Below are 57,671 nucleotides of genomic sequence, written 5' to 3'. Positions count from 1 at the left end.
AACGAGACGATCGCGCTGGCCGGCGACGCGATGGCGTCCGGCGGACACGGCGACCCGAACGAGCTGCGCCATGCCCAGGCGCGCCCCGACACCGAGGTCGACGAACAGGTCGCGGACCGCGTGCTGCTCAAGTCCTACCCGAACTTCTCACTCAACCACGCGACGACCACGAACCGCAGGAGCGGCCGCCACGTACTCGACAACACGTCGATGGCGTTCTACGCGGGTTCGCTGTACGCGGTGCGCGTGCAGCCCGACGATCAGGACCCCGAGGAGCGCGTCACGATGATGGCGGTGCTCGGCGGCTTCCAGGCGCCCACCTCCGGTTCCGCGATGACGAAGAGCTCGAACCTGATCGAGCTCGAGATCAACGAGCTGCGCGGCCACCGTCTGGGCATCGTGCCGCAGCGGTTCGCCGTGCGCGGCGATCTCGACGCCGAATCGAACGTGCTGTACGCGATGAACGCGTCCGGTCGCACGTACCTCAAGCCCAAGCCGATCGCGGCTCGCGAGTTCCTCGCGAAGGTCGGATTCGGCGAGGCGACGAGCGGCAGGAAGGTGAAGGATCTGCCGCTGGTCGAGCAGCGTCGCGTGGCGATCGCCCGTGCGATCAGCTGCGAATCGGACACGCTGATCCTCGACGAGCCGACCAAGGGCCTCGAGGCGTCCGACGCCAGGTCGATCCTCGATCTGATCGTCTCGATCGCGCACGCCCGCGACCCCAAGCGCGCGGTCATCATCGTGACCGCCTCCGACGAGGTCGCCAAGAGGGCCGACGAGGTCTACACGCTCAACGACTGAGTCGCAGGCCCTTCCCCGCTTCGGCTCACACCCGGAGTATACGGTGCCCGCTCCGCCCCATCCCCGGAACGGGCACCGTATACTCCGGGTTTTCCACGCCTTGCTCCGGGGTTTTCATGCCTCGTTCCGGGGTTCCCCGCCTTGCTCCGGGGTTCCCACGCTTCAGTCCGGGGCTTTCACGTTTTACTCCGGGATTAGTATCGCGATTGCGCAACAATCCCCGGAGTACAGCGTGAGATTCCCGGAGTGACCGTGGACATCCCGGACTGAAGCGTGGGAACCCCGGACTGAACCGTGAAAACCCCGGACTGAACCGTGAAAACCCCGGACTGAACCGTGAAAACCCCGGACTGAACCGTGAAAACCCCGGAGCAAGTGGTGCTACGCCAGGGGCTGTATGCCTTACTCCGGGATTAGTATCGCGATTGCGCAACAATTCCCGGAGTGAACCGTGGGCATCCCGGAGTGAACCGTGGGGAACCCGGAGTAACCGTGGGGCACCTGAAGTGAACCGTGGGGGACCCGGAGCAAAGGGTGGGAAACCCGGAGTGAGCGCCGTGATGCATTGCCATGCACCGTGTGCGGCCGAAGGCAGAGGCTGCCGCGAGCCGAAGGCAGCGGCTGCCACGGCAGGGGCCGGGCCGCACGAGGACGACGAATCAGATGACGATCATGTGGTATTCGGCGGCCATGGGGCGCACGTCGAAGACGCCGTACTGGTCCAGCAGCTCCAGCCAGCGGCGGCGGTTCTCCTCGCCGAACTTGGCGGCGCGGCGCGTGTAGGCTTCGGCGGAGACGAACTTGGGCGGCAGGGACTTGCTGTTGTACTTGTCCGCCACCATCACGACCTCCTGCTCGAGGTTGACCGGCACGTAGTCGGCCGGCGGCAACGGCAGGCCCTGACGCTCGACGTCCTCGCGGGTCAGTCCCACGCCGGTGTGGTTGCGCGCGAACTGGGCGATCGACTCGTCGACGCCGTTCTCGAGCAGGTACTCGTAACCGAGCAGACCGTGCTTGATGTACTTCTTGCCGCTGAACTTGAGCGGCTCGTCGTCGTTGCCGTCGTGCTTGAACACCCGGTAGGTGCCGATGTCGTGCAGCAGGCCGCCGATCGCGACGAGACGCTCGTCGATCAGGCGCGCGGGCACGCGGCCGCCGGTGATGCCGTCGGACGGCGGGACGGCGAACTCGAGACGGGATTCGCTCGGTACGAGCGCGTCGAGGGCGGCCTCGGGCGTCTCGGGCGGCAGGGTCAGCGCGGATGCGCCGGCGCGGCCGTCGTCGCCGCGGTCGAGCTCAAGCGCATCCTTCGGCAGCGTGCAGCGGCGCATGAAGAGGGCGTTCTGACGGTGGGCGATGGCGCGGGCAATGCGCGAGACGATCACGCAGTGCGTGTGCACGAGATTGTACGCGGCCTCGGAAGGCGCGATCTTGTGGTGCAGTTCGTCGATTTGCTCAAAAGTGGGAACCATACGGCCCATTGTATGACCGAGCCGTGAAGCGGACGGTCCGATGGGCTGTCCGTAGGCGAGGCCGAATGGCGACAGCCGTAAGGAAACAATGAGCCCGACCGTCAGGTCGGACCATAATTGCACAGCCCGAAGGGGAGCCGTAAAGCAGACAGTCCAGCCGAACCGTCACATGGATAGTCCTGTGACTATCCATAGGCGAGGGAAGCGGCCATGCCGCGACGGCAATCCGCAGGATTGCGGTCCGTCGGCAAGGCCGAACGGCGACAGCCGCGAGGAAACAATAAGCCCGACCGGGCAAGGTCGGCCATAATTGCAAGGGCCGTAGGCGAGCCGTGAAGCAGACAGTCCAGCCGATACCGCTCAGATCGAGCGGATGGACCACTCGCCGGTGCGGTTGGAGGCGACGATCATCTGGTCGTTGCCGAGTTCCTTCCAGCCGTCGGCCTCGGACTGCTCGAAGCCGGAGGAGGCGACGACGATGCCGGCCGGAGAGCCGTTCTCGTCGGTCAGCGCGCGGTAGCGCATCACACGGTAGTCCTGCGCCTTCTCCCCCTGACCGTACTCGTCGTAGATCTCGACGATGCGCGACGACGTGCGCTCGCGTCCGGCGGCGTTCAGGGCGATGAACTGGTCCTGCGACTGGATCATGCAGTTGTAGCTGGAGCGCGGGTAGGCCTGGCGCAGCTCGCGCACGGCCTGGGCGAGCGCCTCGTCGAGGTCGTAGCCGAAGCCGAGGTATTCGAGGATGACCGCGAAGAAGATGGCGGAGTCGGAGCGGCCGCCGGTCGACAGGAACACGCTGTTGCTCACCGGGTACTGGTCGTTGGTGGTGATGTTGCGGCCGTGCGAGTCGGAGATGTCGCCGTTGTGGATGAAGCTCAGGCCGTTGGTGAAGAACGGCTGCTGGTTCTCGAGGATCAGCGGCAGGTTCGAGGAGGCGAGACGCAGGTGCCACAGCCCGCCGCGCGCGGCCTCGGAGGCGAGTTCGGGGAAGACCGGGTCGAGGCGGGCCGCGACGGTGGTCTTGTAGAGCTTGGTGCCGGTCTCGGGGGCGGGCGCGCCGCCGTCGAGCGTGCCGGGGGTCTCGATCGGCTCGTACAGCATTGAGCAGCCCCAGCCATCGTTGTGGATCTCGCTCATCTCGCGATACGCCTCAACGTTCTCTGTGCCGAGGATAGCGTTAAGGCTGAGGTTGAACCCGGCGGTAGCGTATCCCAGTAATCTGCACATGGTTTGTCACCATACCGCGGATGAGCCGCGACGCGCGGCCGGCGTTATAAGCGCTGGTTATAGAGCGGCCTGTTCGATGCGGTTGAGGCGCGGGGGCCGGCGCGTGGAGACGAACAGCGGCTGCACCTCGACCAGCGGGTTGTACGGCGCCAGACCGAACCATTTGACCGGCGAGCCGGCCACGTGGCGGATCGCGTACTTGGCCGACAGCGACAGCGCGCCGCGCGCGGAGACCTTCGACTCCGGCATCAGCGCCTTGTGGATCAGCACGTAGCGGATCGTGCCGATGTTCGGGTCGGCGTCCACCTTCGGGTAGATCGACTTCTGCTGCGGCAGCTCCCCCGTCTTCGACAGGTCGTACATGATCTGGTGCAGGTACGCCGGGATCGACTGCGAGACCTTGAAGCCGAGGCGGATGCGCACGCGGAACAGGAAGTCGGTGCCGAAGTTCTCCACCTCGTACTCGCGGGTGAACGGCTCGTCGGTCGTCTCGACGCTCACCGCCCACCACGCGCGGGCGCGCTTGGGATGGTCGGCGAAGATCGAGAAGAAGATGTCGGTGTCGAGCCGCTTGGTGACGTTATCCGAGGTCAGATAGACGATGTTGTCCGCGAAGTACGGGATGCGGAAGTCGCCGTGCAGTTTCTCGAGCGTGGGCAGGAAGTCCTTCGGCTGCATGTGGCGGCGCTGGGCGCGCTCGAGTCGCGTGCCCTCGTTCCACGTGTACATGATGAACAGGATCGCGAGGGTCAGCAGCATCGTGAACCAGCCGCCGTGCAGGAACTTCGCCATCGACGCGATGAAGAACATCGTCTGGATCGCGAGGAAGACCAGCAGGAACACGATCGCGCCGATCCTCCTGCCGGAGTGCCAGATGTAGACGGCGAGCAGGATCGTCGTCGTGATCATCGTGATCGTCAGCGCCAGGCCGTACGCGGCGGAGATGTGCTCGGAGTCCTTGAACATCGCGAGCACGGCGAGGGTCGAGACACACAGCACGCCGTTGACGACCGGGATGTACAGCTGGCCGCGCGTGCGGGCCGGGTAGCGCACCTGCAGATGCGGCATCCAGTTGAGGCGCGTGGCCTCGGAGACCATCGTGAACGCGCCGGTGATCAGGGCCTGCGAGGCGATTACGCCGGCGGACACCGACAGGATCACGGCGATGTAGCGCACGTCGGGGGTCATCATCTGGAAGAACGGGTTGAGGGTCTTCATCGTGTTGATCCGCGGGTTGCGGTTGTTCGCGAGGATCCACGCGCCCTGACCGAAGTAGTTGAGCACGAGCGCGATCTTGATGAACGGCCAGGTGAAGTAGATGTTGCCGCGCCCGACGTGGCCCATGTCGGAGTAGAGGGCCTCGGCGCCGGTGGTCGACAGGAACACGGTGCCCATCAGGGCGATGCCCGCGGCGTTGTGCGGGCTGAAGAGGAACCGCGCGCCGTAGACGGGATTGAGGGCGGCGAAGACGGTCCAGTCGTTGGACAGGTTGGCGACGCCGACGACCGCGAGGAAGCTGAACCACACAAGCACCATCGAGCCGAACACCTTGCCGATGGATTCGGTGCCGCGCGACTGGACCATGAACAGCACCACGATGATGCACACGGTGATCATCAGGGTCAGGCTCGGGTTCTCGTCGAACAGGTTCTCGAGCGGCGGCAGGGTCTGCAGACCCTCGACCGCGGAGCTGATCGAGACGGCCGGCGTCAGGACCGAATCGGCGAGGAACGCGGCGCCGCCGACCATCGCGGGGATCGCGAGCCATGTGCCGTGGCGGCGGATCAGCGAGTAGAGCGCGAAGATGCCGCCCTCGCCGTTGTTGTCGATGCGCATCGCGATGAGCACGTACTTAACGGTCGTGATGAGCGTGATCGACCAGAAGACCAGCGAGAGCATGCCCAGCACGGCCTCGCGGTCGGCGTTGCCGATGCCGCCCTGGCCGGACAGGAACGTCTGCGCGGTGTACAGCGGCGAGGTGCCGATGTCGCCGTAGACCACGCCGAGCGCGACGATGGCCATCGACCACGTGATCCTGTCCGGGCCGGACTGCAGCCGCGCCCACCATCGCCCGAACCGTCCCTTGGCGGCGGTGTTGGCGAGCTTCTCGGCCTCCTTGTCCTCGGCCTCCTTGCGCCTGATGATCTCCTGCCGCTCCTCCTTGGTGAAGGTGCGTCGGGAGACCTTTGGGGCGTTGGTGAAGGTGTCGGCCCTCAGCAGGGCCTCCTTCTCGCGTCGGGCCCTGCGGGCGGCCTCCATCTCGGCCGACCGGATGGCCGGCGCCACCGGATGGCCGCCGGTGTGCGCGGTGCGGGCGACGCGTTCGTCACGCTCGGTATGCGCGTCACGGGCGTCGCTGCTGACCGTTCGGGCGCGTTCGGACCTCTGATTCGACTCAGCCATACGTTCAGTCCTCCATGCGGGGCCAACTGCAACCCGCGAGCTTGTGCTTCACTTCCCACTTGTGCGTATTTCGTGACGACATGGTAGTGCCTTGACGAAATCATCGCAACTTCTCTCGGGGCTCACTGTAATCCGACGCATGACCACGGATCGAACGATCCGACGGATGGGCGGAGGATGTCGCGTTATCGCTCACATGCCCGCGGACGGTCGGTCGCGCCGCCGCTCACACCCCGTAGACGACGCGGGTCGTCTCGCGGGTGCCGCGCGCCACCTCGGCGATCGGCAGGTCGAGCGCATCGGCCATCGCCCTCAGGGTGTACGGGATCATGTACGGCGCGTTCGTGCGGCCACGGTACGGCATCGGCGTCAGGTACGGCGCGTCCGTCTCGACCATCGCGTGGTCGAGGCCCACGATGCGCAGCGACTCGCGGATGCCGTCGTTGCCCTTGTAGCTCACCGTGCCGGAGAAGCTCAGGTACCAGCCGTGTTCGCGCGCGATCTCGGCCATCTCGGCGTCGCCGGAGTACGAGTGGAACACCGTACGCTCGGGGGCGCCGTCGGCCAGCAGCGTCTCGATGACCTCGCGATGCGAGTCGCGGTCGTGGATCTGCATCGGCAGACCGAGCTCCTTGGCGAGCGCGATGTGCGCGCGGAACGCCTCGCGCTGCAGGGAGATCGCGTTGCCGCCGGTGCGGAACAGGTCCATGCCGGTCTCGCCGATCGCGACGACCTCGTCCGGATACTCGCGCGCGAGCCGGGCGACCTCGGCCATCGCCTCGTCGAACGGGATGTCGTGGTACGGCTTGTACGTGACGGGCAGGCCGTCGGGGCCGGGTTCGGCGCGATGGCCGTGGCGCACGGCCTCGTTCGGGTGGATGGCGATCGCCGCGTGGACTCGGCCCGGGTGGTCGACGGCCATGTCGATGGCGCGCTTCAGGTTCGGGTACTCGCAGCCGCAGTCGATGATGCCGGTCACGCCGACCGCCGCCGCCTGGCCGAGCAGTTCGTCGACGTCGTAGACCGGGACCTCCGGTTGGCCCTTGGCGACGGCCTCGTGGCTCATCGCGCGGGCGAACGGCACGACGGAGGCGACGTGCGTGTGGTTGTCGATGACCTGGGCGTCCTCGGGAAGCGCCTCGGGCGCGGGCGCCCAGCTGCGGTCGCGGTGATGATGCTTGCTCATGGTGCTCCAGTGTAGTGAGCGGCTTCCTACTTCCAGCAGTCGGCGTACTTCAGGCCGGTGAGGCGCTCGACGACGGCGCGCGTCTCGGGCGCGACGTCGGCCTTCGCGCCGCCGTTGCGCAGTCGGGTGATCTCGGTCAGGACGATGCCGTCGGTGCGCTTGTCGATGGTGAGATGCGCGGAGACGATCCAGCAGACGACCATCGCGCAGGCGAACCAGCCGAGCAGGACCGCGCCGAGGCCGACCTTGGCCTCGAACGTCTGCGCGGCGCGGGTCGCGTCGAAGCCGACCGCGTCGAGGACCACGCCGACGGCGATCGTGGCGAGGCCCGAGCCGAGCTGTCGGAACGATGCCTGGATGCCGGAGAACGTGGCCGAACGGTAGCGTCGGGTGACGATCTGGTCGATGTCGGCGATGTACGGGAACACGGCCCACGGCAGGTAGCCGCACAGCGACTTGAACGCGAAGAACCACAGCGCGGCGGCGAGCGCGAGCGCGGTCCACGCGGCCTCGGGGACGCGTCCGACCAGCAGCCAGTCGGCGAACAGCCATGCGACGCCGAGCAGGCATCCGGTGAAGTTGATCGCGTACAGGCGCTTAGGGCCGATCCTGGTCATCAGCCAGCCGAAGAACGGCATGAGCGGCAGGGAGACGACCGCGCAACCGAGCAGCAGCGAGGCGAACGCGGCGGTGTGGTTCCAGTTGTAGACGACGAAGAACACGAAGGTCTGTCCGAACACGTCCATCGACACCTGCACGAGCAGGTAGATGGCGAGGTGCTTGCGGAACTCCTTGATGCGCAGCGTGGAGGCGTACTCGCCGAGCACCTTGACCGCGCGGCCCATCCATCGGGCGGCGCCTACGCGCCCCTCGCGCTTCTCGCCGCGCGCGTAGGCGCCGAACCCGGCGGCGTCGGGGGTCATCTCCCATGTCGAGCGCCAGCAGGCGAACACGGCGATCGCGAAGACGAGGGTCGAGCCGATGGTGAAGATCATGTAGCCGGTCGGGTTCGTCTCGCCGGTCGCGGCGAGGACCATGCCGCCGACCACCGGGATCGCGGTGCCGGCGCCGGTGGAGATGAACAGGCGCACGGTCGACAGCTTGGTGCGGCTGTTGAAATCGGGCGTCATCTCGCCGGGCAGCGGGTTGTACGCGGTCTGGAACGCCTGCGCGAGGACGACCCAGAACACGTAGGCCGCCGCGTATACGGCGAGCGGGAGGCCGGGGATCCACAGGAAGACGCCGAAGAGGATCATCGGGGAGATGATCATGAGCAGGAAGCGGCGGCGGCCGTAGCGCAGGCCGATGTCGTAGCGGTAGAGGTTGTCGTCGAGCACGCCGAAGACGAGCGCGGCGACGGCTGAGACGAGCGCGCTCAGACCGATCACGGTCTGCGCGGTGCCGATCGACATGCCGCAGAAGCGCGTCCAGAACAGGGAGAGGTAGGTGGCGATGAGCGTGAGCTGCCCGCCGCCGTAGCAGTCGCCGACGCCGAAGCCGACGGCCTGCCGCATCGTGATCTTGCGGGGGCCGGGGCCGCTCATCGCCGCGCGCAACGCCTTGCTGTCGATATCAGACATATTCCCAAGTCCGCCTTCCGACTCCGGGGATCCCGTGACCATCCATGATTGCCATGAACGTCATCGATCGATGATGCGCGATTCCGCACAATGTCGTCTCCAGCATATTGGTCGCAAGCGACGCGAAACAACACGGGCGGGCCGCGCCGAGGACTGCGCCGGCATCGCCCTGTTCCTCGCCTCCGACGACGCCGCGTACCTGACCGGCCTCGTCGTGCCGGTCGACGGCGGCACCACCGCGGCCACCGGCCAGGGCCGCAACTCCTACGAGAACGACACCCGCTCCGTGCTGTAAGACGGCCACCACGAAGTGTCGAATCGTAATTTACTAAATCACGATTCTATAAAAAACCTCCCGGGGCGATGGCGCGGGGGAGAAACCCGCGCATCGACCCGGGAGGGCACAGCCAATCACGGGTCGCGTGCGCTGAAATTCAGGAGAGGTAAAGACGCACGCGCCCTGTGATCATTCCCTCCGGACCGCGGGGCGGTGTACTGCTCCGCCCCGGGACCACTCCGACGGGAAGTCTGTCACTTCTGCCAGCCGATGTTCTCCCAATGACGGGTCTGGAAGCCGGCGGGGCGCTCAGCAGGGCCTCGGTGTACGGGTGCAGCGGGTGGTCGAAGATCTCCTCGGTCGGGCCGAGTTCGACGATGTGCCCCAGGTACATCACGGCGACGCGGCTGGAGATGTGGCGGATGACCGACAGGTTGTGCGCGACGAACAGGTAGGTCACGCCCAGCTTGTTCTGCAGGTCCTCGAGCAGGTTGATCACGCCCGCTTGGATGGAGACGTCGAGCGCGGAGACCAGCTCGTCGATGCGCGTGTTGATCTCGGCGCGGGACTTGTGCAGCACCTTGAGCGGCTCGGCCCGCCAACCAAATCCCCCTATTCGAGATGGGGTATTGACAGATGACACACCCGTATGTAGTGCAGGTCACGTTTTCGGGATGCGTTCGGGGTCCACCCCTTGATTTCCCGGCGAACCGGCATCGGCCTCCCAGCAGGCTTTCGCGGAGTTTTCACAACGTCGCCAATCCGTCAAGATGCGTCATGTAAATTCTGTGTTTCGTTCACCCGGACGTCAATGTCATATACTGCCGCTGGAAAATCGCGCCCGGCCACGGCCGGACACCTATCAGTCATGTGGGGAGCATCGATGGCGAACACGAATGACAACACCGGCAACAACGCGGTCAAGGCGCTCAGGCCCGAACTGCTGCGCGCGTACGCGAAGGACTTCAACGCGGACCGCGCGAACCTCGTCGCGGCGGACGCGGCGGTCTCGGCCGGCGTGCTCAAGGCGGCGACCGACTACCGCGGGGCACGCGAGCTGCCGCGCGACTTCTCGATCGAGCTCAAGCAAGGCTCGATCACCAACCAGGAGCACTCCGGCCGCTGCTGGATGTTCGCCTCGCTCAACACGCTGCGCTACGAACTCATGCACCGCTGGAACCTCGAGGACTTCGAGTTCTCCGAGACCTACCTGTTCTTCTGGGACGCGGTCGAGAAGTCGAACACCTACCTCGAGAACGTGCTCGCGACGCTCGACGAGGCGAGCGACTCGCGCCTCTTCGAGGCCGTCAACTGGGGCCCGTCGGACGACGGCGGCTGGTGGCAGATGTTCGCCGCGTTGGTGGACAAGTACGGCCTCGTGCCCAAGAGCGCCTACCCGGAGTCCGCGAACTCGCGCGACTCGGACGACTTCAAGCAGTACCTCAACTCGAAGCTGCGCGAGTTCGCGGCCGAGATGCGCCGCCGCCACGCGGCCGAGGGCGCGGGCGTCGACGAGATGCGCGCCTACAAGGACGAGTGCATGGCGGTCGTGTACCGCATCTGCGCGATCGCGCTCGGCGAGCCGCCGGAGAAGTTCGACTTCCTCGCGCGCACCAAGGGCGACGATGACGACGACAAGAAGGACGACAAGTCCGAGGACAAGGGCAAGAAGGACAAGTCCGGCATCGACGACCGCCCGCAAATCCGCGAGACCGGCATCACCCCGCTCGAGTTCTACAAAAAGTACGTGCCGGTCGACGTCGACGACTTCGTGACCCTCGCCAACGCGCCGCTCAAGGACCGCCCGTTCGGCAGGCGCTACCGCATCCGCTACAGCGCGAACGTGGCCGAGGCCGGCGACATGGAGTTCGTCAACGTGCCGCTCGACGCGTTCAGGAAGGCCGCGGTCGCCCAGCTCTCCGCGGGCCACCCGATCTGGTTCGCCTGCGACTGCACGCAGTTCTCGCTGCGCAAGGGCGGATTCTTCGACCAGTCCGTCGTGCGCGTGGACCGTCTGTTCGGCACCGAGTTCACCCTCGACAAGGAACTCGGCCTCGAGTACGGCGACAGCCCGAGCAACCACGCGATGACCTTCACCGGCGTGAACCTCGACGCGGACGGCCGCCCGAACCGCTGGAAGGTCGAGAACAGCTGGGGCAAGGACAACGGCGTCGACGGCTACTACGTGATGTCCGACAAGTGGTTCGACCGCTTCGTCACCGAGCTCATCATCCGCAGGGAGTTCCTGGACGACGCGACCCTCGCCGCCCTCGAGACCGAGCCGGTCGAGCTCGACCCCTGGCAGCCCCTCACGCGCCGCTGCCGCTGATCATTCGGCGCCGGTCGGCGCCCGTGCTCTCAAGCAAAAAGAAACCCGGCGGTGAGAAAGCCGCCGGGTGAGAGAGAAGAGAGAAGAAGGGTTCAGTTATGGGGTCCGGAAGACCTCGCCCGCGGATGCAACTTCAACCGCTGACAGGTAACAGTAAACCGCCGGTTGCTTGAAGGAATGATGCACGTTCCTGAGAAAACCCTCAACACTATGTGATGGCTTTGTGACCGCTTCCACCTCCCGTCGGGGAGGGAGGCCCACGGCCTGCGCGCATATGCAGAACCGCACCTTCCGACCATCGGATCCGAATCGTTTCGGACCGATGCATCACAAGGTGCGGTCACCGTTCGACCGGCACGCCCGCGACCCCGATCATGCGCCGGGGCGGCGGACGGAGGATACTACTGCTCGGACTCCTCGGCGGCGAGCTTGGCCTTGGCCTCGGCGAAACGCTTGGCCTCGGCCTCCTTGCGGGCGGCGAGCGCCTCGTCGAAGCGGGCGAGCTCCTCCTCGACGGCCTCCTTCGGGATCTTCGCGAAGATCGGCGTCGGCTTGGCGACGGGCGCGCCGACCTCGATCGGCTCGCTCTCCCACGGGTGGACGGTCTCGCCGAGCTTGTAGTCGCCGGTGATGATCGGGTAGCGGAAGCCCGGCTTGTCGAGATCCTCGACCTCCTCGAGGCGCGGCAGCGGCGAGAACACGCCCTTGCCGCCCAGGGCCTCCCACACCTTCTGCGAGGCGTGCGGCAGGAACGGCGCGAGCAGGTGGTTCGCGTCGGAGACGGCCTGCGCGGCCACGTGCAGCACGGTGGCCAGGCGCTTCTCGTCGTCCTTGATCTTCCACGGCTCCTCGGCGGAAATGTACTTGTTGATGTCGCCGACGACGCGCATCGCCTCGATGAGCGCGCCCTTCTGGTGGTGGTTCTCGATGAAGCCGCCGACCGTGGCGAACGCGCCGCGGGTCTCGTCCAGGAGCGCGCGGTCCCCGTCGGTCATCGAATCCTCGTCGAGAGAGGGGATCTCGCCGAAGTTCTTGGCGATGAGGTTCGCGACGCGGTTGACCAGGTTGCCCCAGGAGGAGGCGAGCTCCTCGTTGTTGTGGCGCACGAACTCGGCCCACGTGAAGTCGGAGTCGGAGCTCTCCGGGCCGGCGATGGAGATGTAGTAGCGCACGGCGTCCACCGGGTAGCGCGACAGGATGTCCTTGACGTAGATGACGATGCCGCGCGACGAGGAGAACTTCTTGCCCTCCATCGTCATGAACTCGGAGGCGACGACCTGCTCGGGCATGTTGAGCGGGCCCATCGGACCGGTCTGACCGCCCTTGGATCCCTGGCCGTTGTAGGCCAGCATCTCGGAGGGCCAGATCTGGGAGTGGAACGTGATGTTGTCCTTGCCCATGAAGTAGTAGCCCGGGGTGGACGGGTCGTTCCACCAGGCGCGCCATGCCTCCGGGTCGCCCTTGCGACGGGCCCATTCGATCGAGGCGGACAGGTAGCCGATCACGGCGTCGAACCACACGTACAGCTTCTTGTTCGGGTTGTCGATCCAGCCCTCGACCGGCACCGGGATGCCCCAGTCGATGTCGCGCGTGATGGCGCGCGGCTTGACCTCCTTGAACAGGCCCTTGGAGAAGTTGATGACGTTGGTGCGCCAGCCCTCGCGGGTGTTGAGCCACGCGAGGTTGGCCTCGGCGAGCGCCGGCAGGTCGAGGAAGAAGTGCTCGGTCTCCTCGAAGCGCGGGGTCTCGCCGTTGATCTTGGAGACCGGGTTGATGAGCTCGTCCGGGTCGAGCTCGTTGCCGCAGGCGTCGCACTGGTCGCCGCGCGCGCCCTCGGCGTGGCAGATCGGACACTCGCCCTCGATGTAGCGGTCCGGCAGGGTGCGGCCGGTCGACGGGGAGATCGCGACCTTCTGCGTGCCCTTGTAGATGTAGCCGTTCTCCAGGCACTGCTTGAACATCTCCTGGACGACGTGCTCGTGGTTGCCGGTGGTGGTGCGGGTGAACAGGTCGTAGCTCAGACCCAGATCGCACAGATCCTTGGCGATGACGCGGTTGTAGCGGTTCGCCAGCTCCTGCGCGGTGACGCCCTCCTTCTCCGCCTCGACGAGGATCGGGGTGCCATGCTCGTCCGTGCCGGAGACCATCAGCACGTCGTTGCCCTTCATGCGCTCGTAACGGGCGTACACGTCGGACGGAACGCCGAAACCGGCCACGTGACCGATATGACGGGGGCCGTTCGCGTACGGCCATGCAACATTGACCAAAATATGACTCATGAGGTCCCACTCTATCCTCGACGCTGGAAGTGTCCGGCGGCGGATCGACGGCCGCCCACGGTTCATCCACCGATGCGTCCACCGCGGTGGCGGCCGATCGGGCCACACCCCCGGGGAGTGCGGCGAAACGGTATCGTCGGGCCATGGACAGCACCGACAGCACCGACATCACCAACGGCACCATCGGCACCCCGAGCAACGGGCCGGGCGGCGACGGGACGCCCGCGGCCGGCGCACCGCCGGGCGTGAGCCCCGCCCACCCCGCGGCGGCAACCGACGACGCTCCCCCGCAGCCGCTCATCCCGCCGATCCTCGTGGACCGGGACCTGCCCGGCCCCCTGAGCCTCAAGCGCCTGTCGCTCATGGGCTCGATCAGCACGCTCGACGTGCGCAGCGGCTACTGGACCGAGCACGCGGACACTCTGTACGGCCGCGCGATGATCATGTGCAGGATCATCCCGTTCGCGACGGCCGCGTGCGCGTTCACCGCGCTGTGGGTGTGGATGGGCGGCGACTTCCCCGACACCGTGGACGTGCTGTCGCGCTCGCACTACCGCACGGCGCAGCACGGCCGTCGCGTGCGCGTGTTCTCGCGCAAGGTCTCCCGCCGCGATCTGGCGCGCATCGGCTCGCTGAGCGTCACGCGTCCGGCGCGCACGGTGTGCGACATCGCGTCGCTCGCCGGCGAGCGCCCGGACCTCGCCGTCGTCCCGATCGCCGACCTGATGGAGGCGTACGAGTTCACGCCGGGCGACTGCATGACGATCCTCGACGAGAACCCGTGCATGGCGACCGCCCCGCAGGCGCGCGCCTTCCTGCGCGACGTCAGCCGCGTCTACGCGCTGCGCCGGCCGCCGGCCGACCCCCTGCCCGTCGACGTCGACGCCAACGCGATCAGTCCTGCTTGAGCCTGAGCACCGCGGCGTAGATCTGCTTGCGGTTGGGCAGGGTGCCGTCGGGCAGCGGATGCTCGTCGGCGACCTGCGAGATCGCCTCCTTGATGCGCAGACCGTCCTCGAGCGCGCGGTCGATGGCGAGGCGCGCGAGGTCCTCGGTCGACAGCGCGCTCGGCGCGGCGGCGCTCGCCTCCTCGTCGGAGGCGCCGGCGACGACGAGCACCATCTCGCCGCGCGGCGGGTCCTCGCGCACGCCGTCGCGGATCTCGACGATCGTGCCGCGGCGGATCTGCTCGTAGTCCTTGGTCAGCTCGCGGCACAGGGCCATGCGGCGGTTGGGGCCGAACGCCTCGAGCAGGTCGTCCATCGAGTCGTCGATGCGGTGCAGGGTCTCGTAGAAGACCATCGTGCGGCGCTCGCCCTGGAGCGTGCGCAGGTGCTGCATGCGCTCGGAGTGCTTGCGCGGCAGGAAGCCCTCGTAGCAGAAGCGGTCGGTCGGCAGGCCGGACAGCGCGAGCGCGTCGAGCACGGCGGACGGGCCGGGCGCGCACGTGACGGGCAGGCCGCGTTCGATGGCGCGGCGCACGATCGCGAGCCCCGGGTCGTTGATCGTGGGCATGCCGGCGTCGGAGACGACGAGCACGGTCGCGCCGGTCTCGACGTTGTCGAGCAGACCGTCGGCCTTGCCGCGCTCGTTGTGGTCGTGGTAGGCGACGACGCGGCCGTTCACGTGCACGCCGAGCCGGTTCGCGAGGTCGAACAGGCGGCGCGTGTCCTCGGCGGCGACGATGTCGGCGTTGGCGATGAGCGCCTTGAGGCGGTCGGAGGCGTCGCCCACGTTGCCGATCGGGGTGGCCGCGAGCACCACGGTGCCGGCGGGGATGCGCACCGTCGTCGTCACGGGCGCGGGCGCGGGCGCGCCTTCGGTCGCGGCGGACAGGTCTTCGATTGCGTCGTCTGCATTGGTCATGTCTCCAGTATCCCCCACACCCGTACGCCGTCCGTCGCGGAGACGTGAATTTCCACTGAAATCGGCATGCGGACCGCAATATGGACAGACGCCGTCCACCTGACCATGGGGATCGCGCCGTGGACCGAACGCTTCGCCGACGAGACGAGTAATCTGCTTTGCGGAAATACACGTCCGGGGGAAGAAGGCGGCATGCGGACGATCTGGCAGGTGTTCACGCGCGATCTGACACGCATACTGCGCAATCCGGTGGCGGTGGTGGTCACGCTCGGCGTGGCGATCATCCCGTCGCTGTACGCGTGGTTCAACATCCTCGCCAACTGGGATCCGTACTCCGCCACCGGCAACCTCCAGGTCGCCGTCGTCAACGACGACAAGGGCACCGACTCGCCGCTCGCCGGACGCATGGACGCCGGCAAGCAGGTCGTCGCGCAGCTCGAAAAGAACCATCAGCTCGGCTGGCGGTTCGTCTCGCGCGCGCAGGCGATGGAGGGCATGCAGTCGGGCGAGTACTACGCGGCGATCGTGATGGACGACGACTTCAGCTCCAGCCTCGCGAACGCGGTGACCGGTTCCGGCGAGCGCCCGAAGATCACGTACTACGTCAACGAGAAGAAGAACGCGATCGCGCCGAAGATCACGGACACCGGCGCGAGCACGATCGACGAGCAGATCAACCAGACGTTCGTCGCGACCGTCGGCAAGGTCGTCGCGAAGGCCGTCACCAAGGCGGGCGACGACATCGAGGACAAGGCGAACGCCACGACCGACGAGATCCTCGCCGATCTCGACACGACGAACGCGCGCATCCGCAAGGCGTCGGACACGCTCGCCGGGACGCGCGCCTCGCTCGACAAGTCGCGCGACACCGTCGCCGGGGCGCGCAGGACGCTCGCGGCGCTCGACGACCAGCTCGACGCCGCCCGGCGGGTCTCGACGCGCACGGGCACGCTGCTGGACGCCGCGATGAACGGCTCGCGCGGCTTCACCGGAACGCTCACCGGCGCGCTCGACGCCGGCTCCGCGGGCCTGTCCGGCGTGGCCGTGCATGCGAACGCGGCCGCCGGCACGATCACCGGTTCGCTCGACCAGGCGCAGGATTCGGTCGACCGCATGACCTCGACGATCTCCAGGCCGCTCGACGACACGGCCGCCGCGATCGCGGACGTGAAGGCCGCACTCACGCGCGCCGGCATCGACGAGCACACCTCGGACCCGTTGGGCGCGCGCATCTGGAGCCAGATCGACGATCTCGACGCCACGGTCACGAAGCAGCAACAGCAGGTGGACCGGTTCCACAGCAACGCGACCACGTTCATCGACGTGGGCAAAAGCGCCACGCAGCATCTCTCCGACGCGGCCGGGGAGGCCACGAACGGCGGCATCGCGGGGATCGGCGACGCCCGGCAGAGCCTGACGACGACGATCATGCCGAACCTCGACGCCTCGCTCAACGGCTTCGCCGCGCTCAACGGCACCCTGAACGGCACGATCGTCTCCCTCAAATCCACGGTCGCGCAGGCGGACGGCCTGTTCGGCCAGCTCGACGGCACGCTCGCCGAGGCGTCGACGACGATCGGCGGCACGCGCGACTCGCTCAAGTCGCTCGAATCCGACGTGACGACCGTGCGCGACGACGTCGCCACGCTGCAGAGCTCCGGCGTCTACCAGAGGATCCGCGACCGGCTGAAGATCGACGACAAGGAGTTCGGCGAGTTCATGGGCAGTCCGGTCACGCTCGCCACGAAGACCGTCTACCCGATCGCCAACTACGGTTCGGCGGTCACGCCGTTCTACACGAACCTCGCGCTGTGGGTGGGCGGCTTCGTGCTCATCGCGATCTACAAGCTCGAGGTGGACCGCGAGGGACTGCGACGGCTCAACGCCACGCACGCCTACCTCGGCCGGTGGATGCTGCTCGTCACGATCGGCTTCCTGCAGGCGGTCATCGCATGCATCGGCGACCTCGTGCTCGGCATCCAGTGCGCGCATCCGGTGCTGTTCGTGCTCGCCGGCGTCTTCTGCTCGTTCGTCTACATCAACATCATCTACGCGCTGGCGGTCGCGTTCCGGCACATCGGCAAGGCGGTCGCGGTGATCCTCGTCATCATGCAGATCCCAGGCGCCTCGGGCCTCTACCCCATCGAGATGATGCCGAACTTCTTCCGTGAGCTGCACCCGTGGCTGCCGTTCACGTACGGCATCAACGCGATGCGCGGACCGATCGGCGGCATGTACGCGAACCATTACTGGCTCGACATGCTGCATCTGGCCTACTACCTGCCGGTCGCGCTGTTCGTCGGCCTCGTCGTGCGCCGGTACGCGATGAACCTCAACGCCCTGTTCGACCGCCGCCTCGGCGACACCGACCTCATGATCACCGAGCACAACTCGATGGTCAACGAGCGCGCCAGCCTGACGTCCGTGTTCCGCGCCGCGTCCGACTCGGACGAGCTGCGCGAGATCATCACGCGCCGCGCGCACCGGTTCTTCACGCGATATCCGAAGTTCATCGTCTCGGGTCTGGCGCTGCTGACGGTGCTGCCGCTCGTGTTCCTCGTGCTGCTGTTCGTCACGCGCGCGAAGATCGCGATGCTGACCGCGTGGATCGTGTCGATCATCGTCATCGACGTGTACCTGATCGTCGTCGAGTACACGCGCGAAAGCTACTCGCGTCAGCTGGGGACCGGCGCGATGACCGCGGAGCAGCTGCGCGACGTGATGCTCAACGGGTACATCTGGCGGCGCGGACGGCACGAGCACGAACGGCGGCGCGGACACGGCGCCCACGGTCATGACGGCGACGGCAAGGGAGGCACGCGATGAGGAACATCTGGCGTATCTTCGCCCGCGACGTCCAGCAGGCCACGCGCAACGTGATCGCGATCATCGTGGCGGTCGGCCTCGTGATCGTGCCGGCGCTGTACGCGTGGTACAACATCGCCGCGAGCTGGGACCCGTACGGCAACACGAAGGCGCTCAAGGTCGCCGTCGCGAACACCGACAAGGGATACCAGTCGGACCTCATGCCGGTGCCGATCAACGTCGGCGAGACCGTCGTGAGCGCCCTGCGCGCCAACAAGCAGCTCGACTGGCAGTTCGTGTCCAAGGACAAGGCGATCGACGGCGTGCACTCGGGCGAGTACTACGCGGCGCTCGTCATCCCCAAGCGCTTCAGCGCGGACATGATGACGCTGTTCGCCCCGAAGATGAAGCACGCCGAACTCGACTACTACCTCAACGAGAAGATCAACCCGATCGCCCCGCACATCACCGACGCGGGCGCCACGACCGTCGCCACGACCATCGACCAGACGTTCGTCACGACCATCGGACAGGTCGCGATCGGGCTCGCGTCGAACGTCGCAAAGTACGCGGACACCCCGCAGATGCAGCAGTACCTCGCGAACGCGACCGGCCACGTCAAGGCGATGTCCGCGCAGCTCAAGGCCGCCTCCGCGCAGGTCGGCGCGTACGCGGACCTCATCAAATCGACCGAGGGCATCGTCGCCTCGACGGACAAGCTCATCGGCTCGACCGGCTCGTCGGCGGGCGACGCGGGCAAGGCGATGGCGCAGACGAAGTCGGGCGCCGACGGACTCAAGGCGGCGCTGGACGGCGCGAGCACGCAGGCCTCGGCGGCGCTGAAGCGCGCCGGACAGGCGTACGACGCGGTCGACAAGGAGATCGACGCGGCGTTCGACGGTGTCAAGACGCAGACCGGGCAGACGGCCGCGGCGCTGGGCGACCTGCAGGCCAAGGTGCAGTCGCAGGCCGACGCGTACGGACGGTACGCGGAGGCGCTGCGCTCGCTCGCCGCATCCGCGACGCTGCCGGCGGTCCGCGACGCGCTCGGCGCGGCGGCCGACCAGGCGGCGACGACCCAGTCGAAGCTGGGCGAGGCCGCGACGGCGCTGGGCGACGCGGCGAAGCAGATCACGGACGGCACCGCGAGCGCCGAGACGACGCGCGCCGACCTCAAGCGGCGGGTCGCCGACGCGCGCGCCTCCGTGGACGAGGCCGCGCGCACGTACCGCACGAAGCTCAGGCCGCAGCTGGCCGATCTGGAGTCGTCGATGGACGACCTCACCGCGAGGACCGGCGACGTCGTCGACGCGCTGGGCGCGACGACCTCGGGGATGGGCTCGCTGACCGACGGGGTCGGCGACGGGCTCAAGGACGCGCGCGCCACGTTGGACGACGTGGCGAAGGCGCTCAAGGGGTCGGCGGCGAAGCTGGACGGGCTGAACGGGAAGTTCGCGGGGCTGGTCTCCGGAACGTCCGGCGGGTCGGGCGAGGCCGGCGGGATGGACCTGTCGAAGATCACCTCGGCCGACCCGAAGGAGATCGCCACGATGCTCTCCGCGCCGGTCAAGGTCGACCGCAAGGCGATCTATCCGATCGCGAACTACGGCTCCGCGATGACGCCGTTCTACACGATCCTGTCGATCTGGGTGGGCGCGATCGTGCTCGTCGCGATGATGAAGGTGTCGATCTCCGACCATGAGAAGGCGAAGATCCTCGGGCTCGGCAACAACCTGCCGCTCGGCGCCGACGTGGACCTGCGCGACGCGGTGCTGATCGGCCGCGCGGCGGGCCCCGGCGCGATGCTCGACGTGCTGCGCAAGCCGCATTCCGAGTCGCCCGGCAACGCGCGCCAGTTCGGGCTGCGACTGCACCACGAGTACTTCGGCCGGTACATGATCTTCGGCCTGTTCGCGCTCATGCAGGGCACGCTCGTGTGCCTCGGCGACCTGCTGTATCTGGGCGTGCAGTGCGAGCATCCGATCCAGTTCCTGATGGTCGGATGGCTCGCGGCGCTCGTGTTCTCGAACCTCGTGTACACGCTCACGGTGTCGTTCGGCGACATCGGCAAGGCGATCGCCGTGGTGCTGCTCGTCATGCAGGTGGCCGGCTCCGGCGGCACGTTCCCGTTGGAGACCCTGCCGCCGTTCTTCCAGGTGGTCGCCCGCTGGCTGCTGTTCCCGTACGCGGTCGACGCGATGCACTCCGCGATGGCCGGCGCCTACGGCATGGAGTACTGGATCGCGATGGGCAAGCTGGCCCTGTTCCTGGTGCCTTCGCTGCTGCTCGGGCTCATGCTGCGCAAGCCCGTGATCCGCCTCAACGACTGGATCATCCGCAACCTTGAAAGCACCAAGGTGATGTGAGGGCGGATCGTCCGCCCGCGCCCGGCCGCGTGGTCCCCGTCGCGTCCCGGGCTCCGGCGGTCCCGCATCTGGGCTCCCCTCTTCGGGGAAGGGAGCCCAAGTCCTCACGCCGTCACGCCCAGCGGTCGGACATCGCGAAGCTGTTGCGCATGTGGTTGCTGGACGTGTAGAGCACGTCGTTCAGCAGCTTGCGCGCGTGACGCTCGAGGTAGCCGGCCATGCGGTCGTTCGCCGCGGCGAGCGCCTCCGGAACGCGGGCATCGCGCACCGCGGCCGGCTCGTCCTTGGCGGACGCCTCGCCGTCGTCGGACAGAAGCTCGTCGATCGCCGAGTCCGTGTCCTCGACCAGGCGATGGCCGAAGACGCGCGTCGCCTCGATGTACGCGCCGATCTCGTGCTGCGTCTCGTACCAGTGCGCATCGGCGATCACCGCGATCAGGCGGTTCGTCCAGTACAGGTTGTCGGTCGACACCTCGGGCGTCGTGTCGCGCAGGTAGGCGGGCGTATCGTCCACGTTCGCGTAGAACGGCGCGGCCGTGGTGAACGGGCCGGAGCCGTACGAGATCCACATGACCGCGCTCGAGACGACCGGCACGTACGGGCGCAGCTGGATCGCGACCATGTGGCCGGTGCGGTTGACGCCGATCGGACGATAGCGGTGGCGCGATTCGGGCGTGCCGAGCGTGCCGTACGGGTCGTAGGGCGTGTCCTCGAAGTGCGAGCCGAGCAGGAAGTCGATGTCCTCGATCGACACCTTGTTCTCGGGCACGCGGCACCACGGGATGTCGTCGGAGGCCGGCGTGAAGCGCGCGGCGGGCGAATCCCAGTCCTCGCTCGGGTTGAGGTGACGCTGCATGTACCACGCGCGCGGGGTGTTGTAGATGTGGTCGCGCGGCGTGGAGGCGCCGAACACGACGCGCGGGTTGAAGCGGTCGCGGCGGTGCGTGGCGGCGGCGCGGCGCGAGGTGTGCGCGCGCATGGTGCGGTCAAGGTGATGGTCGACGATGAACTCGCGCAGGTCGGCGCTGCACATGTACTCGCGGCGCTCGCCGAACGCGTCGGACAGGTCGAAGTCGTCGATGCCCAGCTGGTTGGGGATGGTCGCGTAGCAGTCGTCGGGCACGCGGCGGGCGATCCAGTGGTGGCCGCCGATCGTCTCGACGTACCAGATCTCGTCCACGTCGGAGATGATGACGCCGTTCGACTCGTACGTGCCGTACGTCTCGAGCAGCTCGCCGAGACGCGTGACGCCCTCGCGCGCGGTGCTCACATACGGCAGGACGAGGGTGATGATGTCCTCCTCGCCGATGCCGCCGGGCGTCTCCGGGGTGCCGGCGGTCTCGTCGGCCGGGACGAGCTCGACGAACGGGTCGGCCGCGGCCACGCGCTCGTTGACCGCGATGGTCTCGGTCGCGCTCATCGCGACGTTGTGCTCGTTCGCGCCGGCCTCGGCGAGGATGCCGCGGTTGTTCAGCACGTTCGGCACGATCGAGTAGTGGCACGGGTCGTCGGGCAGGTCGATCTCGACGTGGCTCAGGACGCTGCGGTAGTGGCGGGGCTGGTCCTGCGGGGCGACCGCGACGAAGCGTTTGGGGTCATAGCGGCCCGAACCGGAATCGTCGTCGCGCGCGATGATGGTCGAACCGTCGTAGCTGGCTGCTTTTCCAACGAGAATGGTGGTGCATGACATGCCGCCCTACTCTAGGAGCGTGACCGGTCCCGGGCAAATCGTGCTCAGGGATGAATCCCCGGAACGGACGGCCCGGGTTCGCGGATGCCAGCGCTCCCGCATCCGATCCCGCAGTATCGGACGTTTCGGAGATCCATTCAGCACCGGAAACGTCCAATCCTGTAGTATCGGACGTTTTCAGAGCCGGACAGGGCCTCACCGCGTCCGATTCGGTAGTATCCGGACGTTTCAGGGTTCGTCGGGAAAAAGAAAAACCCTCCGGAGGTGGAATTCCGGAGGGTTTGTGGAGCTGATGGTAATCGAAACCACGACCTCTTCGATGCGAACGAAGCGCTCTACCAACTGAGCTACAGCCCCTTGGTTTGTTGTCTTGCTTCGCAGGACAACTCGATTGATAATAATCACCCGTTGCGACCGAGTCACCCGACGTTCCCCAATACGTCACAATTTCTCCACATATTGTGCGACCATACGACAAGACCCGGCCTCAAGGGGCCGGGCCATCGTTCCGGAGCGCCGGTTTCGACCGATCACTCCGCGGCGTGATGCGGGGCGGCCTTCTTCTTGCCGAACTTCGCCTTGAACAGGCCGACGATGGTCGGCGCCAGGGAGACCAGCAGGATCAGCACGATCACCAGCTCGAAGTGCTTCTGCACGGCCGGGATGTTGCCGAAGAAGTAGCCGAGGAACGTGAACAGCGACGACCACACCAGGCCGCCGAGCACGCTGAACGGCGCGAAACGGCTCCAACGCATGCCGGAGATGCCGGAGATGAACGGCATGAACGTGCGGATGAACGGGAAGAAGCGGCCCAGGAACACCGCCAGCGGGCCCCACTTCTCGATCATCTTCTCGGTCTTGGCGATGCGCTCGGGGGTCATCGCCTTGACCTTGCCGGACTGGATGATGCGGCGGCCGAAGAAATGGCCGATGAAGTAGTTGCACTCGTCGCCGACGATCGGGGCGAGCCAGACGACCGGCAGCAGCCACATGAGCGGCAGCGCGGCCTTGCCGGTCTCGGCGTCGGGCGCGGCGAACACGCCGGCAGCGAACAGCAGGGAGTCACCGGGCAGGAACGGGAAGAACACCACGCCCGTCTCGATGAAGACGATCAGGAAGATGAAGCCCAGCGTGGGCGCCACGCCCATCGCGATCCACCCGGCGATCGCCGCGCGCGGATCCTTCAGCAGTTCGATGATGAAATTGATGAAAGCCATAACGCCGTCACTCTACCGTGGCGCGCTGACGCACGAACGCGTCGATCGCGGCCGCGTCGATGCCCTCATAGCCGTCGATCGAGGCGAACTGCGGACCGTTGGAGGTGTCGGTGCGGATCGTGCAGGTCTGCGCGATCGTGGTCGCGCCGGAGGCGGCGCCGGCGGTCAGACCGACCATCGTGTCCTCCAGCACCGCGCACTTGGCCATGTCCTCGGTCGCGATGCCGAGCTTCGAAGCGGCCAGCAGGTAGGGCGCCGGATCCGGCTTGTGCTTGGCATCGTCGTCGCCGCACACGTAGCCGGCGAACAGGCCGGGGGCCGCGGCGAGCACGTTCTCGACGATCGGACGCGGCGAGGTGCTCACGAGCATCGACGGGACGCCGGCCTCCTTGAGCGAGCGCAGGGTGTCGAGCACGCCGTCGATCCACGGCATGTGGAGCTTCTCCTGGTCGAAGACGTACTGCTTGAGCGTCCGGTCGATCTCCTCGACCGACAGGGTGCAGCCGTGCTCGATCATACGTCGCGCCACGTCGGGCACGGGAGTGCCGGAGCACTCCCAGCCGAGCTCCTCGCTCCACCGGCCGCCGTTGGCCGCGGCGATCTCCATCTCGCCGTCGTGCCACAGCGGCTCCGAATCGATCAGAGTGCCGTCGAGATCCCAAAACACCGCCTTGAGCAGCATGATTTCCTCCGTCCGTCATACGCGCCTTCGCGCGGTTTTCCGTTCGGTTCAATCTCATCAAAGCGACGCGACAGACACGTCGCGCGAATCGCGGCACCACACCGGAAACACGAAAACGGACGCCGGAATGGATACCCGACGTCCGTTTCGACGAATGGACGGATCGCGCCGTCCGCTCCGGACGAACGCTCAGCGCCAGATGACCAACGACTTGTCGTCGGACGGACCGGCGAACGCGCCGCCGCCGCGCGACGCGTGGGAGGCCGGACGCCCCGGCAGCTCGCGCATCTGCGTGCGGATCGCGCGACGCCACATGCGCGCGCTGTTCGAACGCTGCATCTCGACGATGTCGCCGTCGCGCCCGGCGGCGAACACGCTCTCCTCTCCGGCGGACTGCAGCCGGCGCACCTGACGGCGCAGCTGGCGGTTCTCCTCCTGCAGCGTGAGGATGCGCGTCACGCCGGACAGGTTGATACCCTCGGTCTGCGTGAGCCTCTGCGCCTGGACGAGGCGGTCGATGTCGCGCAGGCAGTAGCGGCGGGCGCCGCCGTCGGTGCGCTGCGGGACGACCAGTCCGACGCGATCGTACTGACGCAGGGTCTGGGGGTGGATGCCGGCGACCTCGGCGGCCTGCCCGATGGTGAACACCGGCAGTTCGAGGTCGAACCCGGCGTCGTCGGCACCATCGAGATCGGCGCGACCGAGCACGAGCGCCGTCGCGCACATCGCGTACAACTGGCGCAGCTCACGTGCGATTCTCGCCATCATTCACCTCCCCGTGACGGATGAGGACATACTACGAACATGGGTGACGGCTCCCCTCGGCGGCGGGCCGTCCGCCCCGCGACTCGACCGACGAGACGTCGGTCTCGTCTCGGACTCAGCGCGGGATGTAGTCGCCCGCGGCCTTGTCGAACTCCTTGGCGGCGTGCTTGACGCCGAGGCCCGGCTTGACCGGGACCTGGATCATCACGCGGCCGATCAGGTCGCCCGGCGTATTGCCGGCCTGCACGCCCTTGCCGGCGACCTTCACCTCGGTGCCGCTGGACGAGCCGGCGGGCACCTTGAACGTGACGGTCTCGCCGTCGATGTCGGTGGCCTCGACCTTCGCGCCGGCGACGGCCTCGCCCACGCTCACGGGCAGATCCATCACCAGATCGTGACCGCGCATCGTGAACTTGGAGTCCGGCTTGACGGACACCTGCAGGTACAGGTCGCCGTGCGCGCCGCCGTTGAGGCCCGCATGGCCCTTGCCGGCCAGACGGATCTTCTGGCCGTCGCGCACGCCCGCGGGGACATGCGTCTTGAACTTCGTGCCGTCCACGGACAGCGACACGGTCGCGCCCTTGGCCGCCTGACGCAAGGTCAGGGTGATCTTCGAGTTGCGGTCCTTGCCCTTGGTCGGACGCGGCGGCTCCTCATAGGAGTATCCGCCGGCGTTGCCGCCCGCACCGTACGCGCCGTAGGGCGAGCCGCCCTGCGCGCCGGCACCGGCCGCGCCGCCGAACATCGAGAAGATGTCGTTGAGGTTCGGGTTGCCGCCGCCGGAGGTCGAGAAGCGGATGCGCGAGCCGTTGCCGCCCATGCCCGATCCCGCACCGGCGCCGAACATCGAACCGAAGATGTCGGAGAATCCGGAGGCGTCGAAGCCGCCCAAGCCGGAGCCGCCGGCGAAGCGGGCGCCGCCCATGCCGAACTGGCGGATCGCGTCGTACTTCTGACGATCCTCCTTCTTGCTCAGCACGTCGTAGGCTTCGGAGATGTCCTTGAACTTCTCCTCGGCCTCCTTGGTCTTGTTGACGTCCGGATGATACTTGCGGGCGAGCTTGCGGTACGCCTTCTTGATCTCGTCGTCCGAAGCGTCCTTGGAGACACCAAGGACCTTGTAGAAGTCTTTGCTCAGCCATTCGTTCTCAGCCATTCATGTCTCCTTTCGTGTGTTTCGTGTGTGTTGTTGACGTGTGTGATTGTGATTTCCGTACGTTGCCGCGTGGGGCGGATGGTTCGCCCATTGGGACACGCTCCGGGCCGCTCTGGCCAAGTCTTTACGGTCTCAATACGCGAACCATCCGCCCCACGCTCACTTGGGTGCGAATCGTACGGCCCGTCCGCTGCTTGCTCACCTCAAGGAGTTTGCGGGAGCACCTAGGCGACTTCCGCAAACTCCTTTCAGGGGAGGGTCAGTTCTGCGGGGAGGCGACGACGACTCGGGCGGCGCGGATGACGCGGTCGCCGATGCGGTAGCCGGCCTCCACGACGGTGTCGACGGTCTCCTTCTCGGCGTTCGCGTCCGGCTTGTGCAGGATCGCGTCGTGCTTGGTCGGATCGAAGTCCTCGCCGGCCTCGCCGAACTTCTCGACGCCGAACTTCTCGAACGCCTTGTCGATCTTCGCGGCGACGGCCTTGAAGGAGTCGTCCATCTCGCTGTTGGCGCGGATGCGGTCGATGTCGTCGAGGGCGGGCAGCAGCGCGGTCAGCACGTCGATGATGCCGTGCTGGCGGAAGCGCTCCTGCTCCTTCTTGGCGCGGTTGCGGTAGTTGATGAACTCCGCGCGCTCGCGCTGCAGGGCCTCGAGGTAGTCGGCGGCCTCCTTCTTGGCCTGGCCCAGCGGGGTCAGGGTGTCACCCTCGGCGGACTTGTCGTCGGCCTTGGCGTCGGAGCCGTCCGAGGCGGCGGACTGGGCGTCCGCCTGCTTCGCGTCGTCGGCGGGCTTCGCGTCGGCCTTGGGTGCCTCGGCGGCGGCCGCGTCGGCGGGGGTGTCGGCCGGGGCCGACGGGTTCGCGTCGCGAGCGTCGTCGGCGTCCGGCAGATCCTTCAGGTAATCGTCCTTGTTGAACTCAGCCATCGGACGGGACCTTACTTGTTGTCCTTGTCGTCGTCGTCCACGACCTCGGCGTCCACCACGTCGTCGTCACCGCCGTTGGAGGCGGAGCCGGACGCGGCACCCGCGGCACCGGCACCGGCCGCGCCGGCGGCACCTTCGGCGCCCTGCTGGGCGTAGAGGGCCTGGCCGATCTTCTGGGCGGAGGTCATCAGCTCGCTCTGCGCGCTCTTGACCTTCTCGATGTCGTCGCCCTTCAGCGCCTCCTTGAGGGCGTTGACCTTCTCGGTGACCTCGTTGGCCACCTCGTCGGACAGCTTCTCCTTGTTGTCGTTGACGAGCTTCTCGGTGGAGTAGGCGAACGCCTCGGCCTGGTTGCGGGTCTCGGCCTCCTCCTTGCGCTTCTTGTCCTCGGCCTCGTGGGCCTCGGCCTCCTTGACCATGCGGTCGATCTCGTCCTTCGGCAGGCCGGAACCGCCGGTGATGGTCATCGACTGCTCCTTGCCGGTGCCCTTGTCCTTGGCGGACACGTGCACGATGCCGTTGGCGTCGATGTCGAAGGTGACCTCGATCTGCGGGACGCCACGCGGCGCCGGCGCGATGCCGGTCAGCTCGAAGGTGCCCAGCGGCTTGTTGTCGCGGGCGAACTCGCGCTCGCCCTGGTAGACCTGGATCAGCACGGACGGCTGGTTGTCCTCGGCCGTGGAGAAGACCTCGGAACGCTTGGTCGGGATGGCGGTGTTGCGGTCGATGAGCTTGGTCATGATGCCGCCCTTGGTCTCGATGCCCAGCGAAAGCGGGGTCACGTCGATCAGCAGGACGTCCTTCTTGTCGCCCTTGATGACGCCGGACTGGATGGACGCGCCGACGGCGACGACCTCATCCGGGTTGACGGACTGGTTCGCTTCCTTGCCGCCGGTGAGCTCCTTGACGAGCTCCTTGACGGCCGGCATACGGGTGGAGCCGCCGACCAGCACGACGTGGTCGATGTCGCTCACGGAGATGTTCGCATCGCGCAGCACGTTGTTGAACGGGGTGCGGCAACGGCCGAGCAGGTCGGAGGTCATCTCCTCGAAGTGGGCGCGGGTGAGCGTCTCGTCGAGGTGGACCGGGGTGCCGTCGGGGGTCATGGCCAGGTACTGCATGGAGATGGACGTCGAGGTCGAGGAGGACAGCTCCTTCTTGGCCTGCTCAGCGGCTTCCTTCAGACGCTGCAGGGCGATCTTGTCCTTGGACAGGTCGACGCCGTACTTGTTCTTGACTTCGGAGACGAGCCAGTCGATGATCTTCTGATCCCAATCGTCGCCGCCGAGGTGGTTGTCGCCGTTCGTGGCCTGGACCTGGATGGTGGAGAAGCCGTCGTCGTCCTTGCCGATCTCCAGCAGGGAGACGTCGAAGGTGCCGCCGCCGAGGTCGAAGACGAGGATGCGCTCGTCCTCCTTGCCCTTCTCGAGGCCGTAGGCGAGGGCCGCGGCCGTCGGCTCGTTGATGATGCGCAGGACGTTCAGGCCGGCGATCTTGCCGGCGTCCTTGGTGGCCTGACGCTGGGCGTCGTTGAAGTACGCCGGGCAGGTGATGACGGCGTCGGTGACCGGCTCGCCGAGGTAGGCCTCGGCGTCCCTCTTCAGCTTCATCAGGATCTGCGCGGAGATCTCCTGCGGGGTCCACTTCTTGCCGTCGATCTCGACGGTCCAGTCGGTGCCCATGTGACGCTTGACGGAGGAGATGGTGCGGTCGACGTTCGTCACGGCCTGACGCTTGGCGACCTCGCCGACGAGGATCTCGCCGGACTTGCTGAAGGCGACCACGGACGGCGTGGTGCGCATGCCCTCGGCGTTGACGATGACGGTGGGCTCGCCGCCCTCGAGGGTGGCGATGCAGGAATTCGTGGTTCCCAGATCGATACCAACTGCACGTGCCATAATGTGTGCTCCTTTTGCTCTTGCGCGCCCGTCCGGACTGCCGTCGCCTGCGGCGGCGGACCCGTGCGGTCGCGTCTCATGTTCTCTTACGTTCTTCGCTCGAGTTCCGGGTGGTTCTCGAACCTTCCAAAACTTGAGCCTACACCACTCAACTTCCGACTCGCAAGTTCTATTCCCAAATTCCAGAAAAAACTTGAGCGATCCTCACTCAACTTTGAGCGCGTACCCAGGTCGGCCGCCACGGGCCCGCCGCACACAAGCCCGTCGGCATCCCGATTTCCGTCATCCACCATCCCCTGCAAGACCGCACGCCCCACCTATGCGCGCAGAGAACCATTCTCAACAACAAACATGTGAGCCGACCGCACGGAAGCGCACGTTATCGCACATCCCCCGAAACGTTGCAATCGCAATGTTCCAAGGGCTTTTTACGTTCGATTGACGGCCCGTCAATCCTCGCACGTTTGTTATTGAGAACAGTTCTCTGCGCGGCGAGAGGGATGGGACTAGGCCGCGTACGGCGCGTCGGTGCCGCGCAGGACGAGCTGGGGTTCGACGATCTCGTGCGCCTCGCCCAAGTCCTCGCCGTTGATGAGTCTCAGCGCCTTGTCCGCCGCCGCCCGGCCCATCGCGCGCGGGTCCTGGCGCATCGTGGTCAGCCCCATCTCACGCGCGTAGATGCTGTCGTCGAAGCCGACGATCGAGTAGTCGCGCGGCGTCGAACGGCCGTAGCGCTCCAGCTTGAGCACCAGCGGGATCGCCATCATGTCCATCTGGCAGCAGATCGCGTCGGGGAACTCGTCGAGCGCGAGCAGTGCGGAGAGAGCGGAGTCGACGAACTCCGGGCCGCGCGGCACGGTGAGCACGCGCCAGTCGAGGTCGCGACGGGCCGATGCCTCCTCGCACGCGCGGATGAAGCCGCGGGCGCGGGCGTCGATCGAGGCTCCCATGTCCTCCACCGCCTCCGAGCACGGGTAGACGATTCGGCGGTGGCCCAGGCTGATCAGATGCTGCGCGGCCTTGCGCATGCCGCCCTCGTCGTCGATGCTGATCGACGCGTCGAAGCCGTCGGTCGACGGGATGTTGATGCCGACGATCGGCACGTGGATGCGCCGCAGCTGCTCCACCTCGTGCGGGTCGATCGCGAACGACGCGACGAACACCGCGTCCACGTTGCGCCGGATCGGCAGGTCGGTGAAGAACTCGCGGCGGGTGGCCGCAGTGTCGATGTGCTGGAACAGGGAGATGTCGTAGCCGGCCGGATGCATCACCGATTCGATGCCGGCGAACACCTCGGTGTTGAACCAGCTGGAGATGTCCTCGTTCATGAGCAGGGCCACGCGGTTCGTGCGGCCGGACTTGAGCGCGGTGGCCGAGCGGGAGATGTTGAAGTCGAGCCGGTCGGCCACGTCGAGGACCTTGCGCCGCGTCTTCTCGGAGACGAGCTCCGGGCGCGTGAAGGCGCGGGAGACCGTCGAGATGGAGACGCCGGCCGCCTTCGCCACGTCGTGGATGTCCGCCTTGGCCATGTGGTCCTCCTTGCGTCATGTGCGGTCCGTCCGCACGTCGCGGTGTTCGTCTGATTCATACGTATGCGTCGCTCGCGTACGCCCGTCGCGCCTTGCGGTTCCGGCGTTCTCCGCCGATCACGAAAGTTCGATATCCCATCATACTGCGAACGTTGGCATTGTGGACGCATGCGCGGAGAACCGCTCCGGCCGAGGTCGGTTTCCATCACTCCCCCTGCGCGGGGAGGAGCCGTTCCGGCCGAGGATGGCGCCCTCGCCCCGCCCCGCCCTGCGCAGAGAACCGTTCTCAATAACGAACGTGTGAGGCTTGACGACCTGTCAATCGAACGCAAAAAGTCCCCGGAACATTGCGATTGCAACGTTTCGTGGACGTGCGACAATGTGTGTTTCCGTGCGGTCGGCTCACACGTTTGTTATTGAGAACGATTCTCTGCGCATGAGGGAGGCGCACTCATGGTCGCGAGGAGCCGGCACCCGCCGGAAAGCGGCGGACCGGGCCGCGCGCGCTAGAACAGACAGCCGACCAGCAGCAGGACCGGATATACCGCGTAGAAGGCCCACCTAGTCCACGGTCGCGCGCAGCCGGGCTCGCCGTTGCGGTAGTGCAGGAAGATCACGCCGACGGCGGGCACGATGAGCATCATCGCACCGAGCAGTCCGGCGGTGATCATCATCGTGTTCTCGCGCGCGGCGAGATAGCGGAAGACCAGCGCGAATCCGAGCGTCAGCGCGCCGACGTACAGCACGTGCTGGCGCAGTCCGACGTTCATCAGGATGTTCCACAGGACGCCCGCGACGACGATCGCGAGGCAGACCAGCGCGCGTGCGACGGATCCTCCGGCGGCCGACGGTCGGGAGGCGGAGGCCGGGACGGCCGGCGAAGCGCCTGCGGCCGGCGCGCGCACTCCCCCGCCCCGCTCCCCCACCCAGTCGAGCAGGGCGAGCACGATCAGCGCGATCAGCAGCCCGAACACCGGGTTCTGCGAGGACATGTCGAACACCCTGCCGGAGGTCGTCAGATCGTACGGCACCTCGCACACGACGGCGAGCGCGGCGAGGCGTCCGGCGTACGCCCACACGTTGCGCGTGCGGCGGAACCCCTCGACGAGCAGCCACGCGTAGATCGGCACCGCGCACCACGAGACGACCTCGCACAGGACCATCTCGGTCAGGGAGAGCATGTCCGACGAGGCGGACGGGCCGAGCAGCGCGGGCATGAGTGTCGTCGAGGCGACGGACAGCGCCATGAACACGGCGCCGATCACCTTGAGCCGGAACGCGGTGAGCCCGCAGTCGGACCGTCGCAGTGCGGGCGACGACCCCGCGGGCCGCGCCATGTCGCGCTGATGCATGATTGCTCCTTGCATTCGATTCCTCCGCCTCTTCAGACGCGCCGGACCATATCCCGTATCCGGACCTGGCATAAGCATCGCATCCGCCCCGACCGGGATGGCCGGGACGGACCGGACTATCCGCGGCGACGCCAGACGACGAAGCTGTACGGCGGGATGGGCAGACGACGCCCCGCAATCGGACCGGGGCCGTCGACGTAGGCAGGATCACCGTCGCCGCGGCCGTCGGCGCCGATCGAGCTGTAGAGGCACTCCCACTCGTCGGGCGTGATCTTCGCGACCTCGTCATACGGGCCGGGCTGCTCCAACGCGACGGTCGGCTGCGTGAGCGCCTCGCCGGTCGGGTTGATGGCGATGCAGTCGTCGCCCACGCGGAAGACGACGGCCGCGTCGTCGCGCGGGATGACCATGCGCGCGCCGCCGTAGTATGCAGGGTTGCCGTGGCGCAGGGCGACGAGCGCGCGGTAGTGGTCGACCAGATCGCCGAGGGCGCGGGCGCGACGCCAGTCGAGACGGTTCAACGCAGCCGGGCTCTTGAACGAATCGGAGACGCCGTGCTTGGTGCGCGCGAACTCCTCGCCGCCGAGCAGGAACGGCACGCCGGCGGCCGCGAAGACGATGCCGGCGGCGAGGCGGTTGGCGCGCATGAGGTCGGCGCACGGGCCGAAGTCGGTCACCGGACCGTCGGAGACGGAATCGACGGGGCCGGACGCAGGGCCAACGCCGGCATGCGTGTCGGCCGCGGAGTCGCCGACGGTCTGCACCGAGGCGGCCGCGATGGACAGACCGTCGGATCCGACGGAATCGGACGACGCGACCGCACCGCCGGTGCCGGCGGCGTAGTCGGTCTCGGAGGGCATGCGGCGCATCGCGGCGCACAGCTTGTCCCACAGGGTCAGATCATCGTGCGCGGACACGTACTGGATGAGCTGGCCGACGCTCGCGGTCTCGCGCGACGTGCCGCGCCACGCATCGACGGCGGCGCGGATGTCGTCGGCGAAGTCCTCGGGCGCGCCGGTCATGTAGCCGGGCTCCTTCTGGAAGAAGACGTGGCCGCGCACGGCGTCGCGCGTCGAATCGCAGAACATGCCGATGCGCGGGTCGAGGTACGGCAGACCGCGCTTGTCGCCGAGGACGACGCCGGCGCCGGGCTCGAGCGCGGTCTGCCGGGCCGACCACGGTTCGCCGTGCATGAGGATCGACGCGCCGTCGGGCAGGGCGTCGAGCGCGGCGCGCACGGCGTTCATCGTGTCCACGTCGATGAGTCCCATGAGGTCGAAGCGGAAGCCGTCGATGTGGTACTCGCTCGCCCAGTAGACGACCGAGTCGACGATGTACCGGCGCATCATCGGATGCTCGCTGGCGACGTCGTTCGAGCAGCCGGAGCCGTCGGCGAACGTGCCGTCGAGGTTGCGGCGCAGCGCGTAGCCGGGGATCATGCGCTCGAACCAGTTGTCGGTCGAGTACAGATGGTTGTAGACCACGTCCATGATGACCTTGATGCCGGCCGCATGCAGCGCCTGGATCATGCGCTTGCACTCGCGGATACGCACCTCGCCGCGGAACGGGTCGGTGGAGTACGAGCCCTCGGGCACGTTGTAGTTGAGTGGGTCGTAGCCCCAGTTGAAGCCGTGGCGCGGGTCGTCGCGCGCGAGCGACTCGTCGATGGAGCCGTAGTCGTAGAACGGCATGAGCTGCACGGCGGTGACGCCGAGGCGCTTGAGGTACGCGACGCACGTGGGGAATCCGCCCTCGCTGTCGACGCTCGTGTCGTCGTGCGTGAACGCGAGGTAGGTGCCGCGGTGTTCGGCGGGGACGCCGGAGTGCGGGTCGTTGCTGAAGTCGCCGATGTGCGTCTCCCAGATGACGAGGTCGCGGGCGGCGACGCGCGGGCGACGGTCGTCGGCCCAGCCGTCCGGGTCGGTGCGACTGAGGTCGACGACCATGCTGCGACGGCCGTTGACGCCGGCCGCGCGCGCCCACGGGTCGGCGGTGCGGTGGGCGGTGCCGTCGGGGAAGCGCACGACGTAGTCGTAGTACGTGCCGTGACCGACGCCGTCGCAGCGCACCACCCACGTACCGTCGGCGCCGGGCGCGAGCTCGTGCATCGCGACGGGCGCGCGGCCTGTCTTCAGGTCGCTCGCGCCCGACTCCGGGGTTCCCACACCCGACTCCGGGATTCCCACACCCGACTCCGGGGATTCCACGGATAACTCCGGGAATTTCACCCGAGACTCCGGGATTCGGCACGCTTTTTCGTTATTAATCCCGGAGTTATCCGTGAGATTCCCGGAGCCGACCGCAGGAACCCCGGAGTCTTGCGTGGGATTGCCGGAGTCAGTCACGGCACCCGCAGAGCCAGACGCGGTATACGCGGAATGATCCGCGGCAGCCGTGCCGTGACCCACGGCATCCGTACGGTTATCCGCAACGGCATCGGAGCCGGCGGCGAAGAGGCGCAGGGTGACGCCGGAGGCGGTCGGCGCCCACACGCGGAAGGTGGTGCCGTCGGCGTCTACACGGGCGCCGAGGTCGGAGCCCTCGTAGACGGGATAGTCGGGGCAGGGCAATGCCGGATCGGCGGGCGTGGCGTTCGCCACGGTCAGGGAGGAGACAAGAGGTTCCATTGGATTCCTTTCAGAACGCATCGGCTGCGATACGGCAGTAGGACCGGGGACACGAGGAAAAAGACTACCGGGTTCGGGTCGGCCGTCGCCTCCCCTGAGGCCGGAGGAAAGCCCGCCGGGCTTTCCTCCGGCCTCAGCCCTTTACCGCCCCGGACATCGACTCCTGGTAGAAGCGCTGCATCACGATGAAGAGGATCGCGATGGGGATGGAGATGACCACGGCGGCCGCGGCGAATCGGGCGAACCAGTCGTTGAGGTACTCACGGCTGAGCATCTGGTACAGGCCCAGCGCCACCGTGTAGTTGTCCTGCGTGCGGGCGATCGCCTTGGCCATGACGAAGTCGAGCCACGGGCCCAGGAACGAGGTCAGGGCCTGGTAGACCAGCATCGGCTTGCACACCGGGATGATGATCTTCGTGAACACCTGCCAGCGGGTGCAGCCGTCGAGGTACGCGGCCTCGTCGAGCGACATCGGGATCGTGTCCATGTAGCCCTTCATCACGTAGAAGCCCGCGCCGGAGCCGGCGGAGTAGACGAGGATCAGGGCGATCGTCACGCCCACGCCCTGCGTGAGCCCGAGGGACTTGAGGATGAAGTAGATCACGACGACAGACATGATGCCCGGGAACATGCCCAGCACCAGCACGATGTTCATGAACGACCTGCGGAAGCGGAAGCGCATGCGGCTCATGCAGAACGCGACGCACAGGACGAAGAACACGCTGATCGCGCACGTGAAGACCGAGATGACCAGCGTGTGCATGAACATGCGAGGGAAGTTGAGCACGTGGTTGTCGGTGAACAGCTTCACGTAGTTGTCGAACGTGTACTCGGTCGGGAAGAACGTCTCGTTGTACGGTCCCGGGTTCTTGTTGAAGCTCTCGAGGAACACCCACACGATCGGGATGACCCAGATCACGGCGAGCACCGCGAGCAGCAGGTGGCTGAGCACGTCGCCGACGATGCGGCGCTTGCGCCAGTCGTGCCAGAACGGGTGGTTGGCGGCCGGGGCGGCCGGCTCGGAAACGGTCTGATTGCTGCTCATCGGAATCCTCCCTCGTCCTTGTAGGAAGCGCTGGAACGGTAGGTGATCAGCGAGACCACCGCGAGCGTGATGAATGTGAAGATGCCGATGACGGCGCCGAGGTTGTAGTCGCCGCGATCGACGGTGAGCTTGTACAGCCAGGTGATCAGCAGGTCGGTCTTGCCGGCCGTGTCGCCCACCGGCGTCGGGTTGCCGCCGGAGAGCAGGTAGATCACGTTGAAGTTGTTCACGTTGCCGGTGAACGTCGTGATGAGGTACGGGGTGAGCACGAACACGAGGTACGGCATCGTGATCTGGGTGAACGCCTGCCACCAGTTCGCGCCGTCGAGTCGCGCGGCCTCGTATTGCTCGGCCGGGATGTTCTGCAGGATGCCGGTGATCTGCATGATCGTGAACGGGATGCCGATCCACAGGTTCACGACGATGACGGTGACGCGCGCCCACGTGGTGTCGGTGAAGAACGGCAGCGCCTGGTCGATCCAGCCCCACTGCATGAGCAGTCGGTTGACCGCGCCCTCCGGCTGGAGCATCTGGTTGATGACCAGCAGAGAGACGAACTGCGGCACCGCGATCGACAGGGAGAACACCGCGCGCCAGAAACCCTTGAAGCGGGTGGTCCGGCGGTTGATGATCATCGCGAGAAACAGGCCGAGGAAGAAGTTGAGGAACGTCGCGAAGAACGCCCACACGAGCGTCCACACGAGGACCGACGTGAACTGCGTGGCGTTGACCTCGCCGGTCGCGCTGAACAGCTGGCCGAAGTTCCTGAAGCCGACCCAGTCGAACAGGAGCACGTGGTCGGAGTCGTAGTTCGTGAACGCGATGCACATCATGATGAGCGTCGGCAGCACGGTGAAGACGAGGATGCCCAGCACCGGCAGCGCCATGAACGCGACCTGGCCGTTGCGGTCGGTGATGTTGCGCACGTCGTCGCGCAGGGTCGGGGCCGAGCCGGTCTCGCGCGCGAGCAGCTGCGCCTTGTACGCGCTGCGCACGGCGTACGACCAGAACACGAGGAACAGCGCGGTGATGAACACGGCGGCAATGCCCGCCACCATGAGCAGGACCGAGTTGTCGCCCGGGTCGTAGTACCAGTATCCGTCGATCTTGCGCCTGGACTGCGTGCGCGAGCCGAGCGTGACGAGGCCGGCGAGCGCGGGGACGCCGGAGACGGCCATGTACGCGATGTACGCGATCTCGACCGCGAGGAACAGGAGGCCCTTGGCGACCTGCCTGCGGGCGATGTTGCCGGCGCCGAGCACGAGGAACGAGAGCCGGGTCGGGGCGTCGCCCCGGGAGGCGGCCCCGCGCAGGGTGTAGCGCGAGGGCGGGATGGCGTCGGCCGACCTGCGGCGGGTGCGCCGGACCGGCTTGGGTGATGTGGTTGCTTCCATGATGTGTCCTTGAATCGTCCTTGATCGTCCTTTATCGCTTCGTCATCGGTTTCAGAGCATGCTCTCGTAGGACTTCATCCACTGCTCCGTCAGCTTGGCCGCGTTGTCGTGGGTGACTTCCCTGTTGTAGATGGACTTGCCGAAGTTCTCGCACGGTCCCCAGAAGTTGCTCATCGGGGCGATGGACGGCTGCACGACGGACGTGTCGGCGATGGTGTCCATCTGGGCTTGGGCGACGGCGTCCTTCTCGACGGCCGGCTCGGAGGCGAGCGTGGTGTCCGAGGGGATGACCGAGCGCATCTCGTAGTGCCTGCGCTGCGAGTACGTGGAGGAGAGGAAGGCGGCGAACTGGTCGGCGGCCTTGGGGTGCTTGGTGTACGGGTTCCACGCATAGACGGCGGAGCCGGCGAACGCACGCATCTGCACCTGCCTGCCGCCCAGGGTGAAGCTCGGCAGCTTGGCGACTCCCCAGTCGTCGCCGAGGTTCTCGCGCACGGTGGCGGCGTCCCAGTTGCCGGTGAAGACCACGTCGACCTTGCCGGACTTCAGGCCCGCCAGGCCGGAGCCGTTGGCGTCGAGCACGAAGTTCTTGTTGGCGCGCAGGTCGACGAGATAGTTCGTGACGGCCGCGCCGGTCTCGCCGCCGAACTGCACGCCGGACTTGGCATCGGTGCCGTCCTTGCCGAACAGGGTGCCGCCGGCGCCGATGTAGAAGGCGGGCAGGTACCAGGAGTTGGTCAGCGGGAAGGAGACCTTGCCCTTGGCGAGCATCGCGTCGAGCGAGGTGATGTCCTGCTCGGTGAACTTGCTCTTGCGGTAGTACATGAACCAGGTGTTGCCGGCCAGCGGGACGCCGTAGACGTTGCCGTCGGGGGCGGTGACGGAGTCGAGCATCGTCTTGTTGCCGGCGGTCTGCTTCTCGAGCTGCTTCATGGTCGGGTCGCTGACCTGGCCGATCGCGCCGGCGTCGAGCAGGGTGCCGAGCTGGTCGGAGGCGAACGTGTAGACGTCCGCGGCGACGGTCGGGTCCTGCTTGGCGATCGTGGCGGCGTCGGCGGATGCGACGACCTGGTTCTTCCATTCGATGCTGTATTCGGGGTGACGCCTCTCGAACTCCTGCTCCATGGTCTGCAGCCACGAGTCGGAGTCGACCTGGTCCTCCTGCGACGCCCAGACGACGAGCGTCATGCGTTCGGCGCCGCCGTTCGCGGCCGTGCCGGAGCCGCACGCGGCCAGCATGCCGAACGACAGCACGCACGCCGTGACGGCCGCGAGGGCCTTCTTCCATCGTGCAATCATCGTTGATTTTCCTTTCCTTCGGGGCCGCCCACCTTGCGGCTCCCCACCTCGCGCCGCCTTCCGGCCACTGCCTCGTCGTGCGGCGCGACGTTCACGTCGATGACAGTGTACGAAATTCTGCATACGTATGCAAACTCTCTGCGTTTCCTATCGCACCACGCCTCAGTCTTCCTTGATTTTCCAACGATTCTCGACCACAATCGCCCGATTGACAATGTTCGCATAAATCGCATACTCTAAGGAAGCGAATCTACAGTCTGACATAAGGAGCAACCGCAGGGCACCCGGTCATCGGCCGGGCCGACCGCGACGGACACAGACCGCCGACGCCGGCACCCACGGGCACGTACGCCGACCGTTGTCTCCCGCCGGGATCCGCCGGGGCAAGAACCCGCGGCATCCGGCCTCCGGAGGCGGAACGATGCTCCGTCAGACATCACGACGAGGAGGTCCATCATGAACGACACCCAATCCCCCACCACCCCGCACCCGTCCTGGCTCGCCGACGCGTGCTTCTACGAGGTCTACCCGCAGTCGTTCGCCGACTCGAACGGCGACGGCATCGGCGACCTGCCGGGACTGACGGCGAAGCTCGACTACATCGGGGAGCTCGGCTGCAACGCCCTGTGGATCAACCCGTGCTACGACTCCCCGTTCAGGGACGCCGGCTACGACGTGTGCGACTACACGCGCGTCGCGCCGCGATACGGCACGAACGACGACCTCGTCGCCCTGTTCGAGGCCGCCCACGAGCACGGCATGCACGTCCTGCTCGACCTCGTGCCCGGCCACACCAGCGAGGAGCACGCATGGTTCCGCGCCTCCGCACGCCCCGATCCGGCCGACCGGACCATCCCGGCCGAGCGCATAGTCCCCGCGGCCCAGGCCGCCCCGGTCGCGGGAACCACGGACGCCGACGCCGATGGAATCTCCCCGCGCGAGAACGTCTCCGAACGCTACATCTGGACCGACTGCTGGATCTCCGGCGGTGACGGACTGCCGTTCATCGGCGGCGAGACCGAACGCGACGGCACGTACATCCTCAACTTCTTCAAGTGCCAGCCGGCCCTGAACTACGGGTTCGCGCATCCGAAGCAGCGCTGGCAGAAGCCCGCGCTCGGACCCGACGCGCTCGCCACGTGCGACGCGATGGTCGACGTGATGCGCTTCTGGCTCTCCCGCGGCGCCGACGGCTTCCGCGTGGACATGGCCGACAGTCTCGTCAAGCACGACGAGTGGGGCAAGCCGTTCACGATCCGCACCTGGCAATACATGTTCTCGAGGATCCGCCCCGAGTTCCCCCAGGCGGCGTTCGTCGCCGAATGGGGCCGCCCGCACGAGTCGATGCAGGCCGGCTTCGACATGGACTTCTATCTCGACTGGCGTTGGGACGGCAATCCGAACGGCTACAACATGCTGCTGCGCGACACCGATACGCCGCTCACGCGCGAGGGCGACAAGAGCTACTTCAACGCCGACTCCGGCGCGTCGATCCGCCCGTTCCTCGAGCAGTACGAGCCCCAGCTGCGCGACTGCGAGCGCGCGGGCGGCCGCTTCGACCTCATCACGTCGAACCACGACACCCTGCGCGTCGGCCAGCGTCTGACCGAACGCGAGCTCAAGGTCGCGTACGGCATGCTGCTGACGATGCCGGGCTGCCCGTTCGTCTATTACGGCGACGAGATCGCGATGCGCTACCGGGCGCTGCCCACCAAGGAGGGCGGCTACGTGCGCACCGGCAGCCGCACGCCGATGCAGTGGACGCCGGACGAGCCGAACCTCGGATTCTCGACGGCCGACCCGGCCGACCTGTATCTGCCGGTGGAGGCGACCGGCGACTCCCCGGTCACAGCGGCCGAGCGTATGGTCGACCCGGATTCGCTGTGGCGCTGGATGCAGGCCGTGCTGCGGTTCCGCCACGCCGCCCCGGCGCTGGCGTCCGACGCCGCGTTCGAGGTGCTCGCCGGCGACGGGCGTTTGTTCTCCTACCGCCGCACCGCCGTGCGCCCGTCCGACGGCGACGGCTCCCCCGAGTCGGTCATCGTCGCGATGAACCCGGGCCGCGAGACGCTGCGCCTGCCGCTGCTCGAACCGGACCGCGCCCGCGAGGTCGCGTTGTCCGTCGGCGGCCCGTCGATCGAGGACGATGGACTGACGCTGCCGCCCCAGTCCATCGCGATACTGCGCTAACCACGTTATAAGGGGTACTTTCCCTCCGTTGCGGACGTCCATCTCGACTACGAGGGGTACCTCCATGAGGTATTCCCCTCCGAAAACCGCATGACCGCAATGCCATCGAGCCGATCCTGCTCCCTCATACCAGGGGCAGGTACCCCCGGTAACCGAGATGGACGTCCGCAACAGCGGAAAAGTACCCCTTGCAGCGCAGATACCCTGCATCGGGGCTGTATATGCACTCCCATACCCATCCTCGCACCCAAAACACCCTCGCATTGCAAACGATGTCAATGCGAGGTATGGTCATATCAACAGCATTCGCCTACACCATGAGCCGTTGCGCCGCGCAGTTGCAGCGCAACGGTCGGCGCGCGGCGCGGCGCGGTCGCCGCACGACACCAAAGGAGCATTCATGAGCGATCCCGAATCCGTCATCACCCCGGACACCGCCGGAACGACGAGCGCGACGGCCCCCGAAACCACGGGCAAAACCAACACCCAGCGCACCGAGAGCCCCGAACGTCTGGCACGGCCGTTGATCAGGCTCGCGAAGGCCGCCGGCGTGGCCACGTCGTACATCGACCAGCTCGGCACGTACGTCGAGATCGAGGACGACGTGCTGGTCGACGTGCTCGGCGCACTCGGCGTCGACGCGTCGTCCGATGAGGCCATCGCGCGCTCGCAGGCCGCAATCGATGAGCAAAACAGCAAACGTTTGCTTTCCTCGAAGACCATCGTCGTCACGGTCGACGAGACGTCGGCGGCGCATCGCATCGACGACGCGGCACGCACCATCCGCCTGCACTGCCCGGAAGGAGCGGAACCGAGCGCGACCCTCACGCTGGAGGACGGCACCACGCTCCGCAGCGACGCCGCCGACCTCATGCCCGACCTCAACAGCGCCGACCGCTTCCTGACCCTGCCCGACGATCTGCCGATCGGCTACCACACGCTGCACGTCGAACTGACCGACGACGAGGAGGCCGGGGCCAACGCCGAGCGCGAAGCCGAGGCCACGCTGATCGTCGCGCCGAAGCGCATCGCCCTGCCCGAGGCGGTCGAGACCCGCCAGCGCTGGGGCTGGATGACGCAGATGTACTCCGTCCGTTCGCGCGACTCGTGGGGCGTGGGCGACTACGGCGACCTCAAGCGCCTCGCCGCCGACGCGGCCGCGAAGTCCGGCGCCGACTTCATGCTCATCAACCCGGTGCACGCGGGCGCGCCGATCCCGCCGCTCGAGCCATCGCCGTACCTGCCGGAGTCGCGCCGCTTCCTCAACGTCACATACATCCGCCCGCAGGACGTGCCGGAGTACGACGAGCTCGGCGCGAAGGACCGCGCGAAGGTCGACGAGCTGCACGCGCTGGTCGCCTACCGCAACGACGACCCGAATCCGATGGACCTGAACGAGGCGTGGCGCGCGAAGCGCCGGGCCCTGCGCGTGATCTTCGATGCTCCCCGATCCCCGGAGCGCGAGGCCGCGTTCGAGGAGTTCAAGCGTCAGGCCGGACCGGACCTCGACGCATTCGCCACGTGGTGCGTCGCGTTCGAGGTGTGGGGTGCGCCGTGGGAGCCGGACTCCTGGTTCGGCCGCACGAACCGCGAGTCGCCCGAGGTCAGGAAGCTGGTCGAGGAGCACCACGACCTGTTCGAGTTCAACCGCTGGCTGCAGTGGATCGCCGACGAACAGCTCACCGCCGCGCAGCGGGCCGCGAAGGACTCGGGCATGGCACTGGGCCTCATGCTCGACATGGCCGTCGGCGTGCACTCGCTCGGTGCGGACGTGTGGTGGAGCCCGGAGCGCTTCGCCGTCGGCTCGGTCACGGTCGGCTGTCCGCCGGACTTCTACAACCAGCAGGGCCAGGACTGGGGCCAGCCGCCGTTCAACCCGCGCTATCTCGAGGCGACCGGCTACCGGGTGTACCGCGAGATGGTCCATTCGATCTTCTCGCACGCCGGCGCGGTGCGCATCGATCACGTGCTCGGCCTGTTCCGCCTGTGGTGGATCCCCCGCGGCAAGGGCGCGAAGGGCGGTGCGTACGTGATGTACGACCACGAGGCGATGCTGGCCGTGCTCGCGATCGAGGCGACGCGCGCGAACGGCATGGTCATCGGCGAGGATCTGGGTACGGTGCCCGACTACGTGCGCCGCATTCTGGCCGACCACGGCGTGCTCGGCACCGACGTGGAGTGGTTCGCGCGCGTCGACGATTCGCCGAACGCGGGTGACCCGTACAAGCCGCCGACCGACTACCGCCGTCAGGCGCTGGCGTCGGTCACGACGCACGATCTGCCGCCGACCGCCGGCTATCTGGAGTTCGAGCACGTCAAGCTGCGCGAGGAGCTGCATCTGCTGAGCGAGCCGGTCGAGGAGTTCGCGGCGTCGGCGCGCGCGGAGCGCCGGGCGATGCTGGATCGTCTGGTCGAGGGCGGATGGCTGTCCGAGGCGGCGGCCGCGGACGTGCCGGGCCATGAGCAGGAGATCGTCGAGGCGATGCATGCGATGCTCAGGGCCACGCCGTCGGTGCTGCTGCAGGCGGCACTCGTCGACGGCACCGGCCAGCACGCGACCGTCAACCAGCCGGGCACGTCCGACCAGTACCCGAACTGGCGCATCCCGCTGCAGGACGCCTCGGGGCACGTCGTGCACACCGACGAGGTGTTCTCCAACCCGCGCGTCCTCTCGCTGGCCAGGGTGATGGGCTGAGCCGTAAAGCAAACAGCCCGATGGGCTGTTTGTAGGCGAAGGCGAGCCGACAGGCGAGCTGCCCCAACCTGCCGGTTCCCGATTTTCGCCCTTCCGAAATCGGGAACCGGAAAAGCGCATCAACGCACATGCCCGGAATCGGCTTTCGGCCGGATTCCGGGCTTTTCCATGTGCGATCGCACACCACCTCAGTTCCCGATTTCCAAGGGGCGAAAATCGGGAACCGGGCGCCTACAGATACGCCCTCATCGCGCGCTCGAAGACCGGCACATGCAGCATCGTCAGCGTGCCGTAGCCCATCACGACCAACAGGAACAGGCCCTGGGGCATATAGAACCAGCAGGCGGCCAGCAGTCCCAGCCACAGCGCGTCCATCGCGACCATCGCGAGCGTGTATCCGATCCTCGTCACGCCGAACACGTACGCATTGACGAACGTCCGACCGACCGGATTGTCGAAGCGCGACTGCAGCGCGAACGCCCATTCGAAGCCGATGAGCCACAGCGCGGTCAGGCCGAACTTCGGCACGAGCAGCGGCGTGATCTGCAGCACGACCCACGCGTAGGCGAGCCCCGCGCCGACGATCAGAAACGGCAGCCACAGGAGGGTCGCCTTGGCGAAGTTCGCGCGGAACGCCCGGAAGTAATGGCGGGTCACTCCCCCGCCCTCACCGGCGAGCGACCGTCGGGTCGCGTCGAATCCGGCCGACAGCGCGGCTCCGGCCGTGACGATCGGCAGCGAGGTGACGACCATCAGGATGTTGACCCAGATCGCGTCGACAAGATCGGACAATCCTCGCATGAGTCTGGAATCGGGGGAAAGGAATGTCATCGTCGAACCTCCATCGCCGTTTTGCATACGTATTCATGATATCGTTGTCATTGTCATATGGCGAACCGACGGCGATGCACGGGAATCCGCGCCACACCGCGGTCGGCATATGGACCACATGCGAACGGCGAACGTACGCGCGAAAATCGTGCATATCAATGTCGAATATGTCCACGAAGGCCCGAACACCGCGCGTGACGGACATCGGCACGACATAATGTACGAACGTACGCAGCAGCCGAACGGCATGGCACAACGCAGCACAGAAAGGACGGACGCGACATGACCGCGAACAACGCACGCGACGACTGGTGGAAGCAGGCCGTCGTCTATCAGGTCTACCCGCGCAGCTTCAAGGACGTGAACGGCGACGGGCTGGGCGACATCGCCGGCGTCACCGAGAAGATGGACTACCTCAGGGACCTCGGCGTCGACGCGATCTGGCTGAGCCCGTTCTACCCGTCGGACCTCGCCGACGGCGGCTACGACGTCATCGACTACCGCGACGTCGACCCGCGTCTCGGCACGATGGCCGACTTCGACGCGATGGTCGCGGCCGCGCACGGCGCCGGCATCAAGGTGATCGTCGACATCGTGCCGAACCACACCGCCGACAAGCACGTGATGTTCCGCGAGGCCCTGGCCGCAGGCCGCGGCTCGGCCGAGCGCGACCGCTACATCTTCCGCGAGGGCCGCGGGGATCACGGCGAGCTGCCGCCGAACGACTGGCAGTCGCTGTTCGGCGGCCCCGCGTGGCAGCAGGTCGACGACGGCCAGTGGTACCTGCACATCTTCGCCAAGGAGCAGCCGGACCTCAACTGGAACAACCCGGAGGTCCACGAGGAGTTCAGGAAGACGCTGCGCTACTGGTCCGACCACGGCGCGGACGGCTTCCGCATCGACGTGGCGCACGGCCTGGCCAAGGACCTCGAGTCGACGCCGCTGGAGGACATGCCCGCGGACAGCGTGCAGCAGGTGCTGTGCCACGACTTCACGAGCCCGCTGTGGGACCGCCGCGAGGTGCACGACATCTACCGCGAGTGGCGCGAGGTGTTCGACGAGTACGATCCGCCGCGCTTCGCGGTCGGCGAGGCGTGGGTGGTGCCGGAGCACCAGCATCTGTACGCCGAGACCGACGAGCTCGGCCAGGTGTTCAACTTCGAGTTCGCCGAGGCCAACTGGGATGCGGGCGAGTTCCGCGCCGCAATCCGCCACGGTCTCGAATCGGCCGCCGAGACCGGCGATTCGACCACCACGTGGGTGATGAACAACCACGACGTGCCGCGCAGCCCGTCGCGCTACGGGCTGCCGCAGGTGAAGACCCCCGAGCACCATCAGATCGCGCACGACTGGCTGCTGCGCGACGGCACCTCGTACGTCGAGGACCGCGAGCTCGGCACGCGCCGCGCCCGCGCCGCCGCGCTGATGGAGCTCGCGCTGCCCGGTTCCGTGTACATCTATCAGGGCGAGGAGCTGGGCCTGTTCGAGGTGGCGAACATCCCGTGGGACCGCCTCGAGGACCCGACGCCGTTCAACACGCGCCGCAACTTCACCGACAAGGGCCGCGACGGCTGCCGCGTGCCGCTGCCGTGGACGGCGACCGACGCGGAGGCGGCCGACTGGTCCGCGGACTTCGCCGACGGCACGTCCACGTCGTTCGGCTTCTCCCCCGCGGTTCGCCCCGACGGCACGCCCGCCGCCGAACCGCATCTGCCGCAGCCGCTGTGGTTCAGGGACTTCGCGGCCGACGTCGAGGCCAACGACGAAAGCTCGATGCTCAACCTCTACCGCCGCGCGCTCGCCATGCGCGCGAAGCTCCTCACCGCCACCGGCGACACCTCGACGGTCGATTGGCTGGACGACGAGGGCTTCGGCGACGAGGTCATCGCCTACGCCCGCCCGACGGCCGACGGCCGCACGCTCGTGTCCGTGACGAACTTCGGCGCGGAGCCGGTCTCCCTGCCCGACGGCGCGCTCCTGCTCGCCTCCGCCCCGCTCACCGACGACGATCGCCTCCCCCAGGACGCCGCCGCCTGGCTCGTGCGCTGACGTGCGCGGCCGCGTCCTTCCACGCGTCCGACAGCCCGACAGCAATCGCCCGCGGTCCTGCAGAAAACTGCATGGACGCGGGCGATTCCGCATCAGCGGGGATACGCTTGCAATCATGAGCAGTTCCAACCAGATCGGGCACGCACCGCATGGGTCGATGCCATTGCGCATCGGGGTATTGGACAACGATGCCCTGGCGTTGGACAGCATCGTGCGGATGCTGGAGATGCAGAGCCGCGGAGTACGGCGCAAGGTGACGGTCTGGTCCACGACGTCGCCCGCCTACGCAATTCAGGAGTGCCGCACACCGAGCGCGCCGACCGACGCCCTGCTCATCGACATGGCGTTGAACGGCGTGACCGGACCACAGATCGCCGCGGAGATCATCAAACGCTCACCGGGGACCGTCGTCATCGGCATGACCTCGTACAATCTCGACACGTACCGGGGAGCGGCGACGCGGGCGGGCATCGCGACGCTGCTCGACAAGGCCGCGTTCGGCCCGAGATTGCTGCGCACCATCGAGAAGATAGTCGATGCACGCCAAGTAGTCAACGAGGCGCCGTCACCCGAAACCGCCGTCCCGACACCGGCATCGTCCGAGGTTAAGTCGACCCCGATAGGACACGAGTCATCGCCGAAACCGCTGACCGAGACCGAACGCACGATCGTCCTGCTGAGCCTCAGTCCGTTGAGTACCAAGCAAATCGGCGCGCGCATGGGCATCACCGCGGACACGGTCTCCTCGCACCGCCGCAACATCAAACGCAAACTGGGCGTCGATACGTGGTTCGAGGCAATCGAATACTGCCGTTCTCTGCATATCATCTGAGCCATCATGAGATTACCGCCAATGAAAGCGAAGTCACTTACCAGTCATTTCCGATACCCGATCATGTCGCTGATTGCACTGACTCTTGGAGCGGCGGCCATAATAGAAACGGCGTACTACGCCTTCATCATGTTCGGCGATGTACTGTCCCCGAAAAACCTTGTCGGCAATGCCGTGGTGTTCGCCACATTAGTCGCGGCCGTCATATGGCAAGTGACGCAACCGGAACACGGGGCATACGCCACAATCGTGGCCACCGCATTCGCAACGATAAAACTGATTCCGACTCCATTCACGGTATTCTTGCTGGCGATTGCATCGCTGTCGGCAATTACCGTGCATAGGCCGGCAAGAGGCGCCCTATGCGGCACGGCATACGCGATATTGATGATTCTCAACGGCTATCTCAACCCCGTCGGCTCGATGGGAGGAGGGAGCGCATATACCTTCTCTGGGTTCATCGCAGCCGCAGTCGCAATCGGGTACTGCATTCGCATCACCGTGCAGCACGATACGGAACAACGAGCATACGCGGAAACGCGAAAGAATATGCGGATAGCCCGCGAATTACATGACCACACCACCAATGATCTGAGCGACATCATCCTGCTGATCAACAGGAACTCATCTGACGACGGATACGGCGAGGAGACCGTGCCGCAACCGACACATGCCATCGAGTGGGAGGATCTGACGACGATACGTAATATCGCCTTCGACGCATTGCATCACACCCGCGAAGTCATCCATACCCTGGAACAGGCTCCCAATCCACCATGTCCGACATCCCGATGCTCAACAATCAGCGATGACCCGTCATCGCATCACGCAACGGAGCATGGGGAAGACATTCCTCTGGAAGCGCAGATTCAACGCCACAAGCAGCGACTGGAACGATTGGGATACCACGGCGAAGTCATACTACTGGGAGAATTCGATGCGCTTCAGGGTGCCTTCCGTCCAGTAATCAGAGATTTTCTACGAGAACTATTCGCCAACATAGTCAAGCATGCGGATCCTAGCAAAGAATATACTCTGATGATTTCGGTCGCGGACTGGCAATGCGTAATCGATATGAGCGACTTTCCCTCGGTCCAACTCTCTCCCGAACCGCATGATCACGGACCGGACCATATCGGCATGCATTCCGGTTTGAATCGTTACCGCGACATCATCAGCCGAATGGGCGGGACCTTAACGATCAACGATGACTCGCCGTGGACGCTGCATGCATCAATACCGATTGTCGACATCCAATCGAATCCCTATCCGCAAATCCAACGGTAATATGACGGACACGAATCGGCACCGACACCGGACGCAACGGAATCGAGCGGACGCATCTCGGATATTTCGGCTTCGCGGAAATCAATCTCTATATTCCCCTGACGCAGCCGCCTGTCAAGCTGACTACGTGTTGATATTCTCAATGATTTCGCCACACGAATACCATCAATGGTGATATACGAATCCGTAGCGGTGGTACCGCACATCGCAAGAAATGCCGCAACAACCACAACAGCCGTCAATGTTCGCAGCCAATTACTCATAACCACCTTCGACAATGCCGTGCGCCGAACAAATCAACGCACGGCATGCTACACCATTGAATAGAGAGCTGTACTACCGAAAGGGCACAATCACTATCGAACTATAGTTACCTGATTGATGGTATTGCCGTAATGCCTACCAATCGTATAAGGACCGACCACGGGCGACACATGCGTTTCACCTTTATAGAGAATACGGTACTTCGCGTACCATTTTCCTGAATTCGACGTGGCCACGTTCGTCCAATTACCGGCGCGGATGCCTGTATCGTAGAACCCACGTTGACCTCCATTGGTGAAAGTAAGGCAAACATCCGTGGACCTACAAGGAACACGGGTGCCGCTCCTTGCCGCTACGGACTGGCTTTCCGCCTGGCGCGCCGCCGCCATCTGGGCGTCGGTCAGCGGTCTGGCCGCAGTGATCTCCGCCCTCTCGTTGAAATCGACCTCCAAATACCCTTCACTGTAGCGCTGCTCGAGTTGCGCTTCGGTGGTCACTCCAAGTGCACGAGACACCTGGACACCCCCGATGGTGATGTATCCGTCGTTCGATTCCGCGGCATAGGCGGTGCCGGTGAGCATACCGAGCAGCAACATCACAACCGACACCACCGCAATCACGGCATGCCCTTTTCCTGTCCTTATCGTCGACTGCATAGTCGTTCCTTTCGCTATGTTTGGCGGCAATGGCGGCGCGACATGTACTTCAGCGTCTGAAACCCCACTGCCGGGGACGAATCTAATCCAGTCAGGACAAGGTCATTGCCGCCATTGCAGAAAACTGCATGCCTATCCGTGGTCATCGACTCATATGCACGACGGCGACCGTCATATCCGTCATGTCTTCGCCCGCATAAGCATGCCTTCCGGCCTCCTTCACGGCCACATCAGCGGTATCCGTCAATCCCATAAACAGTGCCATCATCATGGCCACATCGCCGCCACTACGGGCAAACCCACACTTGTCGCCTGCATGTCATCCCCTTTCCCGACTTTGCGACAGCATCGGAAGATGCAACAAACGTTGTCGGACAATGCCTGATATCAAGCGCCGGTATCCGCAACGTATGCCGCATCGAACGTTACTGGCGTGTTCATCCGCCGTTAGCTGAGTCAATACACGGGCGACACAATCGCGGATTAGACCTGTGGTCAGCATTGGAAAGGCTAGGAAAGGAGCCAATCATGCAGGAAAGCAACAGCAGCCATCATTCGGATATGCACCACGACCTCGAGCGTCAGTTCGACAACTACGCGTACATGGAGTACGGCATCGAGCGGTGATCGCCCGTCTTTCCGGTTCCCGATTTTCAACTGTACGAAATCGGGAACCGGAGGACTGTGCGATTGAACATGGAAAAGCCCGGAATCAGGCGGAACACCGATTCCGGGCTTGTTCGATCATGAGCGGTTCCGGTTCCCGATTGTCGGATGCGCGGAATCGGGAACTGCGGGAGGGGTGTCAGCCCTTTACTGCGCCGCCTCCGGCCCTGCAATTAAGGACCGCCCTACGGGCGGGCTCAACCTGACCTCGCCACTGTCGTGGCTCAGCCCGGAGCGGCCGGAAAGCGCACCGCGCTTTCCTGAAGGGCGTTAGCCCTTCACCGCTCCGGCCATAACACCCTTGACGATGTACTTCTGGCAGACGAGATAGAAGACGATGATGGGGATGATGGCGAGGACGAGGCAGGCCATCATGGCGCCCATGTCGACCGAGCCGTAGCCGCCCTTGAGGTACTGCACGGCGACGGAGATCGTCTTGTACTTGCCGAGGTCGAGGGTCAGGTACGGCAGGAGGTAGTCGTTCCAGATCCACATGGCCTCGAGGATCGCGACGGACACGATCGACGGCTTCATGATCGGCACGACGATCTGGAAGAAGATGCGCGGCACGGACGCGCCGTCGATCATCGCGGACTCCTCCAGCTCGACCGGAATGCCCTTGATCACGCCGGTGAAGATGAACACCGCGAGGCCGGCGCCGAAGCCGAGGTAGACGATGCACAGGCCCCACGGAGTGTTGAGCTTCAACATGTCGGCGATCTTGGAGAGGGTGAACATGACCATCTGGAACGGGACGATCATGTTGAACAGGAACAGCGTGTACAGCAGCTTGGCCGCCCAGTTGTTGACGCGCACGATCCACCACGCGCACATCGAGGTGCACACGAGGATGAGCAGCACCGAACCGACGGTGATGAGCAGCGTCCAGCCGAAGCTGGCGAAGAAGTCGGTGGTCTCCACGCCGCGCACGTAGTTCTCCAGTCCGACGAACGCCTTGCCCGCGGGGATGGAGAACGCGTTGTTGGAGATGTACGCCTTCTGCTTGAACGAGTTGATGACCACCAGCACGATCGGGAAGATCCATGCCAGCGAGACGACGGTGAACAGGGCGGTCCAGAGCCCTCCGTGCTTGACCTTGTCGGCGTTCATCAGGCCGCCACCTCCTTGCTGGTCGTGAGCTTGTTCTGGATGAGCGCGATGACCGCCACCAGGATGAAGAACAGGACGGCCTTCGCCTGGCCGACGCCCTCCCAGCCCATGCGGCCGTAGAACGTGCGGGTGATGTTCATCGCGAGGCCCTCGGACATGTTGCTCGGGGCGCCGTTGGTCAGGGCGAGGTTCTGATCGTAGAGCTTGAAGCCGTTGGTCACGGTCAGGAAGGAGCACACCGTGATGGACGGCATCATCAGCGGGATGATGATCTTGAACATCGTCTGCGTGCCGGACGCGCCGTCGACCTGCGCGGCCTCGAGCACGTCGGTGGGCAGGGCCTGCATGCCGGCGATGTAGATGATCATCATGTAGCCGATCTGCTGCCAGCACACGAGGATGACCAGACCCCAGAAGCCGTACGTGGCCGAGTAGGTCAGGGCGCGCGACCAGTGGGCGAGGATGCCGTTGAGGAGCAGCAGCCAGATGTAGCCCAGGATGATGCCGCCGATGAGGTTCGGCATGAAGAAGACCGAACGGAAGATCGTCGAGCCCTTGATCGCCTTCGTGAGCATGTACGCGATGAAGAACGCGACCACGTTGATGACGATCGTCGTGACGACGGTGAACGCGGTGGAGAACCCGAGCGCGTGCAGGAACTCCTGGTCCTTGATCGCCTTCGCGTAGTTCTTGAGGCCGACGAACTCGCCGTCGGTCACGGTGGTGAACTCGCAGAAGCTCAGATAGACGCCCATGATGAAGGGCACCACAAACCCGATGATGAACGCGGCGAACGTGGGCAGCGCGAACAGCGCCCACCACCTTCGTATCGCCTTGCCTGCCATGCTGACCATGGTCGATTCCTTCCTCCTTGAAACGCCGCGCACCGCTGTGTGCCACGGCCGCGCCCCGCCGGCCACGGAGCCGGCTGACGCCGAGATTCATTTATGCCTTTCATCGTAACGTCGCGGCAACGCTATGTCAAACGTTGTCATTTACGGCGTTTCACTACACGAAACGGCCCGATGCGCTGCCCGGCATGCGCAACTCATAATCGGCCATTTTCCGCGACTTCTTTACCATGCAAACGGTACTACAAACGTTTGCAATGCAATCGTCGTCATCGCATGCCGCCCGGCGGCGACGTGTAAGCTGGTCGATACGCGGTCCTCATCGCGGAAAGTCTTTTCCGACGCGACATGCGCGTCGCGTCACACGGCAGTCGACCCAAACAAGGTGGTTCCATGAGCAGCAGCATCCAGGACGTCGCCAAGGCGGCGGGCGTCTCCATTTCGACCGTGTCGAGGTCCTTCACCCGCCCCGATCTGGTCTCGGCCAAGACCCGCGAGCGCGTGCTGGCGATGGCCGACGAGCTCAACTTCTCGCTCTCCCGCTCGGCCGCCGCACTCAAGTCCGGCCGCGCGCTGCGCATCGCCGTGCTGATGAGCGGCCACATCCGCCTGTGGTTCACCGCCTCCGTGATCGAAGGCCTCAACGAGATCTTCCACGCCGAGGGCTACGACATCTCGATCTTCCAGGTCTCCTCGATCGAGGAGCGGCGCGAGTTCTTCGAGATGCTCCCCGTGCGCCGCAACGCCGACGCCGTGATCGTCGTGTCGTTCGACATCGATAACGAGGAGACCGCGCAGCTGGCGACGGTCGGTGTGCCGATCATCGGCATCAACACGGCCGAGGCCGTCAGCCACGGGTTCGCGGCGGCCGTCAACATCGACGACGCGCAGGGCTCGACGCTGGCCGTGCGCCATCTGATGAACCTCGGTCATCGCGACATCGCGTACGTGAGCACTGACCGCGACATCTCGCTGAGCTTCTCCGTGCGCGGCCGATTCAACGTGTTCATGGAGTGCTGCCGGCGCGAGGGCATCGAACCGAAGGTCGTCGTGTGCAAGGTCGACGGCGACGGCCACTACCAGATCGGCGACGTGGTCACCCAGCTGATGAGCATGGGCACGATGCCGACCGCGATCGCCTGTCAGGAGGACGGCATCGCACTGCCGCTCATGTTCCAGCTCGAGCGCAACGGCTTCTCCGTGCCGGGCGACGTGTCGCTCATCGGCTACGACGACAGCTTCTACACCGACGACATCGGCCTGACGACGATCCGTCAGGATCCGGTCGAGATGGCACGCACGGCAGCGCGCATGACGATGGATCTCATCAACGGACGCGAGGTCGCCGACCCGTTCCGCGACGTGCCCGCGCAGCTCATCGTGCGCTCCAGCACCGCCCGCCGCCGCTGAGACTCCCGTGTCGGATTGGCTCCGACGCCCACACCCCATCTCAGCGGTACTTTTTCTCGTGATTCCCCCACCTCTCGAGAATATGTGCCGCTGAGCTCGGGCCAGAGGTACATATTCTCGGGATTCCCCCACTTCCCGAGAATAAGTACCGCTGAGATCGGGCCAGCGGTACATATTCTCGAGAGTCGGGATGATCTCGAGAATATGTACCGCTGAGACGACGACAACGACGAAACGGCCGCCGGTTCCCGATTCGATCGGGGGCCGGCGGCCGTTTCGCGAAGGAGAAGTCACATGAGGAAGCTCATGATAGCGGTGAAGAGACGGGCGGACCGGCGACGGACGAGGAGGAGGGGATTCACCCGCCGCCGGATCGCCGTTGAGGGGCGCCGGAAGCCCGGATCACTCGGATCCGATGTTCCCGGCGCGATGATCATCCGGGGCAGCCCGGAATCTCCGATCAGTGGGTCGCGGAGTACTCGGAGGCCCAGCCGTCGACGAACGCGGTCTTGACGGCGTTCCAGTCGCCGGTGCCCTGCGCGTACTCGAGCAGCGCCTGGCCGACCTTGTTCTTCCACTCCTCGGACGGCATCATCGTGAAGTTCCAGGAGACCTGGGTCTTGCCGGACTTCTGGTCCGCGACGGCGGCCTCGGTCAGCGGGTTGTCGAACTTGACGTCGTCGAAGGTCTTGAACGGGGTGGTGAAGCCCATGTCCTGGGAGAGGGACTTCTTGCCGGTGTCGGAGGTGATGACCCACTTGAGGAAGTCCTCGGTGGCCTTCTTGTCGGCGTCGGACGCCTTGTCGTTGATGCACCAGTAGTTCTCGGAACCGGTGGCGAGGCCCTGCTTCTCCTCGCCCTTGACGCCGATGTAGATCGGCATCATGCCGACGGAATCGGCCTTCATGCCGGCCTTCTGCAGGTCGGTCCAGGCCCAGGTGCCGTTCTGGTAGAAGGCGGCCTCGCCGAGCGCGAACTCGGAGTTGGCGTCATCGCCGGTCTTGGAGCTCAGCTGCGTGGGCTCGGTGGTGGAGTCGGTGATGTACAGGTCGAAGATCTTCTTGTAGTTCGGCAGGTAGGTGCCCTTGATCGTGGCCGGCTGCTCGGTGACCTTATCCTTCTGGAACTCGTAGTAGAGCGGGATGTTGGCCAGGTGGGTCTTGAAGCGCCAGTCGGAGGAGGAGTCGAAGCCGGCGGAGGTGAACGCGCCCTTGATGCCGAGCTCGTCCTTGCGGGCCTGCATGTCGTCGGCGACGGCCTTGAGGGTGTCGAAGTTGTCGATCTGGTCCATCGACGTGGCCTTGGCGCCGTCGAGGGCGAAGTACTTGTTGAGGATGTCCTTGTTGTAGATGATGCCGTAGGTCTCCATCACGTACGGCACGCCGACGACCTTGTCGCCGTCCTTGAGGGCGACGTTCTTGTTGGTGAGCTCCTTGTAGACGTCGGTGCCCGACATATCGGCGGTGTAGCGCTTCCAGTTCTGGTAGCCGACGGGGCCGTTGACCTGGAACAGGGTCGGGGCCTCGGTCTTGGCGATCTCCGACTTCAGGGTCTGCTCGTAGGTGCCGGACGCGGCGGTCTGGACCTTGACCTCGGTGCCGGTCTCCTTGGTGTACTCCTTGGCGAGGGCGGTCCACTGGTCGGCGGCCTCCGGCTTGAAGTTCAGGTAGTAGACCTTGCCCTTGGCGTCGTCGGAGCTGCTGCTGGAACCGCAGGCGGCGAGCGCGCCGATGGACATTGCGGCGATGGCGACCATGCTGATCGTCGACTTCAGTGTGCGATTCATCATCGAACCTTTCTCTTTCCTTGTCCTCCCCGGGCGGGTTGGCCGACCGGGTGTTGGCGTCGGCTTTGGCGCCTCGAAGTTGTTTCGACAGGACTCATTATGACGCATCTCGCGCCATTTTGCAAACGATGGCATTTTGCAGGGCGATTCTTGATGACACATCGTCAACTTCTGACACATAAACCGCATGGTTCCAGCGGTTTTTCTAAGAACGATTGATGCAAGCGTTCGCAACATTGAGAGCGCTCACAATGATTTTGGGGCGCAAAACGATAGGCACGGCGCGTCTTTGCGACACGCCGTGCCTATCGTTTGCAGAATGCGGGAGACGAAACGGGAGTCATGCGGGAACGACCGCAGCGGCCCGCCCCGGCCCCGCTCCCCTCGCCTCGGGGAAGGAACGCTGCCCCTAGCAGTTCCAGCGCTCGATGACGTTGTCCCCCTTGTACCGGCTCAGGATCGAGTAGTGCGCGGTGTCGAGGCGCAGAAGACGCGCGAAGTGCGGGTCCACGCCGAGCCACTGAGAGGTCAGGATGCGCAGGATGTGCGCGTGGGCGACGAGCAGCACGTTGCGTCCGGCGTCGAGCAGCGGCGTCACCTCGGCGATCGCCTCGCGCGCGCGGGCCGCGGCCTGATCGACCGTCTCGCCCGGACCGGCGTGCACCGGGACCGTCTCGCCGCTCGGCAGGGTCTCGGTCCAGTCGCCGTGCAGCGACTCGGGCAGCGACTGCGGACCGTCGCGCCACACGTCCCACGCGAAGCCGCTCGCCTCGCTCACCTGCTTGCGGGTGCGGCCCTCGGCTCCGCCATAGTCCCACTCGGCGATGCCGGCCAAGGTGCCGTGCCCCGGGAATCCGGCCAGTTCGGCGGTCTGCTGTGCGCGCTTCAGCGGGCTCGAGAAGACGCAGGAATCCTCGAATCCGTCGGGGAAGGCGGCGCGCAGACGTTCGCCGGCGTCACGTGCCTGCCGGCGGCCGACCTCGGTCAGGGGGATGTCCGTGCGTCCGGTGTGCTGCCCCGATTCGCTCCACGCGGTCTGTCCATGACGCAGCAGCACCAGGAAGCCGGAGCCGCCGCGGGCGTCGACGGCCACGGTGCCGTTCGTAGTATGTTCGCTCATGCCTCCACTCTAGCCCGTTAACGCTCTCGGTTCCAGCCAACAAGCCGGCGTCTCGAACGCGGAGCGACTAGACTGGGGCCTCATGAGTGATGAGACGACGCGCCGCCGACATGCCGCCAACGATTCCGGATTCTCCTCGACCGCCGACGAGGCCGTCGAGGCGCTGCACCGCGTCGACGAGAAGGTCGACGAGCTGCGCAACCGCCGGCTGAGCGACCCCGATTCGCTCGGCGACAAGCTCTTCAAGTGGGCGTTCCCGTCCATCATCGGCCTGGTCGCCGGCAAGGCGTTCCAGATGATGTGGGACCGCGGCGCGAGTTCGCGCAACCTCGCGCGCGGACGGGCCGCCGACGCGCCGCAGGGCTTCGTCGCGAGCATGCTCTTCGCCGCCGCGTCCGCGGCGTTCGGCGCGGTCGTCTCCCAGCTGTCCGACCGGGGCTCCAAGGCGTTCGTCGCCCGCCGCCATCGCCGTCACGCGGCCCGGCGCGGAAGGCGCTGACCGGCACTCCATCAACCACATCATCCGGTGACATCCGATATGAAGCATCTGTTCCGCGTCGGCACGCGCACCAGCCGACTGGCCATGTGCCAGACCGAGCTCGTCGTCGCGATGCTGCGCACGCACGCGCCCGACACCGAGTTCGAGATCGTACCGATCGTCACGCAGGGCGATCGCGACCGCACGTCCAGTCTGCACGTGATCGGCGGCAAGGGCGTGTTCGTCAAGGAGCTCGAACGCGAGCTCGAGGACGGCACCATCGACTTCGCGGCGCACAGTCTCAAGGACGTACAGCCGCGACTTCCCGACGGTCTCGTGATCGGCTGCACGCCGACGCGCGAATCGCCGTTCGACTGTTTGCTGAGCGCCGCTCCCCTCGCCTCGATCGACGATCTGCCGTGCTGCGCGCGCGTGGGCACGAACAGCCAGCGACGTCAGGCGCAGCTGCTGCACCACCGCCCGGACCTCGAGATCGTGCCGATCCGCGGCAACATCGACACCCGCATCCGTAGGATCGAGACCGAACGACTCGACGCGATCGTCCTCGCCGAGGCCGGTCTCAACCGTCTGCGGCCGGACACCGCCGGACTCCACCGCCTCACGATGCGCGACGTGCTGCTGCCCGCCGCGGGTCAGGGTGCAATGGCCGTCGAGTGCCGTGCCGATGACGCCGAGACGCTGGGACTGCTCGCGCGCATCGATGACGCCGAGACGCGCATGGCCGTGACCGTCGAGCGCGATTTCATGCGTGCGATCGGCGGCAACTGCACCCTGCCGATCGGCGCCTACGCCCGGTTCGCCGATGCCGACACCGACGCCTCCCCGGCCGTGCTGACGCTCGACGCGATGATCGCCGTCCCGGACGGGTCGCGAATCTATCGCGCCCGATCCACCGCCCGGATGGCCACGACCGGCATCGCCGACGTGTCGAACGCACTGGTCGACGCGGTAGTCCGCGACCTGCACGCCGCCGGCTCCCCGCTGTAACCACAGCCGTCCCCGCCCCCTCCGTGCGAAACGTCCGATACTGAAGAATCGGACGGAATGAGGCCCGTTGGGAGAGTGCGTCGCGTCCGATACTACAGAATCGGACGTTACGGGCCCCACCAGGGGAAGGTATTCCGTCCGATACTGAAGAATCGGACGTTACGGGCCCACCAAGGGAGGATATTCCGTCCGATTCTGTAGTATCGGACGTTTCAGATACCCATATCGCGTCCGAAACGTCCGATTCTGCAGTATCGGACGCGCC

Annotated in this window: 42 protein-coding genes, 1 tRNA gene and 2 pseudogenes (1 of these 45 running past the window's edge); 14 read left to right on the top strand and 31 right to left on the bottom strand. The window is 66.0% G+C overall.

Going from position 1 to position 57,671, the window contains the following annotated elements:
• On the top strand, positions 1-801 hold the 3' portion of the coding sequence (locus JS528_RS07095) for an ATP-binding cassette domain-containing protein (RefSeq protein WP_214358382.1). It extends 408 nt beyond the left edge of the window; only the last 801 of its 1,209 coding nucleotides appear in the window; its start codon lies beyond the left edge, outside the window; the stop codon is at positions 799-801.
• Positions 802-1,460: 659 nt separating this feature from the next.
• On the opposite strand, the gene JS528_RS07090 is transcribed toward JS528_RS07095, so the two are convergent.
• From JS528_RS07090 to JS528_RS07070, 5 genes are all read right to left on the bottom strand, one after another.
• On the bottom strand, positions 1,461-2,282 hold the full coding sequence (locus JS528_RS07090) for an HD domain-containing protein (protein ID WP_214358381.1): 822 nt from the start codon (positions 2,280-2,282) through the stop codon (positions 1,461-1,463).
• A 351-nt stretch (positions 2,283-2,633) separates the two neighbouring features.
• Positions 2,634-3,503 (bottom strand): class II glutamine amidotransferase, encoded by an 870-nt coding sequence (locus tag JS528_RS07085; protein WP_214358380.1) that lies wholly within the window; start codon positions 3,501-3,503, stop codon positions 2,634-2,636.
• Positions 3,504-3,560: 57 nt separating this feature from the next.
• Positions 3,561-5,906, bottom strand: coding sequence for a KUP/HAK/KT family potassium transporter (locus JS528_RS07080; RefSeq protein ID WP_214358379.1), 2,346 nt, complete (start codon positions 5,904-5,906; stop codon positions 3,561-3,563).
• 226 nt (positions 5,907-6,132) lie between these two features.
• A complete protein-coding gene (locus JS528_RS07075) occupies positions 6,133-7,092 on the bottom strand; it encodes a TatD family hydrolase (RefSeq protein ID WP_214358378.1) in 960 nt (319 codons plus the stop codon).
• 26 nt (positions 7,093-7,118) lie between these two features.
• Positions 7,119-8,672, bottom strand: a complete 1,554-nt coding sequence (locus JS528_RS07070) for an MFS transporter (protein ID WP_240541387.1) — start codon at positions 8,670-8,672, stop codon at positions 7,119-7,121.
• Positions 8,673-8,742: 70 nt separating this feature from the next.
• On the opposite strand from JS528_RS07070, the gene JS528_RS07065 reads away from it, so the two are divergent.
• On the top strand, positions 8,743-8,967 hold the full coding sequence (locus JS528_RS07065; protein ID WP_240541386.1) for an SDR family oxidoreductase: 225 nt from the start codon (positions 8,743-8,745) through the stop codon (positions 8,965-8,967).
• A 139-nt stretch (positions 8,968-9,106) separates the two neighbouring features.
• On the opposite strand, the pseudogene JS528_RS11745 reads toward JS528_RS07065, so the two are convergent.
• Positions 9,107-9,493: pseudogene (locus JS528_RS11745) on the bottom strand (ABC transporter ATP-binding protein); the annotation flags it as partial.
• A gap of 339 nt (positions 9,494-9,832) precedes the next feature.
• Here JS528_RS11745 and JS528_RS07055 point away from each other — a divergent pair.
• Positions 9,833-11,278, top strand: coding sequence for a C1 family peptidase (locus tag JS528_RS07055; protein WP_214358376.1), 1,446 nt, complete (start codon positions 9,833-9,835; stop codon positions 11,276-11,278).
• Between the two features lie 401 nt (positions 11,279-11,679).
• On the opposite strand, the gene metG is transcribed toward JS528_RS07055, so the two are convergent.
• Positions 11,680-13,557 carry a methionine--tRNA ligase gene (gene metG / locus JS528_RS07050; protein ID WP_214358375.1) on the bottom strand — a complete coding sequence of 626 codons (1,878 nt, stop codon included), beginning with the start codon at positions 13,555-13,557 and terminating at the stop codon, positions 11,680-11,682.
• A gap of 143 nt (positions 13,558-13,700) precedes the next feature.
• Between metG and JS528_RS07045 the strand changes: the two genes are divergently transcribed.
• Positions 13,701-14,465, top strand: a complete 765-nt coding sequence (locus tag JS528_RS07045) for a hypothetical protein (RefSeq protein WP_214358374.1) — start codon at positions 13,701-13,703, stop codon at positions 14,463-14,465.
• Here the strand turns inward: JS528_RS07045 and rsmI are convergent.
• Positions 14,452-15,441, bottom strand: coding sequence for a 16S rRNA (cytidine(1402)-2'-O)-methyltransferase (rsmI, locus tag JS528_RS07040; RefSeq protein ID WP_420838205.1), 990 nt, complete (start codon positions 15,439-15,441; stop codon positions 14,452-14,454). The two genes, JS528_RS07045 and rsmI, sit on opposite strands and share 14 nt — an antisense overlap.
• A gap of 174 nt (positions 15,442-15,615) precedes the next feature.
• Here rsmI and JS528_RS07035 point away from each other — a divergent pair, with 174 nt between their 5' ends.
• Positions 15,616-18,249, top strand: coding sequence for a YhgE/Pip domain-containing protein (locus JS528_RS07035; RefSeq protein WP_214358372.1), 2,634 nt, complete (start codon positions 15,616-15,618; stop codon positions 18,247-18,249).
• A complete protein-coding gene (locus JS528_RS07030; RefSeq protein ID WP_214358371.1) occupies positions 18,246-20,594 on the top strand; it encodes a YhgE/Pip domain-containing protein in 2,349 nt (782 codons plus the stop codon). The genes JS528_RS07035 and JS528_RS07030 overlap by 4 nt, the downstream gene beginning before the upstream one ends.
• A 112-nt stretch (positions 20,595-20,706) precedes the next feature.
• Here the strand turns inward: JS528_RS07030 and JS528_RS07025 are convergent, their stop codons facing one another.
• From JS528_RS07025 to JS528_RS06955, 15 genes and pseudogenes are all read right to left on the bottom strand, one after another.
• Positions 20,707-22,284: a C69 family dipeptidase gene (locus tag JS528_RS07025; RefSeq protein ID WP_214358370.1), complete on the bottom strand. Its 1,578-nt coding sequence runs from the start codon at positions 22,282-22,284 to the stop codon at positions 20,707-20,709.
• Positions 22,285-22,568: 284 nt separating this feature from the next.
• A tRNA-Ala gene (locus JS528_RS07020) sits at positions 22,569-22,641 on the bottom strand.
• Positions 22,642-22,814: 173 nt separating this feature from the next.
• Positions 22,815-23,501, bottom strand: coding sequence for a VTT domain-containing protein (locus JS528_RS07015; RefSeq protein ID WP_214358369.1), 687 nt, complete (start codon positions 23,499-23,501; stop codon positions 22,815-22,817).
• A gap of 7 nt (positions 23,502-23,508) precedes the next feature.
• On the bottom strand, positions 23,509-24,183 hold the full coding sequence (locus JS528_RS07010) for an HAD family hydrolase (RefSeq protein ID WP_214358368.1): 675 nt from the start codon (positions 24,181-24,183) through the stop codon (positions 23,509-23,511).
• 189 nt (positions 24,184-24,372) lie between these two features.
• Complete coding sequence (locus tag JS528_RS07005) at positions 24,373-24,948, bottom strand: heat shock protein transcriptional repressor HspR (RefSeq protein WP_214358406.1); 576 nt, start codon at positions 24,946-24,948, stop codon at positions 24,373-24,375.
• Positions 24,949-25,063: 115 nt separating this feature from the next.
• Positions 25,064-26,104, bottom strand: a complete 1,041-nt coding sequence (locus JS528_RS07000; protein ID WP_214358367.1) for a DnaJ C-terminal domain-containing protein — start codon at positions 26,102-26,104, stop codon at positions 25,064-25,066.
• Positions 26,105-26,363: 259 nt separating this feature from the next.
• Positions 26,364-27,029, bottom strand: coding sequence for a nucleotide exchange factor GrpE (gene grpE, locus JS528_RS06995; RefSeq protein ID WP_214358366.1), 666 nt, complete (start codon positions 27,027-27,029; stop codon positions 26,364-26,366).
• Between the two features lie 11 nt (positions 27,030-27,040).
• Positions 27,041-28,927: a molecular chaperone DnaK gene (gene dnaK / locus JS528_RS06990; protein WP_214358365.1), complete on the bottom strand. Its 1,887-nt coding sequence runs from the start codon at positions 28,925-28,927 to the stop codon at positions 27,041-27,043.
• A gap of 506 nt (positions 28,928-29,433) precedes the next feature.
• Positions 29,434-30,456, bottom strand: a complete 1,023-nt coding sequence (locus tag JS528_RS06985; protein ID WP_214358364.1) for a LacI family DNA-binding transcriptional regulator — start codon at positions 30,454-30,456, stop codon at positions 29,434-29,436.
• 506 nt (positions 30,457-30,962) lie between these two features.
• Positions 30,963-31,808, bottom strand: a complete 846-nt coding sequence (locus JS528_RS06980) for a TraX family protein (RefSeq protein ID WP_214358363.1) — start codon at positions 31,806-31,808, stop codon at positions 30,963-30,965.
• Between the two features lie 116 nt (positions 31,809-31,924).
• Positions 31,925-33,916 (bottom strand): alpha-amylase family glycosyl hydrolase, encoded by a 1,992-nt coding sequence (locus JS528_RS06975; RefSeq protein WP_240541392.1) that lies wholly within the window; start codon positions 33,914-33,916, stop codon positions 31,925-31,927.
• 339 nt (positions 33,917-34,255) lie between these two features.
• A pseudogene (locus JS528_RS06970) lies at positions 34,256-34,435 on the bottom strand (hypothetical protein); the annotation flags it as partial.
• 133 nt (positions 34,436-34,568) lie between these two features.
• Positions 34,569-35,480, bottom strand: a complete 912-nt coding sequence (locus JS528_RS06965) for a sugar ABC transporter permease (protein ID WP_214358362.1) — start codon at positions 35,478-35,480, stop codon at positions 34,569-34,571.
• Positions 35,477-36,874, bottom strand: a complete 1,398-nt coding sequence (locus JS528_RS06960; RefSeq protein ID WP_214358361.1) for a carbohydrate ABC transporter permease — start codon at positions 36,872-36,874, stop codon at positions 35,477-35,479. The genes JS528_RS06965 and JS528_RS06960 overlap by 4 nt, the downstream gene beginning before the upstream one ends.
• Positions 36,875-36,925: 51 nt before the next feature.
• Positions 36,926-38,173, bottom strand: a complete 1,248-nt coding sequence (locus JS528_RS06955) for an extracellular solute-binding protein (protein WP_214358360.1) — start codon at positions 38,171-38,173, stop codon at positions 36,926-36,928.
• A gap of 456 nt (positions 38,174-38,629) precedes the next feature.
• Here JS528_RS06955 and JS528_RS06950 point away from each other — a divergent pair, with 456 nt between their 5' ends.
• Together JS528_RS06950 and malQ are read left to right on the top strand one after the other, a co-directional pair.
• Entirely contained in the window at positions 38,630-40,363 is a 1,734-nt protein-coding gene (locus tag JS528_RS06950; protein WP_214358359.1) for an alpha-amylase family glycosyl hydrolase, read from the top strand.
• A gap of 400 nt (positions 40,364-40,763) precedes the next feature.
• Complete coding sequence (gene malQ / locus JS528_RS06945; protein WP_214358358.1) at positions 40,764-43,058, top strand: 4-alpha-glucanotransferase; 2,295 nt, start codon at positions 40,764-40,766, stop codon at positions 43,056-43,058.
• A gap of 231 nt (positions 43,059-43,289) precedes the next feature.
• On the opposite strand, the gene JS528_RS06940 is transcribed toward malQ, so the two are convergent.
• Complete coding sequence (locus tag JS528_RS06940; protein ID WP_214358357.1) at positions 43,290-43,889, bottom strand: DUF624 domain-containing protein; 600 nt, start codon at positions 43,887-43,889, stop codon at positions 43,290-43,292.
• A gap of 282 nt (positions 43,890-44,171) precedes the next feature.
• On the opposite strand from JS528_RS06940, the gene JS528_RS06935 reads away from it, so the two are divergent.
• The 3 genes from JS528_RS06935 (at position 44,172) to JS528_RS06925 (ending at position 48,057) form a co-directional block, all read left to right on the top strand.
• Complete coding sequence (locus JS528_RS06935) at positions 44,172-45,938, top strand: glycoside hydrolase family 13 protein (RefSeq protein ID WP_214358356.1); 1,767 nt, start codon at positions 44,172-44,174, stop codon at positions 45,936-45,938.
• A 115-nt stretch (positions 45,939-46,053) separates the two neighbouring features.
• Positions 46,054-46,770: a response regulator transcription factor gene (locus JS528_RS06930; protein ID WP_214358355.1), complete on the top strand. Its 717-nt coding sequence runs from the start codon at positions 46,054-46,056 to the stop codon at positions 46,768-46,770.
• 63 nt (positions 46,771-46,833) lie between these two features.
• Positions 46,834-48,057 carry a sensor histidine kinase gene (locus JS528_RS06925; protein ID WP_214358354.1) on the top strand — a complete coding sequence of 408 codons (1,224 nt, stop codon included), beginning with the start codon at positions 46,834-46,836 and terminating at the stop codon, positions 48,055-48,057.
• Here JS528_RS06925 and JS528_RS06920 read toward each other — a convergent pair.
• From JS528_RS06920 to JS528_RS06905, 5 genes are all read right to left on the bottom strand, one after another.
• Entirely contained in the window at positions 48,036-48,320 is a 285-nt protein-coding gene (locus JS528_RS06920; RefSeq protein ID WP_214358353.1) for a hypothetical protein, read from the bottom strand. The two genes, JS528_RS06925 and JS528_RS06920, sit on opposite strands and share 22 nt — an antisense overlap.
• A gap of 93 nt (positions 48,321-48,413) precedes the next feature.
• Positions 48,414-48,977 (bottom strand): hypothetical protein, encoded by a 564-nt coding sequence (locus JS528_RS06915; RefSeq protein ID WP_214358352.1) that lies wholly within the window; start codon positions 48,975-48,977, stop codon positions 48,414-48,416.
• Positions 48,978-49,119: 142 nt separating this feature from the next.
• The gene (locus JS528_RS11740; protein ID WP_276312622.1) at positions 49,120-49,248 is read right to left on the bottom strand and encodes a hypothetical protein; all 129 of its coding nucleotides are present in this window, start codon (positions 49,246-49,248) and stop codon (positions 49,120-49,122) included.
• A gap of 665 nt (positions 49,249-49,913) precedes the next feature.
• Entirely contained in the window at positions 49,914-50,753 is an 840-nt protein-coding gene (locus JS528_RS06910) for a carbohydrate ABC transporter permease (RefSeq protein WP_214358351.1), read from the bottom strand.
• Entirely contained in the window at positions 50,753-51,607 is an 855-nt protein-coding gene (locus JS528_RS06905; protein ID WP_214358350.1) for a carbohydrate ABC transporter permease, read from the bottom strand. Before JS528_RS06905 ends, JS528_RS06910 begins: the two co-directional genes overlap by 1 nt.
• A 390-nt stretch (positions 51,608-51,997) precedes the next feature.
• Here JS528_RS06905 and JS528_RS06900 point away from each other — a divergent pair, with 390 nt between their 5' ends.
• Entirely contained in the window at positions 51,998-53,014 is a 1,017-nt protein-coding gene (locus JS528_RS06900) for a LacI family DNA-binding transcriptional regulator (protein ID WP_214358349.1), read from the top strand.
• A 460-nt stretch (positions 53,015-53,474) separates the two neighbouring features.
• Here the strand turns inward: JS528_RS06900 and JS528_RS06895 are convergent, their stop codons facing one another.
• Together JS528_RS06895 and JS528_RS06890 are read right to left on the bottom strand one after the other, a co-directional pair.
• Positions 53,475-54,803 (bottom strand): ABC transporter substrate-binding protein, encoded by a 1,329-nt coding sequence (locus tag JS528_RS06895; RefSeq protein ID WP_214358348.1) that lies wholly within the window; start codon positions 54,801-54,803, stop codon positions 53,475-53,477.
• A 406-nt stretch (positions 54,804-55,209) separates the two neighbouring features.
• Positions 55,210-55,920: a histidine phosphatase family protein gene (locus JS528_RS06890; RefSeq protein WP_214358347.1), complete on the bottom strand. Its 711-nt coding sequence runs from the start codon at positions 55,918-55,920 to the stop codon at positions 55,210-55,212.
• An 82-nt stretch (positions 55,921-56,002) separates the two neighbouring features.
• Here JS528_RS06890 and JS528_RS06885 point away from each other — a divergent pair, with 82 nt between their 5' ends.
• Positions 56,003-56,419 carry a DUF4235 domain-containing protein gene (locus tag JS528_RS06885; RefSeq protein ID WP_214358346.1) on the top strand — a complete coding sequence of 139 codons (417 nt, stop codon included), beginning with the start codon at positions 56,003-56,005 and terminating at the stop codon, positions 56,417-56,419.
• 39 nt (positions 56,420-56,458) lie between these two features.
• Positions 56,459-57,406 carry a hydroxymethylbilane synthase gene (gene hemC, locus JS528_RS06880; RefSeq protein ID WP_214358345.1) on the top strand — a complete coding sequence of 316 codons (948 nt, stop codon included), beginning with the start codon at positions 56,459-56,461 and terminating at the stop codon, positions 57,404-57,406.
• The last annotated feature ends 265 nt before the right edge of the window (positions 57,407-57,671 follow it).

Source organism: Bifidobacterium santillanense, from assembly GCF_018555385.1.
Lineage (GTDB): Bacteria > Actinomycetota > Actinomycetes > Actinomycetales > Bifidobacteriaceae > Bifidobacterium > Bifidobacterium santillanense.
The sequence above is the reverse complement of the archived record's forward strand: the minus strand, read 5'-3'. Positions and strand labels throughout refer to the sequence as shown.

Bases quoted from the DNA above. Each gene is read 5' to 3' on its own strand.
- JS528_RS06930 (WP_214358355.1), top strand. From the start codon at position 46,054: ATGAGCAGTTCCAACCAGATCGGGCACGCACCGCATGGGTCGATGCCA.
- JS528_RS06920 (WP_214358353.1), bottom strand. From the start codon at position 48,320: ATGAGTAATTGGCTGCGAACATTGACGGCTGTTGTGGTTGTTGCGGCA.
- JS528_RS07045 (WP_214358374.1), top strand. From the start codon at position 13,701: ATGGACAGCACCGACAGCACCGACATCACCAACGGCACCATCGGCACC.
- JS528_RS06915 (WP_214358352.1), bottom strand. From the start codon at position 48,977: ATGCAGTCGACGATAAGGACAGGAAAAGGGCATGCCGTGATTGCGGTG.
- JS528_RS07015 (WP_214358369.1), bottom strand. From the start codon at position 23,501: ATGGCTTTCATCAATTTCATCATCGAACTGCTGAAGGATCCGCGCGCG.
- JS528_RS07010 (WP_214358368.1), bottom strand. From the start codon at position 24,183: ATGCTGCTCAAGGCGGTGTTTTGGGATCTCGACGGCACTCTGATCGAT.
- JS528_RS07025 (WP_214358370.1), bottom strand. From the start codon at position 22,284: ATGTCATGCACCACCATTCTCGTTGGAAAAGCAGCCAGCTACGACGGT.
- JS528_RS06925 (WP_214358354.1), top strand. From the start codon at position 46,834: ATGTCGCTGATTGCACTGACTCTTGGAGCGGCGGCCATAATAGAAACG.
- metG (WP_214358375.1), bottom strand. From the start codon at position 13,557: ATGAGTCATATTTTGGTCAATGTTGCATGGCCGTACGCGAACGGCCCC.
- JS528_RS06985 (WP_214358364.1), bottom strand. From the start codon at position 30,456: ATGGCCAAGGCGGACATCCACGACGTGGCGAAGGCGGCCGGCGTCTCC.
- JS528_RS06890 (WP_214358347.1), bottom strand. From the start codon at position 55,920: ATGAGCGAACATACTACGAACGGCACCGTGGCCGTCGACGCCCGCGGC.
- JS528_RS06950 (WP_214358359.1), top strand. From the start codon at position 38,630: ATGAACGACACCCAATCCCCCACCACCCCGCACCCGTCCTGGCTCGCC.
- JS528_RS07080 (WP_214358379.1), bottom strand. From the start codon at position 5,906: ATGGCTGAGTCGAATCAGAGGTCCGAACGCGCCCGAACGGTCAGCAGC.
- JS528_RS06885 (WP_214358346.1), top strand. From the start codon at position 56,003: ATGAGTGATGAGACGACGCGCCGCCGACATGCCGCCAACGATTCCGGA.
- JS528_RS06935 (WP_214358356.1), top strand. From the start codon at position 44,172: ATGACCGCGAACAACGCACGCGACGACTGGTGGAAGCAGGCCGTCGTC.
- malQ (WP_214358358.1), top strand. From the start codon at position 40,764: ATGAGCGATCCCGAATCCGTCATCACCCCGGACACCGCCGGAACGACG.
- JS528_RS07085 (WP_214358380.1), bottom strand. From the start codon at position 3,503: ATGTGCAGATTACTGGGATACGCTACCGCCGGGTTCAACCTCAGCCTT.
- JS528_RS07055 (WP_214358376.1), top strand. From the start codon at position 9,833: ATGGCGAACACGAATGACAACACCGGCAACAACGCGGTCAAGGCGCTC.
- JS528_RS06895 (WP_214358348.1), bottom strand. From the start codon at position 54,803: ATGATGAATCGCACACTGAAGTCGACGATCAGCATGGTCGCCATCGCC.
- JS528_RS06975 (WP_240541392.1), bottom strand. From the start codon at position 33,916: ATGCACGAGCTCGCGCCCGGCGCCGACGGTACGTGGGTGGTGCGCTGC.
- grpE (WP_214358366.1), bottom strand. From the start codon at position 27,029: ATGGCTGAGTTCAACAAGGACGATTACCTGAAGGATCTGCCGGACGCC.
- JS528_RS11740 (WP_276312622.1), bottom strand. From the start codon at position 49,248: ATGATGATGGCACTGTTTATGGGATTGACGGATACCGCTGATGTGGCC.
- JS528_RS06980 (WP_214358363.1), bottom strand. From the start codon at position 31,808: ATGCATCAGCGCGACATGGCGCGGCCCGCGGGGTCGTCGCCCGCACTG.
- JS528_RS07000 (WP_214358367.1), bottom strand. From the start codon at position 26,104: ATGGCTGAGAACGAATGGCTGAGCAAAGACTTCTACAAGGTCCTTGGT.
- JS528_RS07075 (WP_214358378.1), bottom strand. From the start codon at position 7,092: ATGAGCAAGCATCATCACCGCGACCGCAGCTGGGCGCCCGCGCCCGAG.
- hemC (WP_214358345.1), top strand. From the start codon at position 56,459: ATGAAGCATCTGTTCCGCGTCGGCACGCGCACCAGCCGACTGGCCATG.
- JS528_RS07065 (WP_240541386.1), top strand. From the start codon at position 8,743: ATGATGCGCGATTCCGCACAATGTCGTCTCCAGCATATTGGTCGCAAG.
- JS528_RS06955 (WP_214358360.1), bottom strand. From the start codon at position 38,173: ATGATTGCACGATGGAAGAAGGCCCTCGCGGCCGTCACGGCGTGCGTG.
- JS528_RS07070 (WP_240541387.1), bottom strand. From the start codon at position 8,672: ATGTCTGATATCGACAGCAAGGCGTTGCGCGCGGCGATGAGCGGCCCC.
- JS528_RS06910 (WP_214358351.1), bottom strand. From the start codon at position 50,753: ATGAACGCCGACAAGGTCAAGCACGGAGGGCTCTGGACCGCCCTGTTC.
- dnaK (WP_214358365.1), bottom strand. From the start codon at position 28,927: ATGGCACGTGCAGTTGGTATCGATCTGGGAACCACGAATTCCTGCATC.
- JS528_RS06960 (WP_214358361.1), bottom strand. From the start codon at position 36,874: ATGGAAGCAACCACATCACCCAAGCCGGTCCGGCGCACCCGCCGCAGG.
- JS528_RS07090 (WP_214358381.1), bottom strand. From the start codon at position 2,282: ATGGGCCGTATGGTTCCCACTTTTGAGCAAATCGACGAACTGCACCAC.
- JS528_RS06905 (WP_214358350.1), bottom strand. From the start codon at position 51,607: ATGGTCAGCATGGCAGGCAAGGCGATACGAAGGTGGTGGGCGCTGTTC.
- JS528_RS07035 (WP_214358372.1), top strand. From the start codon at position 15,616: ATGCGGACGATCTGGCAGGTGTTCACGCGCGATCTGACACGCATACTG.
- JS528_RS07030 (WP_214358371.1), top strand. From the start codon at position 18,246: ATGAGGAACATCTGGCGTATCTTCGCCCGCGACGTCCAGCAGGCCACG.
- JS528_RS06965 (WP_214358362.1), bottom strand. From the start codon at position 35,480: ATGAGCAGCAATCAGACCGTTTCCGAGCCGGCCGCCCCGGCCGCCAAC.
- JS528_RS06900 (WP_214358349.1), top strand. From the start codon at position 51,998: ATGAGCAGCAGCATCCAGGACGTCGCCAAGGCGGCGGGCGTCTCCATT.
- JS528_RS06940 (WP_214358357.1), bottom strand. From the start codon at position 43,889: ATGACATTCCTTTCCCCCGATTCCAGACTCATGCGAGGATTGTCCGAT.
- JS528_RS07005 (WP_214358406.1), bottom strand. From the start codon at position 24,948: ATGGCGAGAATCGCACGTGAGCTGCGCCAGTTGTACGCGATGTGCGCG.